Below are 57671 nucleotides of genomic sequence, written 5' to 3'. Positions count from 1 at the left end.
ATTGCACAAAGTGCAGGTCTAGAAAAAGCGCTCTACCCAGAAGTGTATGTTCATGAAAGTGAATCGATTCCATCTACTTACAATAATCCGGAGCAAACAAATATAGTTAGGAGTGCCATTGCTGATGCAATTGGTGTAAAAAATGTACTTGAAACAAAAGCGGTTATGGCTGGTGAAGACTTTGGACTATATGGTAGAACAGATGAAAACATCCCCATTACTTTATTTTGGTTAGGCGGAGTTAACCAACAGCAATATACAAATGCAATGAAAAATAACGAAACACTCCCTTCATTACATTCAAGTAAATTTGCTCCCGATTATAAAGTAGCGCTTCCAACAGGAATAACTGCAATGAGCAATGCCGCTGCGGCATTATTCAATCAATAATCTTCAAGGTTATTTTCAAGCCCTGAGTTTAATTTACCGCAGGGCTTTTTTTGTAACTCGACTTTTTATACGGCGCTTTCTTTGTACGTTTAGCAAAACGCTTCTTAGGCGATGTTTTTGGCAAATGTGCAAATACATTACTATCGCAGTTAGTTGCTTGGCTTACAAAATTAGTTAAATCAGCTAGCAAAGGCTGTATAAATTGCTGATAACTCATTGCTTGCTGAGCGATATCTCCTAAACTCGACTCCCATTTTGCAGTTAAATCGGGGCTTGATAACCCCTCAGGTAATACACTAATTAGTGCCAGACCTGTTTCAGTTGCTTTAATTGCTTTTCCTTCACGTTTTAAAAAGCGACGTTTAAATAATAGTTCAATGATACCTGCGCGAGTGGCTTCAGTACCAAGGCCATCTGTTTCTTTTAATATTTTTTTGATTTGCGAGTCTTTTACATAACGGCTAATTCCCGTCATAGCAGCAAGTAAGGTTGCATCGGTAAAATGAGCAGGAGGAGTTGTATGCTTTTGCACCACCTCACCTTTAGTACAGGTAAGTACCATGCCTTTTTCCAAATAAGGCAATGTTGCTTCTTCTTTAAGTTCTGACTTACCCATAAGCAATTTAAAACCCAAGCTTACATCTTGTTTTGCATTAGCTTTGAATAAACCACCCGCTATAGTTACCTCTACCTTGGTTTCGTTGTAAATGTAATCGGGATAAAACTGAATTAAATAGTGTCGACTTATTAACTGATAAATTTTTTCTTCATCACTTGCTAAACTCACAGTTTTTAACTGTTTAGCTGTTGGTACAATCGCGTGGTGAGCTGCTACTTTTGAATCGTTAAAACATTTACTTCGTTTTTTTGCATCTGCTCCATTAACAAATTCTGCTTTTTGGCCTCCATTTACTGCAATCGCTTTTAGTATCGCAGCTGCATCTTGGTGATGATCTTTTGGTAAATAACGATTATCTGAGCGTGGGTAAGTAATTAACTTATGACGTTCATATAAAACCTGGCAAATATCGAGCACTTTTTGCGCTGGCAATCCGAACGCTTTAGCGGCATCTATTTGTAAAGCAGACAAATTATAGGGAAGCGGCGCGGTTTTTTTTTTTTGCTTTTGCTCAAGAGCAGTTACGCTTGCTGGTTGATTAGCGATACGTGAAGTTACATTTTCAGCTAAAGCTTTGTTAAGCACTCTGCCCTCTTCATCTTGATAAGGTTCGCACGCTTTACTTGGTATCCACTTAGCAGTAAATGATTGCTCCTTAGGTGTATCAAGGTGAGCAAGTACTTCATAAAATGGTTTTGATACAAAATTTGCTATCTCGTTATCGCGATTAACTACTAGGCCCAAAATGGGTGTTTGCACTCGCCCAACCGACAATACATTACCAAATCCCGCTTTTTGCCCCGCTAATGTGTATGCACGCGTCAAGTTCATGCCAAACAACCAATCAGCACGAGACCGCGCCAGAGCAGAAACGCTCAAAGGAATAAAGTCACGGTTAGCACGCATACTATTTAGTGACTTTTTAACTGCCGTTAAGTTTAAGTCACTGATCAATAAACGCTGAATATTTTGTTTTTTTGCTTGGCTGATTTTTGCTTGTTCTATAACTTCATCAACTAATAACTGGCCTTCACGGTCAGGATCGCCAGCATGTACAAGTGTTGTTGCTTGTTTGATTAGCTTTTTTAAAATAGTGAGTTGTTTACGAGTTTTAGGCTTTGCTTTAAGTTGCCAATGCTCAGGCACAATAGGTAAATGTTCAAACTGCCACTTTTTAAAACGCTCATCATAGTCATCGGGTTCTGCTTGCTCAAGTAAGTGCCCTATACACCACGAGACACAGTCACCATTAGCCACTTCTATATAACCATCGTGTTTTTTATGTGGTTTTGGCAATGCATCAGCAATAGCTCTGCCAAGTGATGGCTTTTCTGCGATATAGAGTTTCATGGGAGTTGCTCATTAACTGTTTATATGAACAGTAGTTTAGCACAGCTATTTTAGGGGGAGGGAGTTTTATATTTACTACTAATCTGGTCCTCTTTGTTTTTAACTAAAATATAAATAAGAGGGAGGTAACATACTACTACAGTAGAAATATTAATCAGAGGTAAAAGAGTTTTATACATTAAAGTACTATAGGATAAATCCCATAAATGGCGATCTACAACTCTGAACAACTGTAAAGTTGGGGCCATTACAACCACAAGTTGCCCTAATACACATTGCCATAAATAAACTTTATCTTTTAAGCCTAGATAAGCAATTAATGCCATCCAAGCAATATCATTAAAAGCCCAAATGACGTACCTGTAAATGTTAATATCTTTATCAAACGTTTTTAAAGGCTCATATATAAAAGCACCAAATAAGAAAAAAGCACTCGTGATACAAACAAACCTGAGTGCTAAATAATCTTTTCGTAGAAAAAAAATAACTATAGCGGGAAGTAAAAACAAAACCCAGCTGAGCTCAATAAATGCATATAACTCATTGAACCATCTAAACATAGTTAATCATTAGTCTTATCATCGTCACCACCAGAACCATTTCCCGGCATATAGCAATATTTATCGATTATTTTCACAGAAACACCATTACATATGTTAAAGAAATGTACTTTAAGCTAAAATAATGAACTTGCCAAGATACTTAGGCGATTAAGTACCTTAAAAAGAAACTTAATTAGAGAAATTAGCGCCCGCTACTCGCCTAGCGCACATCAATAGGGTCTGACTCTTTAGCCTTACCTTGTAAGATTGATATTTCTACTCGGCGATTTCTACGCCTATCTTCGTTTGAATCATTCGGAACAAGTGGACGAGTATCAGCACGCCCTACTACCATCATGCGGTTTTTATCAAACCCTTGTACCGTTTGTAATTCGCTTGCTACTGCTACTGCACGCTTTGACGATAAGTCCCAGTTATTAATATATAACTCGTTAGAAACCTGAAAATCATCGGTGTGACCCGATACCGTAATTTCACCAGGTACATCTTTTAATAACTCACCAATATCTTGAATTATGGGCTTAAACTTAGGTTGTAAAAAAGCACTGCCAGAGGGGAATGAGCCATTTTCACGGATACGAATAATGATTTGCTGCCCTAAAGATTCAAGCTCGATTGCACCGTCGATAATTTGTTTTTCGAGCTGTTGTGCTATTTTTTTCACTAACTCGTTAGTTTGTTCTTGATCGGCGGCTGAAGTTGCTTGCTCTGAAGATTGCTGCTGCGATGTACTACGTGACTCGCCACCACGTTTATCGCCACGTTGCTCTTGTCTACCACCAGCAGAGCTTTCATCACCCGCTTGAAACTCTAACATTTGCTGGGTCATTTCAACGGTTTGTTGCTGAATGGTTTCTATCGGGGTAGGTTCAGGCTTACCTGGGGTAAATTCCATAGCAATAACCGAGGTCCCTTTAGGGATATCTTTTACTTCTATTTTGTTTTGCACACCAAATGCAAACTTCATCGAGCCTGCTATTTGCTTAAATTTAAGTACATCCATTTCTGAAAACGCGAGCAAAAGTACAAAAAAGCACATTAAAAGCGACATTAAGTCGGCAAATGTTCCCATCCAAGCAGGCAAACCTGGGGGTGGGCATTTGCACTCTTGATCAGACATGGTTACTCCTCGGTATCTACTTTGCGCTTAGACTCAGCAAGGTAGTTTTTCAAAATACCTTCAATTACTTTCGGGTTTTGGCCATCTTGAATACCTAAAATAGCATCCAGTATTAGACGCTGATTCATGGCTTCTTCGTCTTTGCGAAGCTCCAGTTTTACCTGAATAGGAATAGCCACTACATTTGCTAAAAATGCACCATATAAAGTAGTTAATAATGCCACCGCCATTGCGGGGCCAATGGCTTTAGGGTCATCCATGTTAGATAACATAGCAACTAAGCCTATTAACGTTCCTATCATACCCATTGCAGGGGCTATATCGGCAAGTGACTTAAATAAACCGGCGCCCAGTTCGTGACGAGTTGTGGTTAAAGAAATGTCTTTTTGAAGCGTGGCACGAACTACATCAGCATCGTGGCCATCAACGAGCATATCTACACCTTTGCGCATAAAAGGGTTTGGTATTTCGGCTTCTTCGAGGGCTAAAAACCCCCCTTTACGGGCTGAATCAGCAAGTTCAACTGCTTTTTCAATCAGCTCTTCTGGCGATTCGATTTTAAACATAAATGCTTTACCAACAACCTTACCTATGCCCAAAAACTGCGACAAGGTAAAGTTTGATAACACAATAAATAGTGAGCCACCAAATACAATTACACTAGAAGGCGCGTCGGCAAACATCCCCATTTCACCGCTACTACTCATAAACATGGACATGACAATTAAACCAATTGCGCCAAGGATCCCAATTATGGTTGCTAAATCCACATTTCCTCCAAAGTATTATACTTTGTTATTCAAACTTTTATTATTAACTGCTTATCGGCAAGATACTGAAATACTTAAGCCATTTTTGAAAAAAGTGTAAAACACTGTGTTTGGCCTAATTTTAGATCAAGATACCCTACTCGCCTAGCGACTGATTAATTTTATTGTACACAGTGAGCACTAATACGCATCTTATACATGGTAAAAATACGATTTAAACTGATATAACTCAAAAAACAACGATCATCCTTTGACCTAGTTTAGCATTCCCCCTAAAATTGGCTCCTAAATTTATCATGCTGGCTGAAATTAAACATGGCGATTAAAAAACCTGAAAACCTAAGTTTTGAACAAGCACTCGAAGAACTATCAACCATTGTCGGTGAAATGGAACAAGGTGATTTATCGCTTGAGCAGTCGTTAAAGCAATTTGAGCGTGGTATAGCCTTAGCTAACGCCTCAACGGGTAAGTTACAACAAGCAGAACAAAAAGTGTCTATTTTGATGGGTAATGACGAAAAAGCAGCGCTTACTTCATTTAACAGCGATATGGAATAACCGTGAGCATACAAGAAAAAATAGAATGTGCTCAACAAGATGTCGTAAAGACCCTGCAACAGTACTTTGATCAACCCCTTGATACCGCACACACAGTAAAAGAAGCTACGCAGTACGGCTTATTTAACGGTGGCAAGCGTTTACGCCCCTTTTTAGTCTACGCAAGTGGTGAAATGCTTGGAGCTAATAAGCAAGATTTAGATATTCTTGCTGCTGCTATTGAGTGTATTCATAGCTACTCGTTGGTGCACGATGATTTACCAGCCATGGATGATGACGACCTTCGCCGTGGACGCCCAACTTGCCATATAGAGTTTGACGATGCGCATGCAATTTTAGCAGGCGATGCACTACAAACATTAGCCTTTGAACTTATCTCGGCTCACAATTTCACCTGCAGCGCATCAACACAAGTAAAAATGATCAGCGCACTGGCTAAAGCATCGGGGCTTGAAGGCATGGTAGGCGGGCAAGGGCTAGATATTGCAGCCACAGATAAAGTGATTACAGTACAACAGCTTGAACGAATTCATAAATTAAAAACGGGTGCCTTAATCAACTGTGCCATTACATTGGGTGCATTATGTAGTGAAAAAGCAGACAAACAAACCTTAGAAAACTTACGTGTTTTTGGGTATGCTATAGGGCTGGCATTTCAAGTGCACGACGACATTTTAGATGTTGAAGGTGACACATTTACTTTAGGTAAGCCACAAGGCTCTGATTTAGCTGCTAATAAAGCAACTTATCCGGCCCTATTAGGTATGCAAGGTGCCAAGCAAATGGCGCAAAATTTAATAGAGCAAGCGCATCAAGCATTAAACAAAATAGATGCTGATACCTCTACTCTAGCGGCGCTGGCAAACTACCTGATTAAACGTGACCATTGAGTGTTACATATACGTATTGCCATTTAGCACTGACATTATTACTCAACAGCGGTAACAACTAATAAGTTAGCACCGGTGTTAGCGAAGGATAAAATAAATACCATGACACTTGATAGTAGCAAGTATCCATTACTTAACTTGGTTGACGAACCAGCCCACTTACGCGATATAGCGCAAGATAAACTCCCTGCGTTTAGCAACGAGTTACGAGACTATTTACTCAACTCTGTTTCGCAAAGTAGCGGCCATTTAGCGTCTGGTTTAGGAACTGTTGAGCTTACCGTTGCTCTACATTATGTGTATAACACACCAGAAGATCGCCTTGTATGGGATGTAGGCCATCAAGCGTACCCGCATAAAATTTTAACGGGACGACGCGATTTAATGCATACAATTCGCCAAAAAGACGGATTACATCCATTCCCTTTTCGTGAAGAAAGCCAATACGATACCTTTAGCGTAGGCCATTCAAGTACCTCTATTTCGGCAGCACTTGGTATGTCTATTGCGGCTCAAAAAGAAGGCAAAGGCCGCAAAACTGTTGCCGTTATAGGCGATGGCGCCATTACAGCAGGTATGGCATTTGAAGCTATGAACCACTTAGGCGATGTAAAATCTGACATGTTAATCATTTTAAATGATAACGAAATGTCGATTTCTGAAAACGTCGGTGCGTTAACTAATCACTTTGCGCGTATTTTATCTGGCAGCTTTTACACAAATATTCGCGAAGGCAGTAAAAAGTTACTCTCTGGCGTGCCTCCTGTTAAAGAGCTTGCCAGTAAAGTAGAAGAGCACCTAAAAGGAATGGTTATTCCAGGTACCTTTTTTGAAGAACTAGGTCTTAATTACATTGGCCCAATTGATGGCCACGATGTAAATATGCTCGTAGATACACTGCGTAATATGCGTAATTTAAAAGGGCCTCAGCTTTTACATATAAAAACCCAAAAAGGAAAAGGCTATAAACCCGCAGAAGCTGATCCTATTGGCTATCACGGTGTGCCAAAGTTTGACCCTAATACATCAAGCTTACCTAAATCTAAACCTGGCGCCGCCACTTTCTCTAAGGTGTTTGGTGATTGGTTGTGTGATATGGCCGAGCAAGATAAAAAATTAATGGCTATTACCCCGGCAATGCGTGAAGGCTCAGGTATGGTGCGTTTTTCAAAAGAGCACCCAGAGCAATATTTCGATGTAGCTATAGCAGAGCAGCACGCTGTCACATTGGCCGCCGGTTTTGCCTGTGAAGGGTTAAAACCCGTTGTAGCTATTTACTCGAGCTTTTTACAACGTGCGTATGATCAACTTATCCATGATGTTGCACTGCAAAACTTACCTGTGCTTTTTGCTATAGACCGCGCTGGTATTGTAGGCGCCGACGGCGAAACACACCAAGGTGCGTACGACTTAAGCTTTATGCGCTGTATTCCAAACATGGTTATTATGGCCCCAAGTGATACTAACGAGTGCCGCCATATGCTTTATACCGGTTATAAGGCTAATTGCCCTGTAGCGGTTCGCTACCCTCGTGGTAGTGCCGGTACTGCCGATATTCAAAGCGAAATGACGCTACTAGAAATAGGCAAAGCCAATACCATTAAACAAGGCGCTAAAATTGCTATTTTATCCTTTGGTACTTTGCTTGAAAACGCGCAACTTGCTGCAAGTGAGCTAGGTGCAACGCTAGTTAATATGCGCTTTATTAAGCCACTTGATACAAGTTTATTAGATGAGCTTAGCCAAACTCATGATGTAATAGTAACGCTTGAAGACAACGCTATTTGTGGTGGCGCAGGCTCAGCGGTTAATGAATATTTAGCAGCGCAAAAAGCCAACCTAAAAGTGCTTAACTTAGGTATTCCTGATGAATTTATTAAGCACGGCACACAAGCGCAAATGCACGATGAAATGGGCTTAGGTGAACAAGGCATTTTAAATTCAATAAAATCGTTTATCGCTTAATTAAATAAAAAAAGGAGCTTTTAAGCTCCTTTTTTTACCTAAGCCTTTTACAGCTTAGCTTTCTCATTACTTCATACGTTAGGTTTAACTATCAATAGCCAACACGCATATAAAAGGTATCGATTTAACTTTATCGCATCCACACTTTAATATCTGCTAAGCCATTACTTTGTAAAATACCCAGCTGCTGATCTACATTCGAATTTTGCTCAAACTCAAACGCATCCAACTGTTTATCAAACGTAATATTTGCCACACCGTCACCACCACGTTTTTTAACCTGATGAAGCGCTATATCGGCTAAGTTTATCGACGTTTCCCAGCTTATTACTTGCCCACCTAAAAGCGGCAGTGGGTAAAAAGACCACCCCAATGAAGCCGTAATATTGGTTGTTTTACCGTTTGGTAATTGAAACGAATTTAATGCGATTGCTTGGCATAAATCAGAGGCATAGCTGTCAATCAAGTTGCACTTAAAATCGCGCAGCAATAATAAAAACTCATCTCCACTCCAGCGTGCTACATAGTCAGAGCCTTGGGTACGCGAATTAAGTAATGCTGCCATTTGTTGTAAACAGCTATCCCCTGCTATTGGGCCATACGCATCGTTTATACGGCTAAAGTTATCAAAGTTGATAATAAGCAGTACAAGTGACTTTCCTTGCGCTTGTAAAGACTGCGCATTACGTTGGAAGTGCTCAATATCTTTAGGGAGCTGATCAAACAAAAAGCGACGGCTACGTAGCCCTGTAAGCTCATCTGAGTGACTAACTAGTTTAAGCTGTGAGTTTACTTGGCCTAATTTATCGTTAGCTTGGCGCAGCTCTAATGTACGCTCTGTTACCAGGGCTTCTAGTACTTCTTGCTTACGGCGCTCTTGCGCTCTAAATACCCAAAAAATAAAGTAAAACAGTAAAATAAAGCCACTAACAATTAGCAATCTAAAGTAAATAGTTTCGTCAAAGCGCTGCGGTACTACAAATGCATACTCGACAGTTTGCGCTCTGTCCCAATCTTCGCCTTGGCGTTTTGCCTCAAGCTCAAATAAAAATGACCCCGCCGGTAAATTTGTATAAATGGCTTCTCGGCGTGCATTAGCATAGCGCCAATCACTATCTAACCCACTTAACTTATATCTAAACTCAATACTATTTGGCGCATAATAATCGATGGCGGTGTACTTTAACGTTATGTCGCGCTCATCAGTATCTAGTAAAGGCTTTTCGCCCAATGCTGCGGTAGTTAATGCACGCAGAGGTGTGGTTAGTGTTTCTACTTTAGGCTTTAATACATTTAGGCCAAATAGCTCGGTATTTTTAGGTATTTCTACAATGCCTTGTAAGCTTGGGTACCAAATTGAATAATCGGTCATGGCAACGGCATCGTGTCCTAAACCGTTACAACACTGGCTTGCTTTACCATCGAGCTGCCTATCAAAAGAAGAAATAACCTCTTCCACTTTTAAGCTCGACACCTCTGATTTAAATTGCGCTACTGGCATACGGTAAACACCTTTCATGGTACTTACCCATACACGCTTATAGGTTTCGTCATACTCTAGGCTAAAAATAGAGCCATAGGGTAAGCCGTTGGCTGCATCTAACTGTCGCCAATGCCCTTGTAAACTTCTGTAAAATAAGCCGTCATTAAGCGAGCCAATTAAAATACCTACACCATCTATATGTAATACGCTGGTGATGTATGCACTTTCGAGCGAAGTTTGGTCACCTATTTTTTCAATGCCACGGTCAGTAAAGTAATACGCCCCTTTACTGGTCCCTATTACACCAAAGTTTGCTTTATCGAGCACATACGTTATAAATTTACTGCCTAAAAAGGCATTGTATGCAAAGGGTGTTAACCCGCCATAACTTAGCCTATACAAGCCACGCCCTGTACCTATCCAAAAACCACCTTTGCTTGATGGGCTAATAGCGAATACCGGATTGTCGCGCAGGGCTCTGCCAGGAAAACTGTATAGTTTATCTTGCTCGTAAAAAAACAGCCCTCGTCCGGTCGCTATATATAAACGCGACCCATCAAACTGTAAGTCGTGTACTGTTGCACGGCCAAATTGCGCACTGGGTATTTTATTGACAAAGTTTTTATTTAAATCGAAATACCCAATACCACTTTTATTTGCCACCCATAAATTACCATCGGGCGCTTGGCTGATTGCCATAACGGCCTCTGTCATTTGCGATAAAGCAGAGTGGCGCTCAATACGCCCTTCGTGTGCAAGCCATAAGCCTTCGCTAAAACTTGCAAGCCAAATATTATTTTGGCTATCGCGGTAAATATCGGCAAACCAAATACTTTGATCTAGCTGACTTGGCTCAACCCATTGCCACTCACCCGACTTAGCTCTAAAAAGCAGTCGTCCATAAGTAGAAACCCATAAGCCACCATTGGTGTCGCTCATAAATTTATACACAGCTGAGTTATTCGCATTCGGCAGTGGGAAAGGTCTTAGCTCATCGTCTAAATCTAAAAAGTAGGCACCCAGTTCAGAGGCTAAATATAAATTACCATTTAAAAAAGACAGATCATGAACAATGGTTTGTGCTAACCGCTCAGGCAATGACACCTTAGCTGTTAATTCTAACCTGAGTTTTGAAAAATCAGAGGCGCTTTTAGTTAAGCGTAGTAAATGACGGTCGTTGACAAGCCAAATCCCCTCTGGAGAAAGCGCCATCTGACTCACCGACCCCACTATTTGGGTGATCACAGTAGCATTTACAATAGGAACGAGTTCGTTCGCTTTATCACGTAAATCAACTTGGTTGCGGTCTACATAATAAAGCCCATTAGCTGCTATCCAAATGCTGCCCTTGGCATCTTCTAATATGTCTCTAACTGGGCCTTTAATATTAAATTCTTGTGCGGCAAGCGTTTGCGGGTTTATGACCACCAAGCCACTTTTAGTGCCCACCCACAGATAGCCATTACTATCTATGAGCAGTTTATTAATACCATTGCTTGGCAAAAAAGGACTATTTTGTGTGTTGTAATTAGTGAAAGTTGTGCCGTCAAAGCGACTAAGACCAAATTGCGTTCCGACCCACATATAGCCTTGCTGATCTTGCACAACACTTTTGAGCGATTGTGAGGGCAAGCCATCTTTGATATTCCATTGCTTAACAACGTAATCAGTAATAGAAGCCCAACTTGGCATGGCACACAACATAAGTACACATACCAGTAAAAATCGCATCATTTCGCTGCCACCTAGTTAAACAAATAAAACACAAAAATTAAAAGGGTAGTAAACCTGCTTTTATTAACGCTTGCAAACAAATAAGCGAAAAAATACCGGCAAGTACATCATCAGCCATTATACCCACGCCACCGTCCATTCGCTTATCGAGCGTTTTGATCGGGCCTGGTTTGGCAATATCAAAAAATCTAAATAATAAAAAGCCTACAAGTAAGGTTTGCCAACTAAGCGCTGCGCCAATCATCGTGATGTAATAACCCGCAACTTCATCCCACACTATAGCTGGGTGGTCGTGCACACCTAAATCATCGGCGGTTTTGCCACACGCCCAAATACCAAAAATACTAATAACCACGGCAAACACGATTTGTAGCCAAAGCGGAAAATACATGGTCATAAAAATAAATGGTAAAGCAGCAAATGTACCAAAGGTGCCTGGCGCAACAGGCGCAAGGCCAGTGCCAAACCCTAAGCCAAATAACTGGTGCGGGCGCTTTAAATTAAACTGTTTTTTGCTAGTCAAACCTGCTCCTTGGCAAAGTGCTCAAAGCCCTGTTGCTCAAAATTAAATTTTTCACCGTGGTGTAAAAGCTCAATGTGCCCTTCGCCACTTTTTATTTGCCCTATGCACGTTGCTTCTACGCCGTATTGACGTAATTTAAGCTCCAACATGCTTTTATTATCTTCAGAGACAGTAAAAAGTAATTCGTAGTCATCGCCATAGCCTAAAATATACGGCAATTGCGCCTCAAAGCTCAGGCTTGAACGCATAGCGTCTGAGGTTGGGATGTTTTCAATATTGATACTGGCGCTGACTTGTGACATATCAAGTATGTGGGTTAAATCCGCCATAAGGCCATCAGACACATCAATAGCTGATGAAGCAAGGCCACGTAATACTTGCCCTGCAGCCACCCGTGGAGTGGGGTAATCAAAGCGGCTATTTATGTACTTTAAGTGCTCAGGCTCAATACTTAGGCCACGCTTGCGAGATTCAATAGCCAAGCCGGCATCACCTAGCGTGCCGGTTACACATACCCAGTCGCCCACTTTAGCACCTGCACGGCGTAAAGCTTTGCCCTCTGGCACAGTGCCTTTAGCGCATATAGTAACTGTTAAAGGGCCCTGCGTAGTATCGCCACCAATTATTTGTACATTAAAGTACTCAGCAATTTCGTGCATTCCCTCAGTAAATTCTTCAATCCACTGCTGGTTAATATTTGGTAGGGTTAATGCCACCGACACCCAAGTAGGCTCAGCCCCCATGGCTGCTAAATCACTTAGATTGACGGCCAGTGCTCGGTGTCCTAATGCTCGGGGAGAAATGTCATCAAAAAAATGAACACCCGATACAAGCGTATCAGTTGTTACTGCAAGTTGGCAGTTTTGCGGAACGGTAACTAATGCACAGTCGTCCCCTATTCCTAGGCTTACATCACGACGAGTTATACCACGACCTTTAAAGTAGCGGTTTATTAATTCAAATTCCTTCATACACAAAAAAGCCGACCTATGCCGGCTCTCCTTTTTAACGTGTACTAACTGTTAAAGCTAAGCTCTTTAGCAGAGCGCTTTAGCAAGGTTAGTATTACTTGCGTAAATGCTTAACAGCTTTATCAAGTACACCGTTTACAAATTTATGGCTGTCTTCAGCGCCAAATATTTTAGCAAGCTCAATGCCTTCATTGATTGCTACTTTGTATGGCACATCTTCACGGAATTTAAGCTCATACGCGCTTAAACGTAAAATTGCACGCTCTACCATATCTAAATCATCAAATGGACGTGTTAAATGCGGAGATACAGCTTCATCTAGTTGCTTATAATTAACGGCAACGCCACGCGCTAAATCTTTAAAGTATTCAACATCAATTTTAGTCACGTCGTTTTCGATCAACATTTGTTGTTCGATATCGGCAATTAAATTGCCACTTAATTGCCAAGAATAAACGGCTTGAAGTGCTAAGATACGTGCTTTACGTCTTGCTGCTGGTTTCACAAAAATTCCTTAAACTTAAATTTTATCTAACACATTAACCATTTCAAGCGCGCCTAATGCCGCTTCGCCGCCTTTGTTACCCATTTTGGTACCAGCGCGTTCAATTGCTTGTTCAATGCTTTCTGTGGTTAATACGCCAAATGCAACCGGGATATCATACTCAAGCGATACATTTGCAAGGCCTTTGTTAGATTCGCCAGCAACGAGGTCAAAGTGTGGTGTACCACCTCTGATCACTACGCCTAATGCGATGATTGCATCATACTCTTTTTTTGCCGCAATGCGTTTTGCCGCTAAAGGTAACTCTACTGCACCGGGTACATACACAACGGTAATGTCATCATCGGCTACGCCACCAGTACGCTTTAGCTCATCAACAGCACCTTCTAGTAGGCTGCTACCAATAAAATCGTTAAAACGAGAAATAACAATAGCGATTTTTTTGCCTGGAGCGTACTTATTACCTTCAATAATTTTCATTTGATAACCCTAAAAATATGTTCAAGCGGTTGCGATTGCGCAAAAATTGCTGCGCATCATACCATAAAAATAAAAAAATAGACTAGTTAAAAGCTGAGCCCTTATTGTGGCTCAACGTAATCAACCACTTCTAAATGAAAGCCCGAAAGTGCATGATACTTTTTAGGGCGACTCATTAAGCGCATTTGCTTAATACCTAAATCAGCCAGTATTTGCGAGCCCACACCAACAGTACGTGATGTGCCTTTAAATTTACGCGGCGTAACATTCTCGCCAGCATCGGCAGCAGCAAACGCTTTTACTGTGGCTTCTAGCTCTTCGGTGCTTTCTTGTTTGCCTAAAATAACCAGTGCACCGTTATTTTTTGCAATGTAAGCCATCGCATCAGAAAGCCCCCAGCTACGGTCCGCACTTCTGTCTGAAAGCAAAATGTCGTTAAAGGTGCTTTGTAAGTGCACGCGCACAAGCGTTGGTTCTTGCTCTTTAATTTCGCCTTTTAGCAATACGTAGTGCAGTTGGCCGTCAATCGTATCTTTGTAGGTTACTAAATCAAACTCACCGTGCTCAGTGGGTAATTTACACTTAGCCACTTGCTCTATGGTGGTTTCGTTAAGGTTTCGGTATTCAATTAAATCTGCAATTGTGCCAATTTTAATACCATGCTCTTTAGCAAATACTTCTAAATCAGGGCGGCGCGCCATAGTGCCATCGGCATTGAGGATTTCTACAATAACTGATGAGGCTTCAAGGCCGGCTAAACGTGCTAAATCACACCCAGCTTCGGTGTGGCCTGCGCGCGTTAACACGCCACCTGGTTGTGCCATAATAGGAAAAATATGCCCAGGTTGTACGATATCGCTTGGTACAGCACCCTTTGCAATTGCCGCTTGAACTGTACGCGCTCTATCGGCTGCTGATATACCCGTTGTTACACCTTTAGATGCTTCAATCGACATAGTAAAGTTAGTAGAAAACGCTGCGCCATTGTTTTTAACCATTAACGGTAAATCAAGCTGCTCACAACGCTCTTGCGTCATGGTTAAACAAATTAAGCCACGGCCATGAGTGGCCATAAAGTTAATTGCTTCGGCGCTAATGTGCTCTGCTGCAATGATTAAATCACCTTCGTTTTCTCTGTCTTCGTCATCCATTAAAATAACCATTTTACCGGCTTTAATGTCGTCGATGATTTCTTGTGCGCTGTGTAAATTCATAAATTTGCTCGTGTAAGTTATCAGTGTCGTTATTTAACAAAACCAGCTTTAGCTAGTAAGCTCATTGAAATATCTGAGCCAGTCGGCTGCTCAGCCCCTTTAATAAGGCGCTCTAAATAACGTGCAATTTGGTCGACTTCTAAATTAACGCGTGTGCCCACTTTAAAATCAGCAATGGTGGTTTGCTCGCTTGTGTGCGGCACTATGGTTAATTTAAATGTATTACCTTGTACAGCGTTTACTGTCAGGCTTATACCATCTATACATACAGACCCTTTGTAAGGAATGTACTTCATTAAGTTTTCATCGGTGCTTAGCCAATATTCTGTGGCGCGCGCATTACTAGTAATGGCTGTAATGGTTGCAATGCCATCAACATGACCTGACACTAAATGCCCGCCTAAACGTGAAACCGGCTGCATGGCTTTTTCAAGGTTAACTGTTTGGCCAATATTATAATTTGCAAACCCAGTTAAGCTGATAGTTTCGTTTGATAAGTCGGCACTAAAGCCATCAATGTGCTTATCAACTACCGTTAAACATACGCCATTTGTGGCAATGCTATCGCCAAGCTTTACATCGCTCATATCAAGATTAGCGCTTTGAATGCGAATGGCTAAATCGCCTTGTTTTTTTTGTAATAGCGCAATTTTGCCTGTGGCTTCAATTATTCCAGTAAACATAGCCCTACTCTTTTAATTAAGTGATTGGAATGTGTTTTGTGGCGGTTATACGTAAATCATCGCCTATTTTCACACACTCTTTAAACGTCAAATTAACGGTGTTTTGCATATCTGTTAGCGGTGCAAAATTAACTAAGCTTTTTGCATCGCACCCCATTAGTTTAGGCGCTAAATAAAATATATATTCGTCTATTAAATTAAGCTCTGTCATTTTACCGGCAAGTGTAGCACCCGCTTCTAAATAAACATGATTAAATTGCAGCTTAGCAAGGTGCGCTAAAACAGACGTTAAATTAACTTTGTTATTTTGCTGTGGCACTTCTATATGCCTTACAAAATGCGGCCACTGCGTTGATTTATCAACCTTGGTAGTAAAAATTATTATTTCACTTTCAATATTAAATACTGCCAGCTCTGGTGTAAGCCTATTTTGTGAGTCAATTATAACACGCACCGGTTGGCGTAGGGGTAATTCAGTAGGCAAAGCCTGTGGCAACTCGCTTAACCTCACATTGAGCTTAGCATCATCGGTAATAACCGTATCGGCGCCCGTTAAAATAGCGCAGCTTTGTGCTCGGTGTAATTGTACATCTTGTCGCGCAGCGCTGCCGGTGATCCACTTACTTTGGCCATTTTTAAGCGCGGTTTTACCATCAATGCTGGCCGCCATTTTACACGTAACATACGGAAGCCCGTGCTCCATACGCTTAAAAAAACCTAAATTAAGTGCGCGCGCTTGCTGCTCTAAAAGCCCAAATGCAACCTCAATACCGGCATCGCTGAGTATTTTAAGCCCTTTACCTGCGACTTGTGGGTTGGTGTCGACCATAGCTGCAATAACTTTTACTACACCTGCCGCTTTTAAGCCCTCTGCACACGGCGGAGTGCGTCCGTAATGGCTACACGGTTCAAGCGTAACATACGCAGTCGCACCTTTTGCGTTTTCACCTGCTACAGCAAGGGCATTAACCTCAGCATGCCCCTGCCCAGCTAATTGATGAAACCCTTCACCAATTATGTGGTTATCTTTAACTAAAACACACCCTACATTAGGATTGGGGGTGGTTGTAAATCGCCCTTTTTTTGCAAGCTCGATGGCACGTGCCATGTACATTTCATCTTGCGCGGTAAAGGTTGTTTGGTTTTGCATTATTACTCCCCTAAACGGGCAATTTCTTCACCAAATTCGCGTATATCTTCAAACGAGCGATACACAGAGGCAAACCGCACATAGGCTACTTTATCCAGTTTTTTAAGCGCCTCCATTATGCACTCACCCACAAGGTGACTTGATATTTCTCTCTCGCCGGTAGCACGCAATTGCGATTTAATAATATTAACCACTTCATCCACTTGCTCTGTACTAACAGGGCGTTTTTCTAGGGCGCGATTAAGGCCATTGAGTAGTTTATCTTCATTAAAGGGCTCTCGGCTGCCATCTTGTTTAATTACACGTGGCATAACTAACTCGGCGCCTTCAAAGGTAGTAAATCGCTCGTGACACTCGTTACATTCACGACGACGGCGAACTTGGTGGCCTCCGCCGACTAGGCGAGAATCAATAACTTTAGTATCTTTTGCGGTACAAAATGGGCAATGCATAACTCGGTACTTCCGTTTTAAAACAAAAAAGGCCGCTATTTAGCGGCCTTTTATCTTAGCAAAAAAATAGGGCCTGTTGGCCTTTCAGGATTAAATTTGTTCTATCTAGGGGTGATTTGATCGCGGCGCGAGGTTTGTAACCTAGTGGGCTAAGTAAAAACCGAGCAACAAAGAGTAAATCCCCCCTAGGACGAACCCGAGGGCAGTGCATGTTTGGCATTTATGCTGCGTTATCGCCTATTTGTGTGGAGTAACCACACTACATAGACTCTGCCTTGCCTAAAAACCAAACATACTACTGCAAATTAAACCTCGAAAGGTAAACAGGCCCCTTGTTGTGATCTAAATTACTGCTGCTTATGCAATTAAGCGTATACAGGTAGTTTTGCACAAATTGCTTTAACTTTTTCTTTAACTTGCGCTTGTACTGACTCATCGTTGATGTTGTCTAATACGTCACAAATCCAGCCAGCAAGTTCTTTCGATTCAGCTTCTTTAAAGCCACGACGCGTAATTGCAGGTGAACCAATACGTAAACCAGAAGTAACAAACGGTGAGCGAGGATCGTTTGGTACAGAGTTTTTGTTCACAGTAATATTTGCATTACCAAGCGCTGCGTCTGCATCTTTACCTGTGATATCTTTATCGATTAAATCAAGTAAGAATAAGTGGTTTTCTGTTTTATCAGATACGATTTTGTAACCGCGCTCTTGCATAACAGCAACCATAGCTTGAGCATTTTTAACTACTTGCGCTTGGTATGTTTTAAATTCTGGTTGTAGAGCTTCTTTAAATGCCACTGCTTTTGCAGCAATAATGTGACATAAAGGACCACCTTGGCCACCTGGGAACACAGCGCTGTTAAGCTTTTTGTAAATTGCTTCGTCGCCACAAGCAGAAATAATTAAACCACCACGAGGGCCTGCTAATGTTTTGTGTGTTGTTGTTGTTACAACATGCGCGTGAGGTACTGGGCTTGGGTAAACACCCGCGGCAATTAAACCTGCAACGTGAGCCATATCAACAAATAAGTAAGCACCTACTTTATCAGCAATCTCACGGAATTTAGCCCAATCAACAATACCTGAGTATGCAGAAAAACCACCAATAATCATTTTTGGTTTGTGCTCAAGTGCTAGCGCTTCTACCTGTGTGTAGTCAATTTCACCAGTTGCTTCGTCTAGCCCGTACTGGATTGCATTGTATAGCTTACCTGAGAAGCTTACGTGTGAACCGTGCGTTAAGTGACCACCATGAGCTAAGCTCATACCAAGTACAGTGTCGCCCGCTTCTAATAATGCTAAGAAAACAGCTGCATTTGCTTGAGAACCCGCATGTGGCTGAACGTTTGCGTAGTCAGAACCAAATAGCTCGTTAGCACGATCAATTGCAAGTTGTTCAACAACGTCTACGTGCTCACAACCGCCATAGTAACGTTTGCCCGGGTAACCTTCTGCGTATTTGTTTGTAAGCTGTGAACCCTGTGCTTCTAGTACGCGTGGGCTACAGTAGTTTTCTGATGCGATTAATTCAATGTGCTCTTCTTGGCGAGCAGTTTCTTTGTTTATCGCGTCAAATAACTCTGGATCAAAATCCGAAATATTCATGCTACGTTCTAACATTGGGGTCTCCTAGGGCAACGTGTATGGTGTTTTTTAGAGGCTTTATTGTACGCTTTAAACGACTCTTTGCCTACGCTCTTAAGTTGAGGATATTTAAACAGGGATTGAATCTATTTCACAGCGTTTTTAAGATGATATTTTTTTATAAATGCATTAATAATTTAAATGTTTTTTATTTTTTACATTTAATTAGTTAATGATAAATACTTTATTTAGCGCGTTCAAAATACAAAAAAAGCGGCCAAAGCCGCTTTTTTAACGCTAAGTTAGTTAGCCTAACTTAGCGAGTATTTCAGTGCGTAACGCTTCATAATCAGGGTTAATGTCGCTTGCTAAACAAGGTTTAGCAAGTGCGTCGCTAAGTGGTTTTGGCATATCAAGTTCAATATTTAGGATCTCTTCTACGCTTTCTTTAAACTTAGCGGGGTGAGCAGTTGCTAAAAAGATACCTGCTGCGCCGGGTGCTTTATTCTCTACAAGACCTTGGTATGCAATGGCGGTATGCGGCTCTGCAACATAACCAGTTTGTTGAATATTTTTCATCACAGCTTGCGTATTTTCTTCGTTCACGCTGGTTGAGTAAAAATTATCGTAGCTAAACCAGTTATTATCTAACATTGTTTGCACACGTGGCCAGTTATTTGGCTTGCTCACATCCATCGCATTTGAAAGCGACTCAAGTGTGGCATTTGGCGCCCAATTTTTATCAAGCATGTAACGTGGCACGGTGTCGTTTTGATTTGTAGTCGCGCTTAGTTTACCCACCGGCAAACCAATTACAGCACCAATCATGGCGGCACATACATTACCAAAGTTACCACTAGGGACTGAAATATGCGCTGTAGCACGCTTTTCTTTTGGTAGCTGAGCAATGGCTTCAAAGTAATAACATACTTGTGCCACTAGGCGGCTAATGTTGATTGAGTTAGCTGAATTAAGGCCAAGTGTAGATTTAACTTCGTCATCTAAAAACGACTTTTTAACCAGCTCTTGGCAATCATCAAAACTGCCATCAACCGCGTAACAATGAATGTTGTTCCCAAGCGTAGTAAATAGCTTTTGCTGAGCAAGCGAAATTTTGCCTTTAGGGTATAGAATAACCACATCTATGTTTGGCTTGTTGTAAAACGCATGCGCAACAGCAGCGCCAGTATCGCCAGAGGTTGCCGTTAAAATCGTGACTTTTTCGCCTTGATTAAACTGTGCTAAACACTCAGCCATAAAGCGCCCGCCAAAGTCTTTAAACGCAAGCGTAGGGCCATGAAAAAGCTCTAAACAATAGTTATTGTCTTCAACTTCTACCAATTTTACGGGGAAGTTAAACGCATTTTTAACCATTTGAGCAACGGTATCAGCGGGTAATTCATCACCAATAAGGTGCGATAAAATTTTGCTACTGCGGCTAACAAAGTCCATATCTAATAACGCATCTACATCGGCGAGTGGCGCTAAGCTTTCAGGGAAAAATACCCCCTGATTACGCCCAAGCCCTGTTTTTACCGCTTCAACAAACGACACTTTTTGAGAATTTTCTTTTAAATTATGTAATTGCATAAATGCCTATCCTATAAAACTGTTAATTGACGCGTGCCGTCGTTATCTAATTTACAAATGTGGCAAAAGCCCTGCTCATTTATATAGTTTTGCGCTAACCACTGCGCACATTTTTCGGCAGCTTCTAATGTTTTACACACTGTAAATAACGTAGGGCCTGCACCTGAAATACTGACAATTTCTGCACCAAGCGCTGGCAAATTTGCTTTCGCTTCGCTAAACCCTGTTATTAACGGTGCTCGGTACGGCTCTGCTATATCGTCTTGCATAATGCTCAATGCATCATCAAAACGCTGCGTTAATAACAAACTGCTAAATGCCGATAAACGCTGTGCAAACTCAACCCCTGCATGCATGCTTAGCTCTTTAGGTAATACCGAGCGTGCCTTTGCGGTATTAAGCGAAAACCCAGGAAACGCCGCTACGTAGTACCAGTTTTCATCAACTGGTAGAGCAATTGACTTATCAGGAATTAAATCGCCTGTAAGCTGTAAGCCCCCTAAATAACACGGGGTGATGTTGTCATAATGACGCCCGCCACTGACTATCGCTTCAAAATCAGCCATTAATTCAATCAGCTCAACTTGGCTTAAATTGGTTTGAGCAAACTTATCAAGCGCAGCAAAGGTTGCTACCACCGAGCACGCACTCGAACCTAGCCCTGAGCCAATTGGTAAATTCTTTTTAAGCTCTAATTTTACACTTGGCATATCTGGCGCAACGTGCGCTCTAAAATGTACTAAACATTGATATGCTAGGTTTTCGCTCGCATCGCTTGGTAACTTATGCGCATATTCGCCAGAGCAAACAAACTCATCACTTGCTGCGGCGCTTACTACGGCTACATCACCTAATAAGCTGCCATCAATAGGCGCAAGCGCTGCGCCAAGTGCATCAAAGCCCACTGCAAAATTACCTATAGACGCCGGAGCATATACTTCTATCATAATGCTCTCCTAGCGCGATAACGTTTTTAATACGTCGGCAAATACGCCTGCAGCGGTTACCGCAGAGCCTGCACCGTAGCCACGAATTACAAACGGGCGTGGTTGATAATATTGGCTTAAAATAGCTAATGCGTTTTCACCATCACGAATTACATTTAATGCATGCGATGAATCGACCGCTTCAATACCTACTTTACAGTGGCCTTCTTTAATTGTACCTACATAACGAAGTACCTTGCCCTCTGCTGCCGCACTTTGAATACGGTCGTTAAACTCAGCATCTAAACTTGGCAGTTTAGCCATAAATTCATCTACGCTGTCACCTTGTGCAAAACCTTGAGGCAATACTGACTCTACTTCTATATCGCTAAGCTCTAATTTCATGCCAGCTTCGCGTGCAATGATAAGCAATTTACGTGCTACATCGGTGCCCGATAGATCATCGCGTGGGTCTGGCTCTGTAAAACCGCTTTCTTTTGCTTTAATAGTTGCCTCAGAAAGTGATAAACCATCTTCTAGTGCACCAAACATGTACGACAATGAGCCTGATAAAATACCGCTAAACTCAAGTAACTCATCACCTGCACCAAATAACGACTGTAGGTTATCGATTACCGGTAAGCCTGCACCTACGTTTGTTTCGTATAAAAACTTGCGGTTATTTTTTTGTGTTGCTGCAATTAAGTCTTGGTAATAATCGTACGAGCTGGTTGTTGCTTTTTTATTAGCGGCAACCACATGGAAGCCCGCATTTAAAAAATCCACATACTGAGCTGCTAGCGCATCAGAAGACGTACAATCTACAAGCACAGGGTTTACTAAGTGATTTTGTTTTACAAACTGCTCAACTAAATTTAAATCAAACGCTTGCTCTGATACTGCAAGCTTTTGCTGCCAGTCATCAAATGCAATACCTTCGCTGTCTAAATGCAATTGACGAGAATTAGCAACGCCATATAAGTTTAACTTAATATTACGTTTTTCAAGCCACGCTTGCTGGCGCTCTAACTGAGAAATAAGCTCTTGGCCTACTAAGCCACAGCCAAGTAAAAATACGTCAATTGAAGGGACGTGCGTAAAAAAGTTTTCATGGCATATTTTCACTGCATCGTTACACAGCTCGCCATCAATAACCGCCGAAATAGCACTTTCTGTAGAATCCTGCGCAATGGCTACTATGTTTACTTGGGCCTGTGCAAGAGAAGCAAAAAACTGTGCAGCTAAACCTTTGTGTGCACGCATGTTATCGCCCACTAAAGTAACAATGGCAAGATTACGTTGTACTTGCACCGGCTCAATTAAGCCTGCTTGTAATTCAAGTTCAAATGCACTTTGCAGGGCTTCTAGCGCGAGCGCTAAATCGCTTTCGTGCACACAAAAGCTAATGCTAAATTCACACGATGATTGAGTAATTAATACTATCGATACGTTATCGTGCGCAAGGGCATTAAATACCTTAGAGGCCATGCCCACTTTACCTTTCATGCCAGGGCCTGACACGGTAAGCATTGCTAAGTCTTGCAAGCTAGAAAGCGCTTTTACTGGCTCATCAGATGAATAGTCGTTACCAATTAATGACCCCTGAGCATCTGGGTTATGGGTATTTTTAATTTCGCACGGTACGCCCGCTTTCGCGCACGGTAAAATGGTTTTAGGGTGAAGTACTTTAGCGCCAAAGTAAGAAAGCTCCATCGCTTCTTTATAAGATAAGAAATCAACTTTAGTTGCTTTTTTGATGTAGCGCGGATCAGCACTGTACACACCATCAACATCAGTCCAAATTTGGCAAATTTCAGCATCTAAACACGCCGCCGCAATAGCTGCTGAGTAATCAGAGCCATTACGACCAAGTGTAGTAAGTTCGCCTTGTTCGTTGCTTGCTGTAAAGCCTGGCATAATGTAAATGGTGGCTGGGTTTTCTTTAAGTACTGCTTGAAAGCGTGCTTTGCTCGTTACTAAGTCGGCCTCAGCATCAATGTAGCCACCAGTAGAGGCAACACAACGCGTTGCTTCAAGGTATTGTGCATTGTGCGAGCTTAATAAACTTTGCATTAGCGATACACTAACACGCTCACCAAAACTAATTACAAAAGCACGAATTTGATCTGGGCAGCACTTAATAAGCGCCACACCATCTAGCTTATTTTTAAGCTCATTAAAATCTGGCCAGTTTGTTACTTCGCCACTGCTTTTTTCTACTTCTGCTTTTAATGTCTCGCATCGGCTTAGCAAAGCTTGCCATTGCTGAGAAAAATCTTGACCTTGCTCAGCGGCACTTGCCAGCGCAACTAATGAATCAGTCATACCTCCGGGTGCAGAAAGTACCAGTAACATTTCATCTTTTAACTGTGCTTTTACCAGCAAAGCTACTTGTTGCAAACAGGCAAAGTCGGCAAGCGAAGAGCCTCCAAATTTTAAAACGCGCATTATTTATGTTCCTCATCCCATAAAACGAAAAAAGGCCTGTGTTCTTAGTGAACACAGGCCTTTAAATTTGTTGCACCGACCTATGCCACTATCCAGTAAGAATGGTGGTTGTAATAATAATGGTCAGTGCGCGATTAATTGTTTTCATAGAGCTAAGACTGCCTTAACAAAGGCTATGCTGTCAACCCCAAATTAAAAGATAAAACAGCCTTTTTGAACATGAAAAAACCTAATGAATGCCAAATTTATGCAAAACTTCACTTAAAGCCGATTTATTAATAGGTTTATTTATAAAATCGATAGCGCCTAGCTGCGCGACTTTTTTCTTCATTTGTTGTTGTATATCAGCGGAGATCACTAGTACAAAACACTCTATTTTTTCTGCCTTAATGCGCTCCAGCACTTGTACGCCGTCAACTTCTGGCATGGTTAAGTCTAAACACAAAAGATCAAATTGCTGCAAGCGTAAAAGCGCCAGCGCATCGGCCCCATTTGCGGCTTGTTGAATGTCGGCACTCACGCACTCATTTAAACAACGCACAACTTGTTTGCGTGCAACAGTGGAGTCATCACACACTAATATAGAAAATTTCATCATGTTAACTACTAAAATAACCTTCTAAAAATTATAAAAACGAGCCGTCCGTTGGTTTTTGCTATTCTAACACGTTCCTAAAACTCTAACACTTTGCTTGTTCGCATAATGTAATACTGTAACCTTACAATATAACGTTAAATATTATTAATAATTGCTCTAGCTGCCTATTAAAAATCATCGTTTTTGAAATCTCAGTAGCCATTAAAATTAATTTAAATCAGTTTAGTGCACTATTATTAAAACAAAACGACTCAATAGCTGGGCTATCTCTTTAAAATATAAATTTTTTATTTATTTTTAAGGTTTTATTGACTAACTTTTAAGTTAGAAATTGCAACTTAGATATAATTACACCGGATGAGTAAATCCCATATGTTACAAAAAAGCCTTTCTAAGAAATTGTTAACTAATGTTTTATCAGTGTATTTTTTGCTTACCTTTGTGGTGACATGTGGACAGGTGCTTGCAGAATTTGTAAATACTAAAGACTACATTCGTGATGAGCTAAGTACGCTGCAAAAAACCTTTAGCCGAAGCTTAACACGCGCAATTTGGGAACTAAACACAAAGCAAACAATTACAACCGCAGAAGGCTTACTTGCTATACCTATGGTGGAGGGCATTATAGTGCGCGACGACAGCGGTGAAATTATTTCGCAGCTGGGGCGCTCTTTGGATATACACAAACTTTATAACCAACAACTCGTACAAGAGGAAGTCATTATAGAGGACACCAAATCGGGTCTCTTTGGCTATACCTTCCCCCTAATTTTTGAATTTTCGGGGCGCGCTACTCAAGTAGGTGATGTGACCTTGTTCTCTAGCCGCGATGTGGTATTTAGCCGAATAATGGTATCTATTTACTTTTTAATTGGTAACGCCATGATCAAAACTACCTTTTTGATCATTCTGTTTTTAATGGCATTTAGAAAGCTGCTCACCGACCCTTTAAACGAGTTAACCGATCAAATAGAAAACTTAGAGCTTGATGACTTAGAAGGTCAACACATAGACATTGAGACCGAAGAGCATAACGAGCTAAACGTTATGGAGCAGTCTTTTAATAACTTAATAGATAAAGTAGTTCAATACAGAAAAGAGCTTGAGCACACCCAACGTGAGTTGATTGTTAGTAACGAAAAGCTCGACCAGCACAATATACAGCTTGAGCAAGATGTTGCCCGTAAAACGTCAAACTTAAGCCAAGCTATGATGGATTTACAACAGCAAAAGTACGAACTAGAAAAACAAAAGCTGGTACTAACCGAAGAAGTTGATTTACGCAGACACACCGAAGAAGAATTATTAACTAAACAAAAAGAGCTTGAACGCTACCTAGACGAGCTAAGCCTTGCACAAGAGCGCTTAGTAGGCACCGAAAAAATGGCTGCGCTAGGCGGATTAGTCGCCGGTATTACACACGACATAAATACACCTATTGGGATTGGTGTAACTGCTATATCGTTTTTACAAGAGCGTTTAAACACATTAGAAAATGCCTACAAAGAAAAAACATTATCGCCCAAAGCATTAGAAGAGTTTATAAACGAAGCCAAGCAAAGCACAAGCTTGCTTACAACCAACCTTGATAGAGCCTCTGAGCTTATTGCCAGCTTTAAACAAATAGCGGTAGACCAAGCCAGTGAAGCTGTAAGAACAATTAACTTTAAAGATTATTTAAACGAAGTAATTTTATCGCTCCACCCTAAACTTAAAAAAACCAAGCACACCATAAATTTACAGTGTCCGGATGATTTAGTTCTTAACCTGCCTGCAGGGGCAATTAGCCAAATTTTTACTAACTTAATTATGAACTCAATTATTCATGGTTTTGATAATATTGCGCAGGGCAATATTGATATAAATATTAGCGCCGATGACACACTCCTTATTATTGACTACACCGATAACGGCAATGGCGTAACAAAAGAGCAATTAGCCAAATTGTTTGACCCATTTTTTACGACAAAACGCGACCAAGGCGGCAGTGGGTTAGGCACACACATAACCTTTAACTTAGTTAAGCAAACACTTAGCGGCTCAATAGAGGCAAGCAGTGAGCCTGGCAAAGGGCTTCATTACCATATTGAATTTCCTAAAAACATGCCAAAGCCATTATTTAATCAATAACGGCTTTGCTTAAAATCAGCCATTTCGAGAACCCCATTTTATTGCTATGATTGAGCAAATTTAAAAGATGGAAAAGTTACCTTATGTGGTTTAGTAACCTGATTTGTTATCGCTTTAAGCAAGATGTTTCGTACACTCAAGAAGAGTTTGAAAAAGCGTTAGAACAAGATGTATTTCGCCCTTGTGGCTCTCAAGACCTTTCTACATTTGGTTGGACAAAAGCATTTGGTAAGCATGGTGACTCGCTGGCGCATTTTTCACAAAAAAGCATTTTAGTGTGTGCCAAACGTGAAGAAAAAGTGCTGCCTGCATCTGTTGTTAATGAAATGGTTGCCGAAAAAGTAGATCAAATAGAAGCGGAAGAAAACCGCCCTGTTAAAAAGAAAGAAAAAGACGAGTTAAAAGAAAACATTTTAACTACCTTATTACCTCAAGCGTTTAAAAAATCGAGCCTACAGTTTGCTTTTATTGACCAAGAAAACGGCTGGGTTGTAGTAAACAGCGGCAGTTTTAATAAAGCAGAAGAGCTACTTGCATTGCTGCGTAAGTCTCTGGGCACATTACCAGTAGTACCTGCTTTTGCAAACTACGACCTAGATGTATTTTTAACTGATTGGTTAACTAACTTCAGCACCCCTGAAAACTTTGCTATAGGTTTTGATGCTGAGCTAGAAGAAGCCGACGACAGTGGCGCACAGGTTAAACTAAAAGGTCATGATTTATCGTGTGATGAAGTTAAATCGCACCTAGAAAATGGTAAACGCGTGACCAAACTTGCACTTGATTGGCAAGAACGCCTGAAGTTTATGCTGCAAAACGATGGCTCTATCAAGCGTTTAAGCTACTCAGAAACTTTAAAAGAAGAAAACGCCGATATTCCTAAAGAAGATATGGCGGTTAAATTAGATGCTGACTTTATTTTAGCCTCAGAAGAAATCAAGCTACTGCTTGAAGAGCTGACGGCCGGTTTAGGTGATGCAGAAGATTTATAAAACGCTAAAATTATAAGCGCTATTAAAACCAAAAAAAGCACGACTTAGTCGTGCTTTTTGCTTTTACCTTTATAACTACTAATTAGCTAAATGTGTCTTTTACATTTTCGAGCATGTCGTTGTATTCGTCACTTGAAAATAGCTGCATAGAAGGAATAACGCCTTTATCTATGTAAGTTTGTAAAGCCGCTGATTTATCAGAAACCTGTAAAGTCCCCTCTAAAATAGCGCCAATACGAATAAAATCAACATAACCAATCTCTTCAGGGCGATACGTAGGGTCTGCCCAATGCCTAGCAACATTTACAAATTCAGGTGGAAACTCCCACGCTCCCATAATTGAGCCACCAATTTTACCACTGAGCTTTTGAATTGCATGTGCTAAAAAGCTTGGGTTAGCAAACACCTCTGGGTGGCGCTCAGCTTCGGTTAAAATAGGCAATACACCAATGTTATATACCAACGACGCCAACGTAATAGCGTCACTATTTAACGATGTACGTTTATTATTTTGTAAATAAAACGCCATAAGCGTTATTGAGTGCCCCGCCACATTTAGCGTTTTTTGCCACGCTTTACTCATGTAGCCTTTTATTAGCTCATTATTAGAAACAAACAGCTGCTCCATTGCCATTGCGGTTGCTATATTTTTAATTTGGCGTAAACCAATGCGCGTAACCGCTTGCTGTAAGTTAGACACTTTAACCGCTCGGCCCATAATTGCACTGTTAGCCACTTTAATCATGCGCGCTGAAAGAGCCGGGTCTTGTCCAATCACGTCTGACATTTGCATTAGGTTTACATCAGGGTTATCGGCCGCTTGGCGCACTTTAATTGCAACTTCAGGTAACGTAGGTAAAACCAAAGTGTCGTTATTGATTCTATCAACCAAAATCGTTAATAGTGCATTTTCTGTAGACATAGAACTGTCATCCTTTTGTTTCTGGGCCGCAATGCAACTGCTAACCTCGGATAAAATGAGTAATACAATGAGTATTATCTAACTTACCGATAAAGTTAAGAAAATTATATAAATTAATTGTTATTATCGCCTGCAGACGCGGTACACCGCCAAACACTTGCTATTTACCATTTAGTTTTGCTTTAATGCAGTCACTATAAGGAAACGTTTGTACGCGCTAGCAATTAAATTTAAGCGTACAAATAATTAAACTTACTTTTTTAACAGGCAATCAAATGATCTTAAACAAAATTAGCCAAGCAATTTTACTCTCAGGCTTCGTTTTTCTTAGTGCATGCTCAGAGCAAGCCCCCTCTTCGACCGAAGCCACAGGTGTAGAACTTGCTCAGAAAAGTGCCGCGCAAGCTGGCCCAGATTTAATTAATATTGATAAACAACGTTTAGATATTTACACCGACTTTAGCCTAGAAGCCGACCTATCTCATTTAAGTGAGAATCAAAAAGCCATGGTTGCTAAGCTTATCGATGCCTCTAAAATTATGGACGAGCTATTTTGGATGCAGGCTTTTGGCGATAATAAAGACGCTTTTTTAGCAAAGCTAAGTGATGAAAAAGTACGTAAATTTGCTGATATTAACTACGGCCCTTGGGATCGTTTAAATGGTGACGAACCGTTTTTATCAGGCTACAAAGAAAAAGCCCTTGGCGCACAATTCTACCCAGCCGACATAACAAAAGAAGAGCTAAATAACGCCGACGTAGAAGATAAAAAAGGCCTTTACTCATTAATCAAACGTGATGAGCAAGGTAACCTTTACAGCGTGCCTTACTCAAAAGAATACGCTGAGGAGTTAGCTAAAGCAGCAGATTTATTACGTGAAGCCAGTAAGCTTGCCGATGACAAAGAATTTGCTAATTACTTAAACCTACGTGCTGATGCACTACAAAAAGATGATTTTCAGGGTTCTGACTTTGCCTGGATGGACATGAAAAATAACCCAGTTGATGTGGTTATTGGCCCAATTGAAACCTACGAAGATCAACTCTTTGGCTACCGCTCTGCTTATGAGTCGTATGTACTAATTAAAGATTTAAAATGGAGCGAGCGCCTAGCTAAGTTTGCGGCCTTTTTACCAGAGCTTCAAAAAGGTTTACCGGTAGATGCTAAATATAAGCAAGAAGTGCCAGGCTCAGACGCCGATTTAAATGCTTACGATGTGGTTTACTATGCAGGTCACTCAAATGCGGGCAGCAAAACCATTGCCATTAACTTACCAAACGATGAGCAAGTACAGCTTGAAAAAGGCACTCGTCGCCTGCAGCTTAAAAACGCAATGCGTGCAAAATTTGATAAAATTTTAGTGCCAATTGCTGAGCAGTTAATTGTACCTGAGCAACGTAAGCATATTACCTTTAACGCCTTTTTTGCCAATACCATGTTTCACGAAGTGGCTCATGGCCTAGGTATTAAAAACACCATTACAAATAAAGGCACTGTGCGCCAATCATTACAAGAGCACGCAAGTGCACTTGAAGAAGGTAAAGCCGATATTTTAGGTTTATACATGGTTGAGCAGTTACTTAAAAAAGGCGAAATTACCGAAGGCACATTAGAAGATTACTACACCACCTTTATGGCGGGTATTTTCCGCTCAGTACGTTTTGGTGCATCAAGCGCACATGGTAAAGCCAACATGATCCGCTTTAACTTTTTTGCTCAAGAAGGCGCTTTTTCTAAAAATGAAGAGGGTTTATACCGTGTAAATATGGAAAAAATGGGCGTGGCTATGGCTAAGCTGTCGCGCTTAATTTTAACATTACAAGGTGACGGCGATTACGAAAAAGTAGATCAACTAATTGCCACTCATGGCGATATTAAAGAAGAGCTTGCTAAAGACCTAGAAAAACTAAGCCAAGCGAATATTCCGGTTGATGTAACCTTTAAACAAGGCAAAGACGTGTTAGGCCTTAACTAACCCAACACGTAATACTTTGTAATAGTTTAATAAAGCGCTGTAGTTTATAACTGCAGCGCTTTTTTTAGCGCTATTATTTGCTCATCTGTGTATGGTTTTGCTGGAAACTTACCCCACACTGGTGCAGGCCACGCAGCATCAGTTGTAAAACGTGCAATATGATGAATATGTAATTGCGGCACCATATTACCCAAAGCGGCCACGTTTAATTTATCAGGGCTAAACACTTGCATAATAAGCTTGCTGAGTTTGGCCGACTCTTTTAAATATACAATTTGATCGGCATCAGATAAATCGATGATCTCTTTTAAATTAGGTTTTCTGGGTACCAATACAAACCAAGGGTATTGGCTGTCGTTAAGTAATAACACCTTACATAAAGGCCAATCTGCCAGTTCTATACAATCGCGCTTAAGCTCTGGGGCGAGTTCAAAAGTGTGGTTCGTCATCGTCACATCCTAGTTAGTCTTTAATAATGGCCACTTTATAGCATTTATTTGCAGTTGCACACGCTTAGCTTTACCATTTAATACAATATTTATAATAAGCTAAGGCAACCTTGTGCTAAAAAAAATAAAACACTTAACCCTCGCACTACCGCTAGCTGTTGGCGCACTGAGCGTACAAGCAAAACCATTATCGCTAGAGCGTATTTTTGATGATCCGAGCTTGTCGGGTAAAGCTCCCGTACAACTTAAGTTTTCACCAGACGGTAGCCGCGTAACTTACCTGCAAGGTAAAACCGATGACTACAACCGTTATGATTTATGGGAATACAACTTAAAAGATAACACCAACAGAATACTGGTTGATTCTGCAAAGCTGTTTTCAGGCCCAGAAAACCTCTCTGATGAGGAAAAAGCACGCCGCGAACGCCAACGTATTTTTGGTAAAGGTATTTTAGAGTATAAATGGTCTAAAGATGGCAAAGCCCTGTTATTCCCACTCAATGGTGACCTGTATTATTACGAGCTTGCATCTGGTAAAAGTAAAAAACTTACCAATACAGAAGCGTTTGAAACCGATGCCCGTTTTTCTCCTAAAGGTAACTATGTATCGTTTATTCGCGAGCAAAACCTTTACGCTTTAGCACTTGATTCAGGTAAAGAAATACAACTGAGCAAAGATGGCGGCGGCGTTATTAAAAACGGCATGGCCGAATTTGTAGCACAAGAAGAAATGAGCCGTATGACTGGCTACTGGTGGGCTGGCGATGAATCTAAAATTGCATTCACTCGCGTAGATGAAACCCCAGTAAAAGAAGCTATCCGTAACGAAATTTATGCAGACGAAGTAAAGCTATTTAATCAGCGTTACCCATTTACAGGCACCGACAACGTTGAAATACAACTTGGCGTTGTGTCTTTAAATAATCAAAACGTTGACTGGGTTGATTTAGGCGACGATAAAGACATTTACATTGCACGTGCTAAATGGCTAAAAGACAGCACTACCCTTTCGTATCAATGGCAAAATCGCTCACAACATAAGTTAGAACTACGTTTTTACAATAGCGATACTAAAACGCAAAAAGTAGCGCTAACAGAAAACAGCGATACGTGGATCAATTTAAACTTTGATCTGCATTTCTTAAAAGACAAAAAGCATTTTGTATGGGCTTCTGAGCGCGATGGTTTTAAACACCTTTATTTGTACCGCACTAATGGCCAGCTAATTCGACAAATCACTTCAGGAGACTGGGTTGTTGATAGCTTAAAAGGCGTGGATGAGAAAAAAGGCATAGTGTACTTTGCAGGACGTAAAGACACCCCGCTTGAAAGCCATTTATACAGCGCACCACTGTTTAAAAAAGGCAATATTAAGCGCATCACCGAACAAGGCCAATACCACAAAGTGGTAATGGCTAAAGACAGCAAAACGTTTATTGATAATAGCTCATCGGTAAACAAGCCTAACTCGGCGGCTCTTCGTAAAGTAAATGGCGAATTTATCACATGGCTTGAACAAAATAAGCTTGATGATAGCCACCCATTAACACCTTATTTAAGTGATTTAGCCACTCCAGAGTACGGCACAATTAAAGCTGAAGATGGCCAAGAAATGCATTACCGCTTGTTTAAACCAAGCAATATTGCAGACGGTAAAAAGCACCCAGTAATTGTTAATGTATACGGCGGCCCGCATGCACAACGCGTTACAAATAGCTGGCGCAGCAAAAACTTGTACTTTCAATACATGGCGCAACAAGGCTATGTTATTTTTCAGCTCGATAACCGAGGCTCTTACAACCGTGGTAAAAAGTTTGAAGACGCTATTTACAAGCACTTAGGTGTTGTAGAAGTAGCAGATCAAATTAAAGGCGTTGAGTTTTTACGCACGCTTGATTACGTAGACCCACAACGCATTGGTATTTATGGCCACAGTTATGGCGGATACATGGCCCTAATGACCATGTTTAAAGCAGGCGATTACTTTCAAGCCGGTGTATCGGGAGCACCAGTTACTGACTGGGCACTTTACGACACCCATTACACTGAGCGCTACCTTGGTCATCCTAAAACCAATGCCAAAGGCTACGAAGACAGCGCCGTATTCCCATATGCTGATGGCTTAAAAGGCCCATTAATGATTTACCATGGCATGGCCGATGACAACGTGTTGTTTACCCACGCCACTAAATTATTTAAACAACTACAAGATAACGAAAAACAGTTTGAAATGATGACCTACCCAGGCTCAAAACACAGCTTACGCGGTAAACAGGTGCAAACACATTTACACCAAACCATTACAAACTTCTTTAATCGACATTTTGATGTTAAATAATCATATGACGACTAAATAGACTAAAGGCTGATTGAAAAATCAGCCTTTTTTTTGTCTTAATAAGTTAGTGAGCCTAGATTAAACGCTTTTTTTAGCTACGCTTATTCTATGCGCTAAGGCGTACACTAATTGAGGACAAATTAATGCTTAACCTACGTAGTTTCAGTATTTTCCAGCGTTTTTTACTGTTAATAGCCATTGTTGTATTTGGCTTAATAGTACTTAGTATATCTAGCCTAACTCATCAATATAGCTCACTCAAAAACGAGCAATATCTAAAAACCCAAAATGTAGTAGAAACGGCATACAGTGTTATTGAGCATTACCACCAGCTTGAACAAAACAATACACTCACACAAGCGCAGGCTCAATCACAAGCACTGGCCACTATAAAAGCGCTGCGCTATGACAAAACAAATTACTTTTGGGTAAACAACTACCAACCCCAAATGGTAATGCACCCAATAAAGCCTGCGCTTAACGGTAAAGACTTAAGTAATAATAAAGACCCCGATGGCAAAGCACTTTTTGTAGAAATGGTGAACATTGTAAAACAACAAAAAGAAGGCTTTATTCCTTATAAATGGCCAAAACCAGGAAAAGATCAGCCGGTAGATAAAGTCGCATTTGTAAAAGGCTTTAGCCCGTGGCAATGGATTATTGGCTCAGGCGTATACCTAGATTCAATAGATGAAGCATTTAGCGAGCAGCGTAATCTCATCATAATTAGCGCTTTAGTTATGATTATTGCTGTCATTTTATTAAGTTACTTTATTGGTAAAAGTATACTCACGCCTACTCGTCTTGCCGCAGACATGATGAAAAACATATCGCAAGGTGAAGGTGACTTAACACGTACGCTAAACGAATCGGGCAATGATGAAATATCAGAGCTGTCACGCTCTTTTAATTTATTTGTTTTAAAAATGCGCGAGTCGTTAGTGCATGTATCGCACAGTGCAGATGATGTAAGCAGACACGCTCACACGGTGGATGAGTCAAGTAGAACAAGCCATTCCTTCATTGAGCTACAAAACGACAGTTCCACACAAGTAGCCGCCGCCATGGAGCAAATGACGCACCAAATTCATGATGTGAGTCGTAATGCCGAAGCCGCAGAACAAGCAGCCAATGATGCAGCGGACAATGCCTCAACCGGTAAAAACGTGGTAGCGAATACCATTACCGCCATAGAAACACTCTCAAGTAATATAGAAACAGTGAGCCAAGTAACTGAAGATTTAGCAAACGAAAGTAACAATATAGGCTCTGTGCTTGATGTGATCAGAAGTATATCGGAGCAAACAAACTTACTTGCACTCAACGCTGCTATAGAAGCGGCTCGTGCAGGCGAGCACGGCAGAGGGTTTGCAGTTGTTGCCGATGAAGTGCGCACATTAGCCAGCAGAACCGGGCAAAGCACAGATGAAATTCAAGCCATGATCACTAAATTACAAGAAGGCGCTAAAGCGGCAGTAGAGGCGGTAAAATCAAGCCAAGCACTGTCGGTGACGACGGTAGAGCAGGTTTCATCTGCAGATACATCGCTCAATGAAATAGAAAGGCTGGTATCTATAATTACCGACATGAACAGCCAAATAGCCCGTGCCACTGAGCAGCAAACGCAAGCCGCTGACGAGGTTAATTTACGTATTAACGAGCTATCTCAATCAACCGAGCAATCACTAAATAATACAAAGCAACTTACCGATGCCAGCGATAACCTCAAACAAAGTAGCCAAGGGCTTTCGAGTGTGGTTAATCGCTTTAAATTAAAATAATTTAAAAAAAAGCCCTGAATTAACAGGGCTTTTTATTACATAAGCGTTTTTAGCTTATACCATTTCGCATAATTAAGTGATCTATTTTTAGGATGGAAAAACGTGTTGATGGCTAGGCAAAAAATTTGCTATTTAGTTGTTCTAAATGAGAATTTTTTAACACAGATAGCGACACGTTTAGCCCCGAAAAATGATTAAGTATTATTGCGGATTGATATTACATACAGTAGCGTGCAAATAAGCTGGTTACTGATGCTGCGGTTGGCTTGCCGTGCTGCCAATCACCGCCTTCAACACCACTACCAGCAATGTCCATATGTACATAAGGAAGCGGCTGCTCAGAGTCGTTACCGTGTTTATCAAGCCCACCAACAACGGCTAAAAATGCCATAGGGAATTGATGCCCACGGGCTGTAACAGCAGAGGCCGCATTATTGCTTGATAAAACATCATCAGCGAGGGTACGCGGTTTGATAAAGTCGTAATCTTCACGGCGAGAGCGAGAAACCTCAGCTGCATCTGCCCATAAATCACCACAATCAGCTATTTGACGAGAGGTATTAGCGCTACGTGCAGGTCCATTTTCAACATACGCTCCGTAAGGGCCCATAGCACGTGCCGCATGGCCTGTAAGGGTTGCTACGGTGAATAATGTTGGATTAACTTCGCCTTTGGCGACATCTTTCATTTCGCTAAGTAGGTCACCCATAGCTAAACGCCCTTCTGCATCGGTGTTACCAATGCGGACACGTACGCCTTCACGGCTAGTGATAATTTCATCTGGTACAAAACAATCTGAGCCAATTGAATTACGAACCACAGCTAAATAAGAAATAACTTTAACGCCTTTAGGTTGGTAATCTGCCACGGCTTTCATAAAGCCCGCAACGGATGCAGCCCCACCTTTATCGCGGCTCATACCCGCCATGTAACCGCCTACTTTTAAATCGGCGCCGCCGGTATCGTAAACTAATCCTTTACCAACAAACATTAGCGTGCGCGTTACTTCACCTTCTGGCACGTACTCTAGCTTAACAACACGTGGGTGGTGGCGCTCAACCGCATAAGATGCGCGAGCAACGGTGCTAAGCATAGGGTAGTTTTTATCTATCGTGTTAATATCGTCAATCACATCAACCGCTACTTTAGAGCCTTTAAAAAGCTCAACACAGTAATCGGCAAAACGTGGTGGCGCCATACGTTCAGGCTCAGTACCGCATAAGTCACGTGCTGCATATTGCCCTGCTGCAATTGCATTTACAGCTTTAACTGTTTGCTCATTTGCATCGATTAAACCAATTTGCGTAATAGGCTCAATGCTTTCGCCGTGGTATTCGCGTGCTTCAAGAGGCTGCCATAATGCTTGGCATGCCCCTAAATACGCCACTTCTAATGCATGCTGGTAACGCGCATCTGTATGTAATTTTGGTAAGTAAATAGCAGGGTTTACACTGCCCGCGGCTTTTGCTTCGTTAATCGCTAGTTTAGCAGCATCAAAGTAGCGTCTTACATCATCGTAATCGCGGTTAAGCGGCCCAGTAGGCGCTAAAACAACGCGTACATTATCAACCACCAAAAACGTAACTTGTTTACCAATACGAGAATCTACTTTAGCGTGTGATTCGATAGCATCACTTAATGAGTTATTGGCTAATTGAGAAAAGTCATCACTAATTATAATAAGTGCATCGTGAGAAAATGAGTCAAAGCTTGCACTAAGTGATTGTGCAGCTATCGCTTGAGGATATGCCATAAGTAAAACTCCTGTTAGAAAACATAAGGGGCTATTATCGTTGATATAAAAACACAAAACCAGCCAACTGCGATCAGCTCATTTTAATCTGGCAACTTGGTTTTACAGCTAACTAAAGTGACTCAGTGTTTTAAGAAGAAACTAACAACAACTATATAGCTTTTAGTAAAGGCAGCCCCTGCTTGCTCCACGTTTAAATTACTTTGCTAAAGCACTCTAAATTGCAAAAAAGCGTGTAGTTAATCAAGAATACTCAGTTGCAGATTTAAATTAGGTTCATTTTTAACACCTACTCCAATGCCTAATAAGCGCACCGGTTGCTGCATACCCCGTTGGTACGCCTTAGAGAGTAACTCAGTAAAAATAGCAGTATTTAACTGATGATGAGCTTGATCAGCTGAGGTAACAACAAAGTTTGCAAACTTCACTTTTACGCTTAACTTATTAATACGATTTTGTAGCTGTTGCTTATTAAGGCGCGCTGTTAGCTCTTCGAGTAATTTAGGTAACTGATCTAAACATTCTTGTAAGCTATTTTTATTGTATTCATAGGTGTGTTCAACACTAAGCGATTTACGCACTCGCTCAGTGGTTACTTTACCAATATATTCGCCAGCACATTTTTGATAAAGCGATACACCAAAATTCCCCACGTGCTGCTGCATCCAATTAACGCCTTTCTCGCGAACGTCTTTACCTGTGTATAACCCCTTTAAATTAAGCTTTTCGAGGGTTACTTTGCCCACACCAGGGATTTTACCTAGCGGTAAATTATTTAAAAACGCATCAACTTCATCCGGTAAAACCACAAATTGGCCATTGGGTTTATTTTCGTCACTGGCTATTTTGGCAATAAACTTAATGGGGGCAACTCCGGCAGAGGCAGTAAGGCCGGTATCGTTATAAATATCTGCTCTAATTTGCTGAGCAATAAGCGTTGCGCTGCCTTTGCATGCGGTGCTGTTGGTTACATCTAGGTAAGCTTCATCAAGCGACAGCGGCTCTATTTGGTCGGTATAGCGTTTAAATACAGCGCGTATTTGGTTAGAAATTTCTTTATAAACCGCCATGCGCCCGGGCACAATAACTAAATCGGGACATAATTGCTTAGCGTGGTAGTTAGATATAGCCGAGCGAACACCATATTCGCGCGCTATATAATTTGCTGTAGAGAGCACACCACGACGGCTATTGCCACCAATCGCTAAAGGCACACTGGCAAGTTTGGGGTTATCGCGCATTTCAACCGCTGCATAAAAGCAGTCCATGTCGATATGAATAAACTTTTTCATTACCACATAACAACTGTTTATTTATACAGCCATTATTAAGGATTCACTTTCATTAAGCAAGTCCATTAAAGCCTGTTTAACTTGCTAAAGTTAAAAGCGCTACTAGGTGTAGCGCGTTAAACCGTGCAAGCTTTAAACAGCTTTTTTAAAACGGCTGCTTAAAGCGCTTTGATTTTTTAAAGCAATGTAGCCAAAAAACAAACTCTAATAAAAACCCCGCAGCTAAAAGCATTATGCCGCCGGAGGCATTACCCATTGCATAGCAAGCAAAAGACGCTATAAAAACTAAACTGGCTAAAGCCCAATTAATTATATTTTGCATGTGTGTTCTCGTGTGTGTGTTGTCTGTGTTATTTAACTGTAGTCCTAAAAATAAATAGGTACAATCATCTTATAAAAAAACATGGCATTTATTGTCTTGAGCTACAAACACCATATTGATAACCTCATTCATTTAAAACTAAGAGTACACATACATGCAAAGGTTCAAAGATCAGCACCCTATTCATACCGATATCACCGTAGCATGGGCCGATATGGACGCCCTACAACATGTTAACAACGTGGTGTACTTGCGTTATTTTGAAATTGCGCGTATCGATTTTCTAAATAAAATAAATCAGTTTGATACGATAAAACCAGGTGGAATAGGCCCGGTCATTAGTGAAAACAATATTCGCTATAAACGTCCAGTGACCTTCCCAGATACCTTAACCGTAGGTATTACTATTTCAGATATAAAAAGCGACCGTTTTATGATGAATTACTCTGTATTTAGCCATGCTCAGCAAGCTATTACTACCACAGGCTATTCTCAAGTTGTTATGTTTGACTTTAAAACAGGACAAAAAGCGGCGATTTCAGAGCCATTACTATCGGCACTACACCAATTCGCTTAATTAGGTTTTATTGCGAATTGGTATTAATTATCCACTCTCAAGATCTTACATAATTTAAGGATTTTAAATGCAATACAGTCCGTTAGGCAGCAGCGGTGTTGATGTTTCTAGAGTATGCTTAGGCAGCATGACTTGGGGTAAACAAAATACCCAACAAGACGCCGATGAGCAAATAGCTTATGCCTTGGCACAAGGCGTTAATTTTATTGATACTGCCGAAATGTATGCCGTTCCTCCTTCACCAGAGACCTACGGTAAAACAGAGCAAATTATAGGTAACTGGCTAAGTCGCAATGCGCAAAAGCGCGGTGATATTGTATTAGCGAGTAAAATTGCAGGCAATGGCTTGTCGTGGGTACGAGATGGCGGCGATATAACACGCAGCGCTGTCATTGAGGCCGTAGATAACTCGCTTAAACGCCTACAAACCGACTACATAGATTTATACCAATTACATTGGCCTAATCGCTCTACCCCACATTTTGGCAGGCAATGGCCAGGTAAACTCACTTTTAGTGACGTAGATACTGAGCAACAACAGGCGGGTATGCTTGATATTTTAGAGGGCCTTGATGAGTGTGTTAAAGCTGGGAAAATAAAATATTGTGGCCTTTCAGATGACACCCCATGGGGCATTAGCCAATTTTTAAATTTAGCAAAAGCGCATAACTTACCGCGTATGGTGTCTATTCAAAACGAGTTTAGTCTAGCGCACGCTAAAGATTGGCCCTATTTAATTGAGCAGTGTATCCATGAAGACATTGCTTATTTACCTTGGTCGCCGCTTGCTGCTGGCCTGCTAACGGGTAAATACCTAAACGGTGCACGCCCAGCGGGATCGCGTTGGACATTTATGCAGCGCAATGGCATTTTTAGAGATACCCCTAACGCGCAAAAAGCCACGCAGCGTTATGTAGAGCTTGCACACGCAAGCGGCATAACCCCAGCCCAATTGGCACTTGCTTGGTGTAATCAAGTCGATGGCGTTACCTCATCAATTATTGGTGCGACCAGCATGGCGCAATTAAAAGAAGATATTGAGGCTTTTAGCATAACTTTAAGCGACGACACTCTAACTGAAATTGGCACTATTTTTAAAGATTACCCGCAGCCATATTAAACCCAAATAATAGGCAGTTTTTTTACTGCCTTTTTCTCTCTTACATTTGAACATATACAAAGTAAAACTATACTAAAGTTAACTTAAATGGATTATTTTTAGTGAGTTATGCTTAGAAATGTAATTTTATTCTTTGGTGTACTAGGTGCTTTAATGCGTTACGGGTACGCTGATAATACTCACCCAATTAAAGAAATTGTATGGTTACAAAGTTACACGCCCCCGTTTCATATGGATAAAGATTCGCATGCGCCGCAAGGTGGTATTTGCGACAACCTCACCGAGCAACTAATTAGCAGCATTGATGATGTAAAACATACACGACTAATCGTGCCGCAAGAGCGAATTAATAAGCACTTAAATGAAGGCGATAATGTATGCTTTCCGTGTGTTATTCATAAAAAAACGGCCAATGGGGTGTTACAGTTTTCTACCCCCACCACGGTTTACCCGCCTTTTTCGGTTTTAACCACTCAAAAACTTGCTCCAGAAATACACGCTAAGCATGGCAGCCCTATTAAACTTATTCATTTATTGTCAGACGAGCAATATGTATATGGTCAAGCCGCGGCGCGCAAGTTTACTTCAAAAATTAATAAAATAATCGAAAACACCACGGTGTATCATAAAGCATCGCTAAGCTGGAGCAGCGAAAATGAAAGCCAAGCTGTTATTGCTCGCTTAAGTCGCGGCTTTTTAGATTACACAATAGACTACCCGTTTATGGGGGATTATTTTGTCAATCACAGTAAGTTTAAAAATATAGTCAGTTTGCCAATTGAAGAAGACCCCAGAGAGTTTGTTTTAGGGGCTATAGGGTGTGCAGTAAGAGCACCGAATGATTTTGCTACCAAGGCGCTTAATAAAATAAATAAAGCGCTACATAAGCAGGTATTACAATCGCCTGCTTATATAAATAGTCAGCGTTTTTGGTTAGAGCAAAGTTTTCCGCAGTTTACTAAGCATTACCAACAGCAAATACTTAATCCTATTGTGCCTGCCAGCTCTGCGATAACAAGCACGTCGAATTAGCATACAAGCTTACTGTAAATACGCTGTTTGCAGGCACTTCCCCTACGCCTGCAGGCGTTCCTGTCATTATTACATCGCCATTTTCTAAGTGCATAAACTCATTAATTTCACTTAAAATATCTTTAGGCTTATGTATCATAAATTGCGTATCGCCTTGTTGAATAACGTTATCGTTAATTTTAAGCTCAAACGTAAACACCTGCTCAGCATCCGCTATAGCGACAAAGGGCGTTAATAATACCGAGCCGTTAAACGCCTTGGCGCGCTCCCACGGTAACCCTTTATTTTTAAGCTTACTTTGCACGGTACGTTTAGTTAAATCCAATCCTAAACCTACGCCTGCCAACTCATTATTTTTAATAACAAAACACAGCTCGGTTTCATAATGCAGTGTGTCGTTATTGTGCGTAGCAAATAAGGTAGACGAAAGGGCACTGTTCGGTTTATTAAACAATACCATTTGATCTGGTAGCTCATTATTAAGCTCAGCAATATGCGCGGTGTAATTACGCCCAACGCATACTACTTTAGAGGGGGTTAATAGCTCACTTTCTAGTTTTATCGACTGCATAAAATAACTTCTAAATTACGAGCTGATCAAGGTTTCTAATAAGCTCAGGTTAATCGGTTTCAAAAGTACATGATTAATATTTAAATCTTTGATCTGCTTAGGATCGGGCTCTGCACCACTAACAATCACCAAGCTTAAGTCAGGGTAACGTTCGTTAATTTGCTTCCCTAAATCTACACCACGCCCGTCAGGTAAGTGCATATCGAGCAATACCTTATTAAATTGTTGGTCATGATTGAGGGTTTGTAAACACTGTGCACACGTTGAGGTAATAACGGTTTCTACCCCTAAACTTTCTAGCAGCAACTGCGTAATTTGCGCTGCATCTTGGTCGTCCTCAACCAATAAAAAGCGCTGTTTTTTCTCTATTACAGCTTTGTCGCTGTGAATATTTTTAGCTTGAGGCGCATGCTCTGGCGATACTAAGTAATCTTGTAAGCATTGATACAAAGAAGAGCTATCAACGGGCTTTGGTATTACATCGTTAAAGCCAAGGGCGGCAAGCTCTTCATGTATGCCTTTCATAGTGGCGGCAGTAAGCGCAATAATTGGGCCTGTGTAGCCCATTTTTCTAAGCTCTATTGTGGCTTCTTTACCACCCATTACAGGCATATGTATATCAATAAAAATAATATCATAAGGAGAGCGATACGCCTCGGCAATTCTTACTTTTTCAAGCGCTTGCTGGCCATGTTCGGCGTAGTCTACACGCGCACCACATGTGCTAATCATATGGCCAACTAACATGCGTAAATCGCGTAAATCATCAACCACTAATACGCGGCCAGTCACTTTACAGGGGGCTGATTTTGTCTGTAATTGCGAGCCACTACTAAAGTTTAATACTTGGCGTTCTACTTCACTTATATCACCTGGGTACACCGAAATAGTAAAGGTAGAGCCTTCGCCCATTCTAGAAGTTAAATCAATACTGCCGTGCATACGCGCTAATAGCTCGGCACAAATAGCAAGGCCTAAGCCTGCTCCACCAACAGAGCGCGATTCTACATCAGCTATTTGCTCAAAGGGTTTAAAAATGAGTGCTTGTTTTTCAGGGGCAATCCCCATGCCTGAGTCTTTAATACTAAAAAATAGCATTTCTTTCTCATCGACCCACTCGGTCCAGGCACTAACCACTATTTCGCCCTTTTCGGTAAATTTAACCGCATTATTGATTAAGTTAATGAGTATTTGGCGTACGCGGGTAGCATCTACTCTCACAATAAGAGGTAAGGGCTGTAGAGACTCAAAGCGAAGGTTTAAGCCTTTATCAAGCACAGATACACGCATTAAGGTGTAAACATCAGCCAGCATGCTATCTAAGTTTACTTCACTTAAGGTGAGCTCTAATTTGTCGGCAGCAATTTTAGATAAATCGAGCACATCGTTTAACAAGCTCAGCAAGTGCTTACCGTTTCGATAAATAACCCCTAGTTCGTTTTCGGCCTGTTTGCTAAAGTCGCTTTGTAGCAGTAACTCTGTGTAACCTAATATAGATGAAAGCGGGGTACGTAATTCGTGGCTTAAGTGGGCTAAAAATCTGTCTTTTGAGCGGTTCTCTGCTTCGGCTTTTAAACGCTCTACTCGCTCGCCTTCAACATCTTTACGCGCTAAAGCATAACGTATAGCGCGAGCAAACCGGCTCGAACTCATTTCTGTTTTTATAAGGTAATCTACCGCGCCGGCATCCAGTGCTGCAGAGTCTAATTCATCATTAGATTGCCCCGTAAGCATAATAATTGGCCCGCTAAACCCATTAGCAATGGCCTTTTTTAATACACTTAGCCCATTTGAGGCGCCTAATCGATAATCAAGCAAACAAATATCGTGATCGTTTTTACTTAAAATGCTTATTGCTTGCTCAGGAGAGCTTATCCATTCTATGTCAAATGTATGTGAATCTAACTGATCTAAGTAGTCGCAAGTGAGAATGTAATCATCTTCATCGTCTTCTACTAAAAGTAAGCGAGTCACTTTATCTAACATACTACCTCCTTTTGTTTGCATTTAATAAGCCCCTAATTAGGGGCTTAATGTTGCTACTTATTTAGTCGTTAAACGTTGTCGGCAGCTCTACAAATTCTACCCAGTATTTTCCTAGGGTTTTCATTAAATCAACCAAGCCATCAAACGTTACCGGTTTAGTAATATAAGAGGCCGCGCCTAAGTTATAGCCTTTAACCATGTCTTCTTCTTGCTTAGAGGTGGTTAAAATAACAACCGGTATGCCTTTAAGGTTTGGGTTTGCCTTAATGGCCTCAAGTGCTTCACGGCCATCCATACGTGGCATATTTAAATCAAGCAAAATCAACCCTGGGCGTGGCGATGAATTTTTATCTTCAAACTTACCCTTGCGCTCTAAGTACTCTAATAATTCAACCCCATCTTCCACAAAATGCAGCTCGTTTAATACACGGCTTTCGGCTAGCGCATCTTGCGTGAGTAGGCGATCATCCTCGTCATCATCTGCCATTAATATTGTAATAGGTTTCACTTTTGAATACGGCATCTAAGCCTCTCCTTGAAGTGTGAAAAGCGTTGTTTCCACAGGTAATTTTATTATGAAGGTTGCCCCTTCACCATCTTTACTATGAGCGGTAATTATCCCACCATGCCGCTCAACTATACGCCTACAAACTGAAAGCCCAATCCCTGTGCCTTTATATTCCGAACGCCCATGCAGGCGCTGAAATGGTACAAATATTTTATCAGCATACTCTTGTGAGAAACCAATACCATTATCTTTTATGGTAATAATTTGCCAACCCACTTTTTCGTTGTGCTCTTCACTAAACTCGTCTTTGTGCTCGTACATTACGCTTATGTGTGGCTCAACACCTGGTTTTCTAAACTTAACAGCGTTAGACAGTAAGTTTAAAAACAACTGCTGCATTTGGCTTTTATCGGCTTGTATAACTGGTAGTTCGCCCAGCTCTACCTGCGCATTGCTTTCTTTAATGGCCACTTCTAAATCACTTAAAATGTCGTCAACTACTTCTTTTAAGTCAGTGTCATCAAAGTCTTTACCTCGCGTTGTTACCCGCGAAAACTCTAGCAAGTCGTTAATAAGGTTAGACATACGTTGCGCTGCATTTTTCATACGGCCTATGTAATCTATGCCTTTTTCGCCCAGCTCATCTTTAAACATGGTTTCTAGGCGGTCACTAAATGCTTGAATTTTTCGAAGTGGTTCTTGTAAGTCATGGCTGGCAACAAACGCAAACTCTTCAAGCTCTCGGTTTGAGCGGCTCAGCTCGTCTGAATATAAGGTCAGCTCTTGCGTGCGCTCAGACACTTTTGTTGCAAGCGTTTCGTTTTGTCTTTCAAGCTCCTCACGGTATTTAGCCGCGTTTCTTAAATTTAGGCGTGTTAATAAAAACATACCAATTATTAAAAGCGCACTGGTAACCGCTGTAATAGCAAAGGTGATTTTTGCTTCATTTTTTATTTGTGCCAGCTTAGAAAAATGGCTCACCTTAAACAGTAATTCTCGGTCTTGAATATCATTAACTTTAACGCGAATATCTTTGTACAGCTCTCGCCCTCTGTGCGTATTTAATACATATAACGCGCGGCGCTCTTTGTCATTAGTAGCCAGCTTAACCGTTTGTTTAAGCTCTTTAATTTTAGCTTCTGTTAACACTAATAGCTCAGCAATTCGCTCAGCTTGGCCATCAATTTCAGAGTGTAGAGACTTTACATGCTCTATTTGCGATTCTATTTGCCCTATCGCATCGTAATAAGGCATTAAGTAGTCTTCTTCTTCGGTGAGTAAGTAGCCGCGCTGGCCAGACTCTGCCTGCACAATTGATAAGTGAAGACGCTCAATGGCATCGGCTAATAAGCTGGTATTATCCAAGCTTTTTTGCGTTTGCGTTAATCCCTGAATAGTACTTAATGCTAAAACTGCATTGCCAACAATAATGCACAGTACTATTGCGATAAAAGCGGCCCACGTTATATTCGCTTTACCCTGCTGCTTTTGCTTACTCATTATGTGTATATACCTAATTTTAAATGACTACTTGTTATTAAAATCAGTAATGTTTTGCAAGCTCTCGCTACATTGCTGACAGTTTGAAATTATTTTATCGAGTGCTGCTAACGCTTTGTCTTTTGGCATATCGTTTTCTAATACCAGTTTAATGAGCTCTGCATTCATAGAAATTCTATTCAGTGGAGCTCTTGCATCATGTACCAATTTATTTAGCGTATTAACTTCTTTTTCATCACTCATATTACTTCCTATACTTATTCAACCTGAACTCTGATTAAGAGAGCCACTAAAATATTAAATTATAGTGATAATCAAATTCTTTTCTCTAGCCAGAGATTTTCAATGAAAACAAGGCGAATTTACGCGTCAATAGCTGGCCTATTGCAAGCAAATTTAACGCAGTTAACGTTGAAAATAGCTGCTAGAGATAGGTTTATTATTCAGAGTTCAGGTTATTTATATTCTCCAATTCCGCCGTATGCGTTTAATCGGTTATACAATGTTTTTGTACTGATCCCTAGCATTTGCGCAGCTAGCGTTTTATTACCTTGCACCTTATCTAGCGTGGCGTGGATTAACTCTTTTTCGACTTCTTCAATGGTTTGCCCAGCCGAAACATGGTTGTCGGCCACTTGCGTATTTACACGCGAAAACGGCGACTCTAAGTTATCCGGAAGTGTAATTTCGCTCGATTGTGGGTCGCTCATAATAAAGGCGCGATGGATAGCGTGGCGAAGTTCACGCACATTGCCTGGCCACTCGTATTGCTGTAGTTCTTTTAGCTGCTCGTTGTGCCAATAAAACGAAGTGCCATTTTCATCGTTAAGCTGCTCTAAAAAGGCTTTCGCAAGCAGTGGAATATCTTCTTTTCGTTCACGCAGCGCAGGAATATCAATGGGGAAAACCGCAAGTCTAAAGTAAATATCTTCACGAATAATATTGTTTTGCGCTAAGTCGGTCAGCGAACGGTTAGTCGCAGAAATAACGCGGCAGTTTATAGGCAGTTCACGATTGCCGCCTACACGTGTTACTTTTTTAGTTTCAAGCACACGCAGTAAGTTTGGCTGCATATCTATAGGCATTTCGGTTACTTCATCTAAAAATAACGTACCGCCGTCTGCTTGCTCAAACACACCTTCTTTACGGGCAATTGCACCTGTAAAAGCCCCTTTTTCATGGCCAAATAACTCACTACCTATTAACTCTTTAGACAAAGCACCACAGTTGCTCGCCACTAAAGGGCCTTCGCATTGGCTTGCGTTATGAATTGCTTGGGCGACCACTTCTTTACCTGCACCGCTTTCCCCCATTAGCATCACGTTCGCATTGGTTTTTGCTACGCGCTCTATCATGGTGTAAAGCTTTTGCATTGGCTCTGATTCACCAATTAAACTATTAAAATGGCGAGTAATAGCCGGAACTTTAGCTTTTTTAGCTGTTTTTTTAGGGCCGTTTAATACCAGCTCTAAGTCTTCGCGTTGCAGCGGCTTTAATAAATGCCCAACATCTTGCTCACACATGTCTGCCAAAATCCCTTTTACTGAAGGGTGGCCAGAAATAAGCGTCACTTTTGGAGACTGCCCAATCATTTTTAAATGATCGAGTAAATGAAGACCACTGCCATCTGGCAGCATAAAATCGAGCAACACGTGATCAAAGGTATTATTTTCAAACCATTGATGTGCTTCTTTTAAGCTAGTTGCAGTACAAATGTTGTGCCCGAGGAATTCGACAATGTGGCAAACAACGTCACTAAATTCAACGTCATCATCGACTAAAAGTATGTTTAACATGATAAATCCCTATGCTTTTCTTCTTATTCTACGCACCCTATTTTGCAAATAAAAGGGGCTACTAGAATCTCTTAAAAATGATTAAACTATTGAGTCTTTTAACGTTTAATTTTAACAACCAAGTATGTACGTAAACTTAAGCCATACCGATCATAATTTTTAAAAATAATTAGAATTATTTTTACTACTCGCCTAAGTATACCAGCTGATATAATTTTGCTTTTAAAAAGGAGACAAAATGCAATTATTAAAAACAATGGTCCACCCTGGCATAAATTTAAACCAAGGCACTCAATTTACCCGCCGCACAGGCCGCGCCATTGTGATTAAAGATGCACACATTTTATTAATGTATACCAATCGCTACGAAGACTACAGTTTACCCGGCGGCGGTGTAGATGAAGGTGAAACCCTAGAGCAAGGGTTAATAAGAGAGCTTAGCGAAGAAACTGGCGCGCAAAATATACAGGTTATTAAACCCTTTGGGTTATACGAAGAGTACCGCCCTTGGTACAAAGACGACTTTGATATTATACACATACAGTCGTATTGCTATTTATGCGATACAGACAAAGAGCTTGGCAAAGCACAGCTTGAACATTACGAGCAACAAAATGGTATGACGCCTAAATGGGTCAATATATACGACGCCATTGCACACAACGAACGCACAATGAGCCTTAGTGAAAAGCAAGGGCTGTCTATCATTCGTGAAACTTACCTACTAAAACAAATAGCACAGCAACTGTTTTACTAAGGCTGTAAAATTTGCATAAAGCAGTATTTTTTACTGCTTCCTCATCACTCGCTTTTTATTTACATCCCATAATTAAATTTAAAGCGACCACTATTCAATAACTTAAACCCTATTTTACTTTATAAAACAAACTGGCTTTGTGTTTGCACCCTTACTGATAACTAATTTGTAAGGAGATAAAAATGAGTAACACAGTTAAAACAATCAACCCCGCAACTGAACAAACCATTGATACCTACACGCTGCTTTCTCAAGAGGAAGCTGAGCAGGTAGTAGAAAAATCTCGCGAAACATATTTAAAATGGCGCCAAACCTCATTTACCGAGCGTGCTAAGTATTTAAATAAACTAGCCTCTTTATTCGAAGAGCAAAAAGAAGCCATTGCTAAGCTAATGACCGAAGAAATGGGTAAAGTGTACGAGCAAGGTTTTCAAGAAATTGAACTGTGCGCTGGTATTTGTCGTTACACAGCCGAAAACGGCCCACAAGTACTAGGCGATGAAGAGCGCGATATGGATGGCGGCCGCGCTATTGTTAGCTACCAACCAACGGGCGTTTTATTGGGTATTCAGCCTTGGAACTTCCCGCTTTACCAAGTAATTCGTTACAGTGCAGCTAACATTATGGCCGGTAACACCACCGTACTTAAACATGCCGGTAATGTATTTGGTATGGCAGAGAAAATAGATACCCTGTTTAAACAAGCGGGCTTCCCTGAATATTGCTTTAGCAACTTACTTATTGATGGCAAAACTGCCAGCGCGCTTATTTCACACAAAGCAATCAGTGGCGTAACATTTACAGGCAGTGACGCTACCGGAAAAAAAGTAGCTGAAGAAGCAGGCAAATACGTTAAAAAAACAGTGCTTGAGCTTGGCAGTAACGATGCCTACTTAGTACTTGATGATGCAGATTTAGACCTTGCTGTTGAAACCTGTGTTACAGGGCGCATGATCAACAACGGCGAAACCTGTGTATCGGCAAAACGCTTTGTGGTTGTAGAATCACTATATGATGACTTTAAAGAAAAAATTAAAGCGCAATTTGAAGCATTAAAAATGGGCGACCCAATGGCCGAAGATACCGATTTAGGCCCAATGGCTCGTGAAGATTTACGCGATAAAATTCACGACCAAGTAATGCAATCTGTTGAAGCAGGTGCAAATGTAGTAACAGGCGGTGAAGTGCCATCGCAAACAGGTTACTACTACCCACCGACTATTCTTGATAATTTATCGCCGGGCATGCCAGCATACGATGACGAATTATTTGGCCCTGTAGCCTCGCTAATTAAAGCAAAAGACAACGACGATGCAATGCGCATCGCCAACGACTCTCGCTATGGTTTAGGCGGTGGTATTTTCTCTAAAGATGAGAAAAAAGCCATTGAACTGGCTAAAAAGCACTTTGATACCGGTATGATCAACATTAACGGTTACGGCCTTGCCCAACCAAACCTACCGTTTGGTGGTGTTAAAGAAAGTGGTTACGGCCGAGAGCACGGCGGCTTTGGTATGCGCGAATTTGTGAATATCAAATGTATTATGATTAATAGCTAATTTAGCTACACCTGAGATACACGTATTTAAAGAATATTTATACGTGTTTTAAAAAATATTATTAAGCCTAAAGGTGAGCAATCACTTTTAGGCTTTTTTATGGACGAATCTGCATGGTTTTATGCACGAATAGATCTATACAACAAGTGTATTTAAAACCGTAAACACTGTGAGAGAAATCAAAAACAAAGCTGTCAATTGACTAATACTGAGCATAGAATTTAGACAACCTGGCTTAGCTAGGCAGGTAAGAGTGGTGAGCAAACGGTCAGTAAACTCGTTTTTGGACAGAACTGTGTCAGTACTTCTTCTAAATTAGCAGCCCATGGATTACCTAAGGTATTGCAAACCTCTAATCAGGTGTCCAAAATTACTCATCCATTACAACAGATCATGGTCGACACACGTCATATCGACCGCACATACTGTTAGTGCCAGTTAAAATTCTTGTACTGTAGGGCGCAATACAATCTCGTTAACATCAACATCGTTAGGCTGTTCAATCACATAAGTGACAGCATTAGCGATAGACGTCGCTGAAATGGCATCGTTATACACCTCATTCACAAATTGAGAGCTCGTTGCTTCTGAGGTGCCATGTTTAAGTTCAGAATCAATGAGTCCAGGTGAGATGACAGTTGTGCGAATATTACGACCCACCTCCATACGTAGCCCCTGACTAATTGCACGAACGGCAAATTTAGTATCTGCATATACACTGCTCGCTGGCGAAACTTTATGACCTGCAACAGAGGAAATGCTTATGATCAAGACTTTATTCATTGGGGATAGGATAAATATATAGAGGTTGGTTTTCAGATATCACCTGACAGATGCCGAGTCGAGTTATAGACAACTGTCAGGTTTGAATGAGTACAACTAACTCATAGTAAATGAAGCAAGAGCTTGCTCTGCTATTTCAACACCATACTCTTGAACAAAGTGACCAGCTTCTTCAATTTTCATTGGCTCAGGACAACCTTTGATAACCGCTTTAAGTTGCATCATGGCGGCCTCACCTAAGATTGCATCTTTCATTCCTATCGCCATGAAGCTTTCACCGCTCCATTCATTTGACCAGAACTCAATCGCACGAAGTCCATACTTCACCGCATCATCATCAGCATTCGTTGGGATCATCTGTGGGAATCGTTTCACGCCAACTTTGTAGTTTTTGTCAGGGAATGGCGCATCATACGCAATTGCGTCCATCACATTGACAGCTGCTCCAGCATCACATGCTATGATCCCTGCTACTGGTAATTCTGAAATTGTTTCATTAAAAGCCATCCACTGTACTGCGGCTTCGGCCAGCGGTTCACCATTTGAGATAGTAGTGTTCATCACAATAAGTTTTTTGAAACGATCTTGCATATCCATTGGTATCGTCAAACCAAGGCACCCGCCCCAATCCTGACAAACCAACACAATATTTTTAAGATCTAAGTGTTCAATTAATTGAATTAGACTGTTTCTGTGGAACTCAAAGTTGTACACAGAGTCTTCAATAGGCTTATCTGAGCGGCCAAAGCCGAATAAATCAGGGGCAACAACACGATGACCTGCAGCAGTAAAAACTGGGATCATTTTACGATATAGATAACTCCATGTTGGTTCACCGTGCAAACAAAGAAACGTGTATTCCGAGTCTTTATCACCTTCATCAATATACGCCATTCGCAGCGATTCATATCCCCCGAGATCATCAACATAATTAGGTTGATAAGGAAACGCAGGGAGTACTGAAAAACGTTCTTCTGGTGTTCTTAATGCTTTAATCGTCATTATTTTTTCCTACAGATTGGTTAGTATTCATAAAATCGTCTGCACGGTCATTAATATTTTGTAGTGATCGATACATATTGTATGAATGCATTCTGTACCGATCGATAAAGCAAGTCAACAACGAAATTGACATTTTTTAGTGAATACTACAAAATAGTTATCGATCAATATACTTTAGGTAGGAGCACCATCGGTAATGGCCGGAAGAAAAAGAGCGTTTGACAGAGAGATCGCACTCGATAAGGCAATGCGCATATTTTGGAACAACGGTTATGCAGCTACATCTGTGGCGCATTTAACCTCAGAGCTTGGGATCAATACGCCTAGCTTGTATGCTGCTTTTGGCAACAAAGAGAAGCTATTCAAAGAAGTGATCGTGCATTACATCACGCAATATAGTGACCCGTGTTATCGCCATATCACAGAGCCTTCAGACGCGCCTTTCATAGAAAGGTTACGAGCGTGTTTCTATGAGTTGATTCAAGAGTTTTCAGGTGCTGATACCCCGCTGGGGTGTTTATTAGTAAAAAGCGTCAATGAGTCTGACAGCGTTGCCTTTCCTGAAGAAGCTACGGTGTACATCAATCAATTTGGATTGAAAACCCAAAACTTGATCACTACCTTGATCGAGTCTGAGGGTGTAATAACTGAGTCAGAGACCGCAGAACTGCAGACAAAATACCTGCTATCGGTTCTTTATGGGCTTTCTACTCAGATTCGAGCGGGTGAGTCACAGCAAGTTGCAGAATCGGTCATGGACTACGCACTCAATTCGATACAGACGAGCAGCGGTCAGTAATACTATTGTGGTGACGATGCCATTTCACTTAAACCAGTAATATCTGCCATATCTGTTGCAACCACGCCAGGGTGAACATTCCGTATCGATCACTAAGTAATGTCAAAGCTATAACTAAATATTTTTTAGTGAACGATGCAGAATTAGTTCGAACAACCCTTTCATTTGATTGGGGAGAGAAAAGGTAAAGGAGTTTGTGTCGCTTATTGTTATGGTGAGTATCGCCGTTTGAGTCTTGTTGTAAGTTGGCAAACTCTTTTTTGTTGTTCTGGTAAATGACAGATCATAAGCGAATTCTTCATGCAGTCTGTGTGATTGATTTGCAACGAGGATAAGGGGTGAAACCTATTCTGTAGTTATCGCTAAAAAATATTGACATTACTTACTGATCACTACAAAATAAGTCCTAGTCAACCGATACATTCAAATGATTGAGTAGGAATATGTTTAAGAAATTTGTACAAATTACCGCCATTTTTAATTTTCCTGTCGCGATTGGGATCATGATCCCTGAGCTTCTTTCTCCTAAGCCAAGTTCATTCATTGTTACTCTTGTGCTCGCTTCGTTCTTTATAAGTATCGGGGCAGCATTACTTTGGGCTGTCTCAGACTTACCTAGGCGTGCTCCTATAATTGTGTGGAATGGCCTTGTTCGACTTTTTGGCTTCTTCGTTGTCAGCTATGCCGCTCTGCTTGGTATCGCGCCAATGGCATTTATTCCTATTTCATTAATGGATCTGCTCGCTGCCACAATCTACATAATCGGAAGTTCAAAAATAACGGGGATTCCAGTTATGTCTCTGATTTTAGGAAAGTCCGCTTCTTAAAAGCTTTCGCTTTTTCACTTATAAAGCCAATGTAGCTAAAGTGAGCTAAGTAGCTTAAAAAGCATCAGATAAGGAATACAGGGGTATGAAACACGATGAATTCAATCAATTTTGTGAAGCTTTAAAATCCTCAACCTATGTCATGCAATGGGGAAACTCACATGTGTGGAAGGTGGGGGGAAAGGTGTATGCGATTGGCTTTACTTTAAAAGGAGGCACGACAGCATACACATTCAAAGCATCGAACCTGAATTATGAGTTTTTGTGTAACCATGATGGCTACCGTCCTGCTCCATACTTTGCTAGTCGAGGGATGAAATGGATCCAGCAAACCGATACCGACGGGAAACTTGATGAAGAGCTGAAGTATTACCTGTCTGAATCCTATCGAATAGTCTCCTCTGCACTAAGTAAACGAAAACAAGCAACGCTTGGCTTACCTCAATGATAAACATGCACTTGGGCGATCTAACCATAATAGCTCGATAGAGTTGCTTGTGGATTAATTGTGTACATCAACTGTTAGACTATGCGTGTAACACTTCTGTCATTGGTCGTATTTCAAGAAGAAGCCGAACCACGAAACTGGATCGGTATATCTAATTTACCCGCTTATACTTGCAATTTCACGAGAGTCGTAAGGTTAAGAGCTTGATGTGAACACATCAATCAGAAAGCTGTTTTACAAGCTCCTCATTAGTAATTGTAGGGCGTATTCCTGAATGAAAAACATACTATTCTGTTGCGCAAACTCATAATGGGGCAAAACCAATTTGCAAAATATGCAATTTGCTAACTCGAAAAGGGCAGAAATGAGTTAAACCTGGAAGGTAGCTTCACGCCATGAGGCACTCAACAACATAAATATTGATTATAATTGGTAAGGTATTTTACTGTGTCGGATGGCGCTTCGCTTATCCGACCTACACTGTCTGATGAAGTTATCAAGTCTGAAGAAATATCATGGATTAAACCTGAGCGTTCAAGTTAAAACCATATTCAACTAACAGCTAACAACTAGCTTTTCTCAAACCTTGGCACCTTTCGCTTATCGGCTTTGCTCATAGCAAGCTCTTGAATTTCTTCTTGCTTTAGCTCTTTTGGTTTATCTTCTAATGAATGCTGCTTAGCATTTTCAAACACCAGCTCGGTAAGCAGTGCAAAGTGGTCGGAGCCATATTTTGCAAGGCGCTTAATGCGCTTTACTTTAAAGCCTTGGCTGTGAAATAAATGGTCGAGCGGCCAGCGCATAAAAAAGTAACTTGCGTGAAAGGTGTTATAAAAACCACGGCCTTTACGTGGGTCTAAAAAACCACTTATTTGCATAAATAAACGGGTGCTGCGCGACCATGCTACATCGTTTAAATCACCGGCTACAATGGTCGGGCGTGTTGGCTTTTTAAGTGCTTTAGCGACCATTATTAGCTCTGAGTCGCGTGGGCGCGATGAGTCTTCTTCAGTGGGACTTGGTGGCGCGGGGTGTATAAAGTGCCCTTGCATTTCAAGGCCTTCATTGTTTTCGAACAGGATATGAATTGAAGGAATATCATCTTCAATGAGCTCACATATTTGCGCATCAAGAATTTTAAATTTACTGTATAAATGCATGCCGTAGCGGTTGTCTTTAGGGCATTCAATATAATAGGGGTAGTTTTTTTTAAGAACAGCTAATTTATTTTCCCACCAGCTGTCGCTTTCAAGGGTAATTAATAAATCGGGCTGGTGTTTATCAACCAGTGAGATTAGTTGCTCACTATTGTGGTTTGACATAAGCACATTAGCCGACATGATTCTTACACTGTGCTCTTCGCTCACGGAGGCCGTTTTAACTTCTTTTTTAGCAAGCCAAGTGTAAGGAAATATCCACTTACCTTGTAATGCCATGGTTAGTAATGCGGTTAAAGCAGTATACAAATACCCGCTATTGCCGCTTTGCCACAGTAAATAAAACGATATAATTGCAACAGCGCTGGCTATATAAAATACCTGTAGTCGAACAAAGTCGCAGCTGCGCACTAAGTAGTGCTGACTGTACGACATAGGTAATAAGGTCACTAATAAAAAAAAGCCGATGATTATAGCCAGTGCAATGAGCATTTAAATATCCTTATAAATTGTACTTAACGAGTTAAAATTGAAAGTATTTCTCGGGTATCGTGCACCATGTGTATAACTGTACTGTCTATTTTTATACTTACTGTACCATTATCTCTAGAACGTTCAATAACGCGGCCTTGTTTATATACATTGCGGTCTAGGTAATCGCCTCTATGGTAACGCTTACTTAACCCTGGTGGCGTCCACCCAGCACGCACTAACTTTTTTTGCTGCTTTTTAGATAGTTTCTTACTGCTTTTATAGTTGTGCTGCTGATGTTTATGGTGGCCATTTTTATGGCCGTGATTGTCTTTGTCGGGCTTTGCCTGTGCATTAACGCTAACCAGGGCACCCGCTAAAAAAACAGTATATAAAAACGCTTTCATAAATAATCTCTAATAATGTTAATAGCTAAAGATTATCAAACACGCCTGAACATCATATGAAACTGCAAGCAGCTATTTATCTCGGCTTGTACTGTGTTTTGCAATGGCTGCGCATTATGGCTGGGTCTCGCAGTTTTAAATGCTTGGTTTTACGCCCTGCGTGGCGTTTGCGCCACACTTTAAAACTACCCTTTGAAATATGCTCTCGCATAAACACGACCAGCTGTGAATAATTAAGCCCGTATAACTGCTCTATAGCCTCAAAGGGGGTTCTGTCTTCCCACGCCATTTCTATAATTCGCGATTGCTGCTCTGCGTTAAACATGGTTATCTCTTAAAATTTAAACTTATACGAGAAGAAAAAATACATAGATCATCACCTCAAAACCGAATATCGCTGTATAATAAACACACTAACATAAGAAAAAATCGGATTTACATTTATGCGCACATTACTGCTGCTTTTAGCTTTTAGTTTTTCTTCGCTATTATTAGCAGCGCCTAATAAAACGCTGCGCTGTGCAACTACCCATTACCCGCCTTTTACAATTTATGACGATGAAACACATACCTTTACAGGCATAGACATAGACTATTTAACTTTTATAGAGCGTAATTTAAAAGTAACCATTGAGCTGGTGCATTTACCGTGGGCTCGTATTAAAAAAGAAATGACGTTAGGTTACTACGATTGTTACTTTGCGCTGGCAAATAATACCGAGCGTGCGCAATATTTAGAATTTACCACTGAGCCACTACACACCACCCAATTTGGTTTATTTAGCACAGAAAAAGCAAACCTTAATAATGACTTATCAAATTCACGCATTGCTATGCTAAGAGGCGTTAAATTACCCAGTGTACTGACAAAAGAATACAAGATTAAACAAAGCAACTTTATGCATTCACTCTCCACTAAAGCCACGTTTGATTTGCTTGATAAACAGCGTGTTGACTACGCTATAACTAATTATCAAGCCGGCTTATGGTACTCAAAAGGCTATAAAAACATACATGCTAAGCAGCTTGAAGGCTATGCCCTACCTGTTTATATTGCTTTTAAGCATGGCGTGGTCGACACCACACTCGTTGATGAGCAAATAAAACGCTATAAAGCGCAATTCGGTGTGCATTAATAAGGTAGGCAATGTTAACTAAATTACCAAATTGGGTTGAGTACGGCGCGTTTACACTCGCCTTTATTGCTGGCATTGTTAACGCTATTGGGTTATTAGGGTTTGAGCATCAGGCTATTTCGCACCTTTCGGGCAGTGTAACGCTACTTGGCATTACATTAATGAGTAACATCTCTAGCGCACTATTGCTATTGGCTGTAGTCCTGAGCTTTATGCTTGGCTCTGCCCTTTCTGGTTTTTTACTTACCGGCGGCTCGTTAAAGCTGGGGCGCCATTACGACACCCTATTATTTATTGAAGGCCTATTGCTGCTTTTAAGCGCCTATTTACTCAGCCGCGCCCATGTTTATGGCATTACGCTTGCCTCTGCTGCCTGTGGTTTACAAAACGCCCTTGCCACTAACTACAGCGGCGCAGTAGTGCGCACCACTCATTTAACCGGTATTTTTACCGACCTAGGTTTAATGATAGGCAAAGCGCTAAAAGGTGAACCCTTTGATACCCGCAAAGGCGTAATATTTATACTTATTATTGCCGGCTTTTTATTAGGTGGAGTGTGCGGGTTTATGCTTTATGAGCACTTAGCCCTACTTGCTTTAACCGTGCCCGCTGGGGCTTGCTTTATATTATCGCTATGAATCGCCCCGTGTTTGCCAGAGACTCAATAACTTGAGAAACTGGAACTATGAAAAAATCAAATCGCTATACATCA

At 41.0% G+C, this 57671-nt stretch carries 52 protein-coding genes and 1 pseudogene (1 of these 53 running past the window's edge); 19 read left to right on the top strand and 34 right to left on the bottom strand.

The window, feature by feature from the left end; all coding sequences use genetic code 11:
• A protein-coding gene (locus MSC25_RS18885) for an amidohydrolase (protein ID WP_248444318.1) crosses the window boundary here: on the top strand, positions 1-390 show its 3' end. It extends 921 nt beyond the left edge of the window; only the last 390 of its 1311 coding nucleotides appear in the window; the start codon falls outside the window, past its left edge; the stop codon is at positions 388-390.
• A 28-nt stretch (positions 391-418) separates the two neighbouring features.
• Here MSC25_RS18885 and MSC25_RS18880 read toward each other — a convergent pair whose 3' ends face one another.
• From MSC25_RS18880 to pomA, 4 genes are all read right to left on the bottom strand, one after another.
• Entirely contained in the window at positions 419-2359 is a 1941-nt protein-coding gene (locus MSC25_RS18880) for a DNA topoisomerase III (protein WP_248444316.1), read from the bottom strand.
• Between the two features lie 50 nt (positions 2360-2409).
• Positions 2410-2919: a hypothetical protein gene (locus tag MSC25_RS18875; RefSeq protein ID WP_096042163.1), complete on the bottom strand. Its 510-nt coding sequence runs from the start codon at positions 2917-2919 to the stop codon at positions 2410-2412.
• Positions 2920-3121: 202 nt separating this feature from the next.
• Entirely contained in the window at positions 3122-4042 is a 921-nt protein-coding gene (locus tag MSC25_RS18870; protein WP_004586875.1) for a flagellar motor protein MotB, read from the bottom strand.
• Between the two features lie 2 nt (positions 4043-4044).
• A complete protein-coding gene (gene pomA / locus MSC25_RS18865) occupies positions 4045-4812 on the bottom strand; it encodes a flagellar motor protein PomA (protein ID WP_004586874.1) in 768 nt (255 codons plus the stop codon).
• 315 nt (positions 4813-5127) lie between these two features.
• On the opposite strand from pomA, the gene MSC25_RS18860 reads away from it, so the two are divergent.
• The 3 genes from MSC25_RS18860 (at position 5128) to dxs (ending at position 8225) form a co-directional block, all read left to right on the top strand.
• Positions 5128-5370, top strand: coding sequence for an exodeoxyribonuclease VII small subunit (locus tag MSC25_RS18860; RefSeq protein ID WP_248444314.1), 243 nt, complete (start codon positions 5128-5130; stop codon positions 5368-5370).
• Between the two features lie 2 nt (positions 5371-5372).
• A complete protein-coding gene (ispA, locus tag MSC25_RS18855) occupies positions 5373-6260 on the top strand; it encodes a (2E,6E)-farnesyl diphosphate synthase (protein ID WP_126006121.1) in 888 nt (295 codons plus the stop codon).
• A gap of 102 nt (positions 6261-6362) precedes the next feature.
• Entirely contained in the window at positions 6363-8225 is a 1863-nt protein-coding gene (gene dxs / locus MSC25_RS18850; RefSeq protein ID WP_096042164.1) for a 1-deoxy-D-xylulose-5-phosphate synthase, read from the top strand.
• Between the two features lie 130 nt (positions 8226-8355).
• Here the strand turns inward: dxs and MSC25_RS18845 are convergent, their stop codons facing one another.
• From MSC25_RS18845 to MSC25_RS18780, 14 genes are all read right to left on the bottom strand, one after another.
• Positions 8356-11442, bottom strand: coding sequence for a ligand-binding sensor domain-containing diguanylate cyclase (locus MSC25_RS18845; protein ID WP_248444312.1), 3087 nt, complete (start codon positions 11440-11442; stop codon positions 8356-8358).
• 37 nt (positions 11443-11479) lie between these two features.
• The gene (locus MSC25_RS18840; protein WP_024031690.1) at positions 11480-11965 is read right to left on the bottom strand and encodes a phosphatidylglycerophosphatase A; all 486 of its coding nucleotides are present in this window, start codon (positions 11963-11965) and stop codon (positions 11480-11482) included.
• A complete protein-coding gene (gene thiL, locus MSC25_RS18835) occupies positions 11962-12936 on the bottom strand; it encodes a thiamine-phosphate kinase (protein WP_055254703.1) in 975 nt (324 codons plus the stop codon). Before thiL ends, MSC25_RS18840 begins: the two co-directional genes overlap by 4 nt.
• A gap of 94 nt (positions 12937-13030) precedes the next feature.
• Positions 13031-13441, bottom strand: a complete 411-nt coding sequence (gene nusB, locus MSC25_RS18830; protein WP_004586866.1) for a transcription antitermination factor NusB — start codon at positions 13439-13441, stop codon at positions 13031-13033.
• A gap of 15 nt (positions 13442-13456) precedes the next feature.
• Entirely contained in the window at positions 13457-13921 is a 465-nt protein-coding gene (gene ribE, locus MSC25_RS18825; RefSeq protein WP_248444309.1) for a 6,7-dimethyl-8-ribityllumazine synthase, read from the bottom strand.
• 101 nt (positions 13922-14022) lie between these two features.
• Complete coding sequence (gene ribBA / locus MSC25_RS18820) at positions 14023-15135, bottom strand: bifunctional 3,4-dihydroxy-2-butanone-4-phosphate synthase/GTP cyclohydrolase II (RefSeq protein ID WP_029773770.1); 1113 nt, start codon at positions 15133-15135, stop codon at positions 14023-14025.
• A 29-nt stretch (positions 15136-15164) separates the two neighbouring features.
• Positions 15165-15818, bottom strand: a complete 654-nt coding sequence (locus MSC25_RS18815; RefSeq protein ID WP_054983490.1) for a riboflavin synthase — start codon at positions 15816-15818, stop codon at positions 15165-15167.
• Between the two features lie 16 nt (positions 15819-15834).
• Positions 15835-16968: a bifunctional diaminohydroxyphosphoribosylaminopyrimidine deaminase/5-amino-6-(5-phosphoribosylamino)uracil reductase RibD gene (gene ribD, locus MSC25_RS18810; RefSeq protein WP_248444308.1), complete on the bottom strand. Its 1134-nt coding sequence runs from the start codon at positions 16966-16968 to the stop codon at positions 15835-15837.
• Positions 16969-16970: 2 nt separating this feature from the next.
• On the bottom strand, positions 16971-17420 hold the full coding sequence (gene nrdR / locus MSC25_RS18805) for a transcriptional regulator NrdR (protein WP_004586861.1): 450 nt from the start codon (positions 17418-17420) through the stop codon (positions 16971-16973).
• 365 nt (positions 17421-17785) lie between these two features.
• A complete protein-coding gene (gene glyA / locus MSC25_RS18800) occupies positions 17786-19042 on the bottom strand; it encodes a serine hydroxymethyltransferase (RefSeq protein WP_055254709.1) in 1257 nt (418 codons plus the stop codon).
• A 270-nt stretch (positions 19043-19312) separates the two neighbouring features.
• On the bottom strand, positions 19313-20596 hold the full coding sequence (gene thrC, locus MSC25_RS18795) for a threonine synthase (RefSeq protein ID WP_248444307.1): 1284 nt from the start codon (positions 20594-20596) through the stop codon (positions 19313-19315).
• Between the two features lie 11 nt (positions 20597-20607).
• Positions 20608-21543, bottom strand: a complete 936-nt coding sequence (thrB, locus tag MSC25_RS18790; protein ID WP_029773773.1) for a homoserine kinase — start codon at positions 21541-21543, stop codon at positions 20608-20610.
• A 9-nt stretch (positions 21544-21552) separates the two neighbouring features.
• Entirely contained in the window at positions 21553-23970 is a 2418-nt protein-coding gene (thrA, locus tag MSC25_RS18785) for a bifunctional aspartate kinase/homoserine dehydrogenase I (protein WP_004586857.1), read from the bottom strand.
• Positions 23971-24199: 229 nt separating this feature from the next.
• Positions 24200-24568, bottom strand: a complete 369-nt coding sequence (locus tag MSC25_RS18780; RefSeq protein ID WP_248444306.1) for a response regulator — start codon at positions 24566-24568, stop codon at positions 24200-24202.
• A gap of 372 nt (positions 24569-24940) precedes the next feature.
• On the opposite strand from MSC25_RS18780, the gene MSC25_RS18775 reads away from it, so the two are divergent.
• Complete coding sequence (locus MSC25_RS18775) at positions 24941-26698, top strand: HAMP domain-containing sensor histidine kinase (protein WP_004586855.1); 1758 nt, start codon at positions 24941-24943, stop codon at positions 26696-26698.
• Between the two features lie 83 nt (positions 26699-26781).
• On the top strand, positions 26782-27690 hold the full coding sequence (gene rdgC, locus MSC25_RS18770) for a recombination-associated protein RdgC (protein WP_004586854.1): 909 nt from the start codon (positions 26782-26784) through the stop codon (positions 27688-27690).
• A gap of 82 nt (positions 27691-27772) precedes the next feature.
• Here the strand turns inward: rdgC and MSC25_RS18765 are convergent, their stop codons facing one another.
• Positions 27773-28612, bottom strand: a complete 840-nt coding sequence (locus MSC25_RS18765) for an HDOD domain-containing protein (protein ID WP_004586853.1) — start codon at positions 28610-28612, stop codon at positions 27773-27775.
• A 275-nt stretch (positions 28613-28887) separates the two neighbouring features.
• Between MSC25_RS18765 and MSC25_RS18760 the strand changes: the two genes are divergently transcribed.
• The gene (locus tag MSC25_RS18760; protein WP_248444304.1) at positions 28888-30588 is read left to right on the top strand and encodes a Zn-dependent hydrolase; all 1701 of its coding nucleotides are present in this window, start codon (positions 28888-28890) and stop codon (positions 30586-30588) included.
• 44 nt (positions 30589-30632) lie between these two features.
• Here the strand turns inward: MSC25_RS18760 and MSC25_RS18755 are convergent, their stop codons facing one another.
• Positions 30633-31037, bottom strand: a complete 405-nt coding sequence (locus MSC25_RS18755; protein WP_004586851.1) for an HIT family protein — start codon at positions 31035-31037, stop codon at positions 30633-30635.
• A gap of 112 nt (positions 31038-31149) precedes the next feature.
• Between MSC25_RS18755 and MSC25_RS18750 the strand changes: the two genes are divergently transcribed.
• On the top strand, positions 31150-33375 hold the full coding sequence (locus MSC25_RS18750; RefSeq protein ID WP_096740059.1) for a S9 family peptidase: 2226 nt from the start codon (positions 31150-31152) through the stop codon (positions 33373-33375).
• Positions 33376-33518: 143 nt separating this feature from the next.
• Positions 33519-35156, top strand: a complete 1638-nt coding sequence (locus MSC25_RS18745) for a methyl-accepting chemotaxis protein (RefSeq protein ID WP_248444302.1) — start codon at positions 33519-33521, stop codon at positions 35154-35156.
• 217 nt (positions 35157-35373) lie between these two features.
• Here MSC25_RS18745 and MSC25_RS18740 read toward each other — a convergent pair whose 3' ends face one another.
• From MSC25_RS18740 to MSC25_RS18730, 3 genes are all read right to left on the bottom strand, one after another.
• Positions 35374-36909, bottom strand: a complete 1536-nt coding sequence (locus tag MSC25_RS18740; RefSeq protein ID WP_004588515.1) for a leucyl aminopeptidase family protein — start codon at positions 36907-36909, stop codon at positions 35374-35376.
• A 239-nt stretch (positions 36910-37148) separates the two neighbouring features.
• On the bottom strand, positions 37149-38201 hold the full coding sequence (gene dinB, locus MSC25_RS18735; RefSeq protein WP_248444300.1) for a DNA polymerase IV: 1053 nt from the start codon (positions 38199-38201) through the stop codon (positions 37149-37151).
• Positions 38202-38346: 145 nt separating this feature from the next.
• Positions 38347-38523, bottom strand: a complete 177-nt coding sequence (locus tag MSC25_RS18730; RefSeq protein WP_024031674.1) for a hypothetical protein — start codon at positions 38521-38523, stop codon at positions 38347-38349.
• 154 nt (positions 38524-38677) lie between these two features.
• Between MSC25_RS18730 and MSC25_RS18725 the strand changes: the two genes are divergently transcribed.
• From MSC25_RS18725 to MSC25_RS18715, 3 genes are all read left to right on the top strand, one after another.
• Positions 38678-39100, top strand: coding sequence for a thioesterase family protein (locus MSC25_RS18725; RefSeq protein ID WP_004588512.1), 423 nt, complete (start codon positions 38678-38680; stop codon positions 39098-39100).
• A gap of 67 nt (positions 39101-39167) precedes the next feature.
• Positions 39168-40220 (top strand): aldo/keto reductase, encoded by a 1053-nt coding sequence (locus MSC25_RS18720; protein WP_248444290.1) that lies wholly within the window; start codon positions 39168-39170, stop codon positions 40218-40220.
• 153 nt (positions 40221-40373) lie between these two features.
• Positions 40374-41252, top strand: coding sequence for an ABC transporter substrate-binding protein (locus MSC25_RS18715; protein WP_248444288.1), 879 nt, complete (start codon positions 40374-40376; stop codon positions 41250-41252).
• Here the strand turns inward: MSC25_RS18715 and MSC25_RS18710 are convergent.
• The 6 genes from MSC25_RS18710 to MSC25_RS18685 form a co-directional block, all read right to left on the bottom strand.
• Entirely contained in the window at positions 41209-41823 is a 615-nt protein-coding gene (locus MSC25_RS18710; RefSeq protein ID WP_248444286.1) for a fumarylacetoacetate hydrolase family protein, read from the bottom strand. The two genes, MSC25_RS18715 and MSC25_RS18710, sit on opposite strands and share 44 nt — an antisense overlap.
• A gap of 15 nt (positions 41824-41838) precedes the next feature.
• Entirely contained in the window at positions 41839-43809 is a 1971-nt protein-coding gene (locus tag MSC25_RS18705; RefSeq protein ID WP_064386339.1) for a response regulator, read from the bottom strand.
• Between the two features lie 61 nt (positions 43810-43870).
• The gene (locus tag MSC25_RS18700; RefSeq protein ID WP_024031669.1) at positions 43871-44332 is read right to left on the bottom strand and encodes a response regulator; all 462 of its coding nucleotides are present in this window, start codon (positions 44330-44332) and stop codon (positions 43871-43873) included.
• Positions 44333-45817: a sensor histidine kinase gene (locus tag MSC25_RS18695; protein ID WP_248444284.1), complete on the bottom strand. Its 1485-nt coding sequence runs from the start codon at positions 45815-45817 to the stop codon at positions 44333-44335.
• A 27-nt stretch (positions 45818-45844) separates the two neighbouring features.
• Complete coding sequence (locus tag MSC25_RS18690; protein WP_004588505.1) at positions 45845-46060, bottom strand: hypothetical protein; 216 nt, start codon at positions 46058-46060, stop codon at positions 45845-45847.
• A gap of 212 nt (positions 46061-46272) precedes the next feature.
• A complete protein-coding gene (locus MSC25_RS18685; protein WP_024031667.1) occupies positions 46273-47613 on the bottom strand; it encodes a sigma-54 dependent transcriptional regulator in 1341 nt (446 codons plus the stop codon).
• Between the two features lie 238 nt (positions 47614-47851).
• Here MSC25_RS18685 and MSC25_RS18680 point away from each other — a divergent pair, with 238 nt between their 5' ends.
• Positions 47852-48370, top strand: coding sequence for an NUDIX hydrolase (locus MSC25_RS18680; RefSeq protein WP_248444281.1), 519 nt, complete (start codon positions 47852-47854; stop codon positions 48368-48370).
• A 182-nt stretch (positions 48371-48552) separates the two neighbouring features.
• Complete coding sequence (locus tag MSC25_RS18675) at positions 48553-49929, top strand: NAD-dependent succinate-semialdehyde dehydrogenase (RefSeq protein ID WP_248444279.1); 1377 nt, start codon at positions 48553-48555, stop codon at positions 49927-49929.
• 438 nt (positions 49930-50367) lie between these two features.
• On the opposite strand, the pseudogene MSC25_RS18670 reads toward MSC25_RS18675, so the two are convergent.
• Positions 50368-50694 (bottom strand): annotated as a pseudogene (locus MSC25_RS18670) (SDR family NAD(P)-dependent oxidoreductase); the annotation flags it as partial.
• Between the two features lie 114 nt (positions 50695-50808).
• On the bottom strand, positions 50809-51714 hold the full coding sequence (locus MSC25_RS18665; RefSeq protein ID WP_096740065.1) for a haloalkane dehalogenase: 906 nt from the start codon (positions 51712-51714) through the stop codon (positions 50809-50811).
• A gap of 196 nt (positions 51715-51910) precedes the next feature.
• On the opposite strand from MSC25_RS18665, the gene MSC25_RS18660 reads away from it, so the two are divergent.
• The 3 genes from MSC25_RS18660 to MSC25_RS18650 all read left to right on the top strand — a co-directional run bounded on the left by MSC25_RS18660 (position 51911) and on the right by MSC25_RS18650 (position 53788).
• The gene (locus MSC25_RS18660; protein ID WP_096740066.1) at positions 51911-52513 is read left to right on the top strand and encodes a TetR/AcrR family transcriptional regulator; all 603 of its coding nucleotides are present in this window, start codon (positions 51911-51913) and stop codon (positions 52511-52513) included.
• Positions 52514-52956: 443 nt separating this feature from the next.
• On the top strand, positions 52957-53340 hold the full coding sequence (locus tag MSC25_RS18655; protein WP_055254558.1) for a hypothetical protein: 384 nt from the start codon (positions 52957-52959) through the stop codon (positions 53338-53340).
• 85 nt (positions 53341-53425) lie between these two features.
• Positions 53426-53788: an MmcQ/YjbR family DNA-binding protein gene (locus MSC25_RS18650; protein ID WP_096740067.1), complete on the top strand. Its 363-nt coding sequence runs from the start codon at positions 53426-53428 to the stop codon at positions 53786-53788.
• Between the two features lie 569 nt (positions 53789-54357).
• Here MSC25_RS18650 and MSC25_RS18645 read toward each other — a convergent pair.
• The 3 genes from MSC25_RS18645 to MSC25_RS18635 form a co-directional block, all read right to left on the bottom strand.
• On the bottom strand, positions 54358-55437 hold the full coding sequence (locus tag MSC25_RS18645) for an endonuclease/exonuclease/phosphatase family protein (protein ID WP_248444275.1): 1080 nt from the start codon (positions 55435-55437) through the stop codon (positions 54358-54360).
• A 23-nt stretch (positions 55438-55460) separates the two neighbouring features.
• Positions 55461-55823 (bottom strand): hypothetical protein, encoded by a 363-nt coding sequence (locus MSC25_RS18640; protein ID WP_024031662.1) that lies wholly within the window; start codon positions 55821-55823, stop codon positions 55461-55463.
• Positions 55824-55899: 76 nt separating this feature from the next.
• Positions 55900-56148, bottom strand: a complete 249-nt coding sequence (locus tag MSC25_RS18635) for a TIGR03643 family protein (protein ID WP_054983514.1) — start codon at positions 56146-56148, stop codon at positions 55900-55902.
• Between the two features lie 118 nt (positions 56149-56266).
• Here MSC25_RS18635 and MSC25_RS18630 point away from each other — a divergent pair, with 118 nt between their 5' ends.
• Positions 56267-56959 (top strand): transporter substrate-binding domain-containing protein, encoded by a 693-nt coding sequence (locus MSC25_RS18630; protein WP_248444273.1) that lies wholly within the window; start codon positions 56267-56269, stop codon positions 56957-56959.
• Between the two features lie 11 nt (positions 56960-56970).
• Complete coding sequence (locus MSC25_RS18625; protein WP_248444271.1) at positions 56971-57597, top strand: YoaK family protein; 627 nt, start codon at positions 56971-56973, stop codon at positions 57595-57597.
• Positions 57598-57671 lie beyond the last annotated feature (74 nt).

Source organism: Pseudoalteromonas sp. 1CM17D, assembly GCF_023161805.1.
GTDB classification, from domain to species: domain Bacteria; phylum Pseudomonadota; class Gammaproteobacteria; order Enterobacterales; family Alteromonadaceae; genus Pseudoalteromonas; species Pseudoalteromonas atlantica.
Note: the sequence above shows the minus strand (reverse complement) of the source record. Positions and strands in the feature narration are given on the sequence as shown.

What these genes read in the sequence shown, in the direction of transcription:
- MSC25_RS18635 (WP_054983514.1), bottom strand. Translation starts at nt 56,148, where the DNA reads ATGTTTAACGCAGAGCAGCAATCGCGAATTATAGAAATGGCGTGGGAA.
- MSC25_RS18625 (WP_248444271.1), top strand. Translation starts at nt 56,971, where the DNA reads ATGTTAACTAAATTACCAAATTGGGTTGAGTACGGCGCGTTTACACTC.
- dxs (WP_096042164.1), top strand. Translation starts at nt 6,363, where the DNA reads ATGACACTTGATAGTAGCAAGTATCCATTACTTAACTTGGTTGACGAA.
- MSC25_RS18755 (WP_004586851.1), bottom strand. Translation starts at nt 31,037, where the DNA reads ATGACGAACCACACTTTTGAACTCGCCCCAGAGCTTAAGCGCGATTGT.
- ribD (WP_248444308.1), bottom strand. Translation starts at nt 16,968, where the DNA reads ATGCAAAACCAAACAACCTTTACCGCGCAAGATGAAATGTACATGGCA.
- MSC25_RS18640 (WP_024031662.1), bottom strand. Translation starts at nt 55,823, where the DNA reads ATGAAAGCGTTTTTATATACTGTTTTTTTAGCGGGTGCCCTGGTTAGC.
- MSC25_RS18700 (WP_024031669.1), bottom strand. Translation starts at nt 44,332, where the DNA reads ATGCCGTATTCAAAAGTGAAACCTATTACAATATTAATGGCAGATGAT.
- MSC25_RS18680 (WP_248444281.1), top strand. Translation starts at nt 47,852, where the DNA reads ATGCAATTATTAAAAACAATGGTCCACCCTGGCATAAATTTAAACCAA.
- ribBA (WP_029773770.1), bottom strand. Translation starts at nt 15,135, where the DNA reads ATGAATTTACACAGCGCACAAGAAATCATCGACGACATTAAAGCCGGT.
- MSC25_RS18665 (WP_096740065.1), bottom strand. Translation starts at nt 51,714, where the DNA reads ATGACGATTAAAGCATTAAGAACACCAGAAGAACGTTTTTCAGTACTC.
- MSC25_RS18715 (WP_248444288.1), top strand. Translation starts at nt 40,374, where the DNA reads ATGCGTTACGGGTACGCTGATAATACTCACCCAATTAAAGAAATTGTA.
- MSC25_RS18660 (WP_096740066.1), top strand. Translation starts at nt 51,911, where the DNA reads ATGGCCGGAAGAAAAAGAGCGTTTGACAGAGAGATCGCACTCGATAAG.
- MSC25_RS18655 (WP_055254558.1), top strand. Translation starts at nt 52,957, where the DNA reads ATGTTTAAGAAATTTGTACAAATTACCGCCATTTTTAATTTTCCTGTC.
- thiL (WP_055254703.1), bottom strand. Translation starts at nt 12,936, where the DNA reads ATGAAGGAATTTGAATTAATAAACCGCTACTTTAAAGGTCGTGGTATA.
- MSC25_RS18880 (WP_248444316.1), bottom strand. Translation starts at nt 2,359, where the DNA reads ATGAAACTCTATATCGCAGAAAAGCCATCACTTGGCAGAGCTATTGCT.
- MSC25_RS18690 (WP_004588505.1), bottom strand. Translation starts at nt 46,060, where the DNA reads ATGAGTGATGAAAAAGAAGTTAATACGCTAAATAAATTGGTACATGAT.
- MSC25_RS18875 (WP_096042163.1), bottom strand. Translation starts at nt 2,919, where the DNA reads ATGTTTAGATGGTTCAATGAGTTATATGCATTTATTGAGCTCAGCTGG.
- thrA (WP_004586857.1), bottom strand. Translation starts at nt 23,970, where the DNA reads ATGCGCGTTTTAAAATTTGGAGGCTCTTCGCTTGCCGACTTTGCCTGT.
- dinB (WP_248444300.1), bottom strand. Translation starts at nt 38,201, where the DNA reads ATGAAAAAGTTTATTCATATCGACATGGACTGCTTTTATGCAGCGGTT.
- MSC25_RS18705 (WP_064386339.1), bottom strand. Translation starts at nt 43,809, where the DNA reads ATGTTAGATAAAGTGACTCGCTTACTTTTAGTAGAAGACGATGAAGAT.
- MSC25_RS18765 (WP_004586853.1), bottom strand. Translation starts at nt 28,612, where the DNA reads ATGTCTACAGAAAATGCACTATTAACGATTTTGGTTGATAGAATCAAT.
- thrB (WP_029773773.1), bottom strand. Translation starts at nt 21,543, where the DNA reads ATGATAGAAGTATATGCTCCGGCGTCTATAGGTAATTTTGCAGTGGGC.
- thrC (WP_248444307.1), bottom strand. Translation starts at nt 20,596, where the DNA reads ATGCAATTACATAATTTAAAAGAAAATTCTCAAAAAGTGTCGTTTGTT.
- rdgC (WP_004586854.1), top strand. Translation starts at nt 26,782, where the DNA reads ATGTGGTTTAGTAACCTGATTTGTTATCGCTTTAAGCAAGATGTTTCG.
- MSC25_RS18720 (WP_248444290.1), top strand. Translation starts at nt 39,168, where the DNA reads ATGCAATACAGTCCGTTAGGCAGCAGCGGTGTTGATGTTTCTAGAGTA.
- MSC25_RS18870 (WP_004586875.1), bottom strand. Translation starts at nt 4,042, where the DNA reads ATGTCTGATCAAGAGTGCAAATGCCCACCCCCAGGTTTGCCTGCTTGG.
- MSC25_RS18775 (WP_004586855.1), top strand. Translation starts at nt 24,941, where the DNA reads ATGTTACAAAAAAGCCTTTCTAAGAAATTGTTAACTAATGTTTTATCA.
- MSC25_RS18685 (WP_024031667.1), bottom strand. Translation starts at nt 47,613, where the DNA reads ATGTTAAACATACTTTTAGTCGATGATGACGTTGAATTTAGTGACGTT.
- MSC25_RS18675 (WP_248444279.1), top strand. Translation starts at nt 48,553, where the DNA reads ATGAGTAACACAGTTAAAACAATCAACCCCGCAACTGAACAAACCATT.
- MSC25_RS18740 (WP_004588515.1), bottom strand. Translation starts at nt 36,909, where the DNA reads ATGGCATATCCTCAAGCGATAGCTGCACAATCACTTAGTGCAAGCTTT.
- MSC25_RS18630 (WP_248444273.1), top strand. Translation starts at nt 56,267, where the DNA reads ATGCGCACATTACTGCTGCTTTTAGCTTTTAGTTTTTCTTCGCTATTA.
- MSC25_RS18860 (WP_248444314.1), top strand. Translation starts at nt 5,128, where the DNA reads ATGGCGATTAAAAAACCTGAAAACCTAAGTTTTGAACAAGCACTCGAA.
- MSC25_RS18745 (WP_248444302.1), top strand. Translation starts at nt 33,519, where the DNA reads ATGCTTAACCTACGTAGTTTCAGTATTTTCCAGCGTTTTTTACTGTTA.
- MSC25_RS18725 (WP_004588512.1), top strand. Translation starts at nt 38,678, where the DNA reads ATGCAAAGGTTCAAAGATCAGCACCCTATTCATACCGATATCACCGTA.
- nrdR (WP_004586861.1), bottom strand. Translation starts at nt 17,420, where the DNA reads ATGCATTGCCCATTTTGTACCGCAAAAGATACTAAAGTTATTGATTCT.
- glyA (WP_055254709.1), bottom strand. Translation starts at nt 19,042, where the DNA reads ATGTTAGAACGTAGCATGAATATTTCGGATTTTGATCCAGAGTTATTT.
- MSC25_RS18695 (WP_248444284.1), bottom strand. Translation starts at nt 45,817, where the DNA reads ATGAGTAAGCAAAAGCAGCAGGGTAAAGCGAATATAACGTGGGCCGCT.
- MSC25_RS18650 (WP_096740067.1), top strand. Translation starts at nt 53,426, where the DNA reads ATGAAACACGATGAATTCAATCAATTTTGTGAAGCTTTAAAATCCTCA.
- MSC25_RS18845 (WP_248444312.1), bottom strand. Translation starts at nt 11,442, where the DNA reads ATGATGCGATTTTTACTGGTATGTGTACTTATGTTGTGTGCCATGCCA.
- ribE (WP_248444309.1), bottom strand. Translation starts at nt 13,921, where the DNA reads ATGAAAATTATTGAAGGTAATAAGTACGCTCCAGGCAAAAAAATCGCT.
- MSC25_RS18730 (WP_024031674.1), bottom strand. Translation starts at nt 38,523, where the DNA reads ATGCAAAATATAATTAATTGGGCTTTAGCCAGTTTAGTTTTTATAGCG.
- MSC25_RS18645 (WP_248444275.1), bottom strand. Translation starts at nt 55,437, where the DNA reads ATGCTCATTGCACTGGCTATAATCATCGGCTTTTTTTTATTAGTGACC.
- MSC25_RS18780 (WP_248444306.1), bottom strand. Translation starts at nt 24,568, where the DNA reads ATGATGAAATTTTCTATATTAGTGTGTGATGACTCCACTGTTGCACGC.
- MSC25_RS18815 (WP_054983490.1), bottom strand. Translation starts at nt 15,818, where the DNA reads ATGTTTACTGGAATAATTGAAGCCACAGGCAAAATTGCGCTATTACAA.
- MSC25_RS18760 (WP_248444304.1), top strand. Translation starts at nt 28,888, where the DNA reads ATGATCTTAAACAAAATTAGCCAAGCAATTTTACTCTCAGGCTTCGTT.
- MSC25_RS18710 (WP_248444286.1), bottom strand. Translation starts at nt 41,823, where the DNA reads ATGCAGTCGATAAAACTAGAAAGTGAGCTATTAACCCCCTCTAAAGTA.